Raw genomic sequence first — 57,185 nt, 5'->3', positions numbered from 1 at the left:
CTAAAAGCAAAATTCGAGTTCTAAATTAAACACACGTACAAATGATATTAAGGAAAATATCGTTATTAACCTTGCAGGAGTGCTAAATAAATTTCGAGTAAAAAATGAAAGTAAAAATATTCTTGGCGATACTCTTAGGTATGGCTTGTAATACTGCGACTGCGGAAGCAGAAAAAACAAGTAACGATCAAGTACAACGAATTATTCTTGTTCGACATGCCGAAAAGCCAGATGACGGCCTTGGTAACCATTGCTCCAACTGCGATCCAATATGGCATGCCCATCAACACACAATATGGTTGGAATGACTTTGAAGTTATTCTTAGATAAATACCGTAATGCAGATCTTTTACTGGCGTGGGAACACATCAGCATTGAAGTGCTTGTTACTTTGATTAAGCATCGCTTTGATAACGTTGACCCAATCCCAGAATGGCCAAATTCTGATTACGACATGTTTTTAAGTTAATCATCGATTGGAGTAAACCGAGTGATCTGACAATCAATGTTCATAAACAAAAGTTTGGAGACATCTCGACTGAATGCCCTAGCACCAAATAAGTTGCTGGTTAATGGCTTTTATCGAACAACAATCAGAAGAGTGAATTAACCTCAGCCCGAGTACACAATAACAAGTTACTCCGTACTCAGGCAAAAACTAGTCAACCTTTAATACAACAAGCCTCTAATCAAACAATTCGATAACCAATTTATTGTCTTTAATCACTAGATTGGGTTCCGATGACTTAATCAACGACTCTTGAACCTTGTTGCTGTCGAGTTTGTAAACCGGAGACTGGGACAAAGCAAAACCTATCATCGATACAGCTGGTTTGAGTAGTGTCTCTATTTCAGGCGAAAGCTGTTTGCCTTTTTCTTCAAAGCGCTCTAGTCGCAGCGACTTTAGATACACCTCGCCACTCTCCTTGTCGTATTCGGGAATCGCGCTGAACTCTAAGTCTAAATCCAACCCCATATTAGGCATATTGAACACTTGAACTTTTGCATTGGTATTCGCCAACACGGACACGCGTTGTGCATCGGCTCGACCAATTTGCACTTCTAGATCATCCACAGCCACTTGTGCGTACATCACACTTTGTACACCAACCTCTTGTTCTAGCATCACTGAGTCTTCAAGGTACTTCGTCATTTCTTGCTCGGTAATGCTGTAGCTAACACAACCACTGAGCATCAGGGCTGTCACAGCTATAATCAAACGGTTCATTAACTTTGTTGTCATTGGAGATAGGCTCTTATTTTTTAAATGCATGGAACGGATGTTACCTCGAGATGATACTGTAAATTGGTTGTCACAATAACAGTGTCGGATAACTGGGCAGAATGATCCACCTAAATGGTGATGTCGTATCAATGAGAATTGACGAAAATAGTAAGGAAAACAATGACTGCATTAACGATATTTTACGATGGAACCTGTCCACTTTGTGCAAAAGAGATGGCAGCACTGACTAAGTCTGATTCCAAAGATCAGATCCAGACCGTCGATATCTACAGTGAAGCGTTTTCAAACTACCCGCAAATAGATGCCGAGGCAGCCAATACAATCTTGCATGCACTGGACGAAAACGGAAAGCTGCTGCTCGGTTTAGACGTGACTTACCAAGCGTGGAAGCTAGTAGGAAAGGGTTGGCTGTATGCCCCGTTACGTTGGGCGATTTTTAAGCCAATGGCAGATTGGTGTTATCTACGGTTTGCCAAAAATCGATATAAGATTTCGTTTTGGCTAACCGGAAAATCACGTTGCAACGGTAACAGCTGCACAAAATAGTGTTGAGTTAAGACATGCCGCTGGCGACTTTGTAGTAAACGATGCCAAATAGGGCTGCGAACACCAATACCGTAACGGCCACTTTCAACCAAATAAATTTCATGCTTTGTCCTTTTAATTCTGTTTACTGTTCCACGCGACAAGTTAGCACAACAAAACATACGGTTGTGTAATGATTGATAGAACTTTGTAGTCATACCAATCACAGTAGGTAAGTGTCAAGAAATAGCGCAGGAAAAAAGCTTGAGAACAAGGCGGATTTTTTAGATAAGTAGTTATTCTACAATCAAAAAATCTAACGACTTTATCGAGATTTTTAACAAGCTAGGGTGAACAGTTATTTACTACGATTGGTATCAACCCTGATTACCAGAGAGAACCTTTATGTCGGCAAAAGAGAGAAACCTTCCCACACATCGAATTTCTAGATTCAGTAAGTTCGCTTCGTTGGCGACAAGAGTCGCGGGTAACGTGCTAACGGAAGGCACCAAACAAATTGCACAAGGCAACAGGCCCAAAGCAAAAGACTTACTGTTAACGCCACAAAACATTGCTCGCCTGACCGATCAACTCGCACACCTGCGCGGTGCGGCTATGAAGTTAGGACAGATGCTATCAATGGATGCGGGTGATGTCTTAGAACCAGAGTTAGCCGACATTCTCTCTCGCCTGCGCTCCGATGCCGATCCACTGCCAACAAAACAGCTCAATCAAGTGTTAGAAAGCTCGCTCGGGAACCATTGGAAAACCGAATTCCTGTCCTTCAATTTTAAACCGATCGCCAGTGCATCTATCGGACAAGTTCACCAAGCCTATAGTGATGCTGGGGACAAACTCGCAGTCAAAGTCCAATACCCCGGCATTAGAAAAAGTATCGACAGTGATGTAGATAACGTGGGCACGCTGCTCAATATTGTTGGCTTGATACCAAAGTCGGTCGACTACAAAGGCTTGTTAGAAGAGGCAAAGAAACAGCTCCACGATGAAGCAGACTATGCTCGCGAAGCTGATTACGCAACTCGTTACCATGATGCATTGAAAGAATACTCTCACTTCGTCGTACCTAAGATTCATCCGCAAGTCTCTTCAGAATCGGTGCTCGCCATGGACTTCATTGAGGGCGTCTCAATAGAGCAAATCGAAAGTTACGACCAATGCACACGTGACTTTGTAATGCACAGCTTACTGGAGCTTCTGTTCAGAGAGTTGTTCGATTTTAAGATGGTGCAAACCGATCCCAATTTCGCCAACTACCTTTATGTTGAAAACACCCGACAAATTGGCTTATTAGATTTCGGAGCAACCCGTGAGTACAGTGACCGCTTCAGCGAGGGTTATCGCTTGGCCTTTTCCTCTGTCATTAACAACGATGAGCAAGTGCTCAACCGAGCTTTAGAGCAAATAGGATTCTTTAGCGAGACAATTCTTCCCGAACAACGCCAAGCGATTCTAAATCTAGTGAAGATGGCCTGTGAGCCGATGTTAGTTGACGAAGAGTACGACTTCAAAGCCAGTGGATTGGCACAAAGGCTTCGTGAAGCAGGCACCATTTTGAGCATGGAACAAGAGTATTGGCATACGCCGCCCGCCGATGCGCTGTTCCTGCACCGAAAAATTGGTGGCATGTATCTATTAGCGGCTCGCCTTGGTGCAAAAGTGAATATCAGTCGCTTGGTCGCTCCATATCTTATCTCAGAGAGCAAAAGCACAACTAAAAGCGCGAGTTAATGAGACAGTAAATAATACGCAAAGTGATCATTTCATCGTGCTCAAGAGTAATAACCATTACGCCAACTAAAATGAGCCAACCCTATGAAATGTTCACTACTTTGCTCAACCGCACTGATTACAAGCCTCACGAGTTCCATCGCCTTTGCAGCGAGCTGTCCCGAAATACTTAATGGCAAACAGCGCTTGTTAAACTCAACCGAAGAAATCGCCTTGTGCGATGAGTTTCAAGGCAAAACTCTATTGGTGGTAAATACAGCGAGCCAATGTGGCTTCACTCCGCAGTTTGAGCAACTCGAGCAACTTCATCAAACCTACAAAGACCAAGGCTTCACGGTTATCGGTTTCCCAAGTAATGATTTTCGCCAAGACAAGGGAAGCGAAGAGAAGGCGGCAAAGGTTTGTTACCTAGACTATGGCGTGACCTTCCCAATGATGGCGCGAGCTTCACTGTCTGGTAGCAACGCCAACCCCGTGTTTACAGAGATACAACAGCAAGCGGGCGTAACGCCTAAATGGAACTTTTACAAATTCTTGATCAGTAAAGAAGGTAAAGTCGTCGCCACCTTCCCTAGCTCCACATCTCCAGTGAGTGCCACGCTCAAAAACGCGATTGAGCAGCAGTTATGAAGGCGGATTACATGGCAACAACTCAAACCCGTAACACCATGGCCAAACTGGGGTACATGGGGTTAATTCCGTTTTTATTCGGTCTTCTCCTTTCGCTCACCGACAGCCAATTTATGGGGATAAGCGGTGAAACGCTGTTCATCACCTACAGCGTGGCAATTTTGAGTTTTCTTTCAGGGATCTTGTGGGCAAATGGCATCGAAAACTTTGAAAGCCAATCAAGTAACAAAGCACTGCTAATAAGCAACGCGATTGTGCTCATCGCTTGGCTGGCAGTATTGCTTGGCGAACAAAAAGAGCTAGTGACAACTCTGATTCTCATCTTTGGTTATATTGCGGTTTGGCGAGCTGAAAGGACGATGAGAGAAGAGAACCAGAGCCAAGGTCCTGATGGCTACTTTGATATGAGGACTCGGCTGACCTCTAGTGTCGTGTTAATGCACGGTATCGTGATGCTAACCTAGAGCTACGAGATTGTCTTTGAAGTGTGAGCCTTTGATTTAGTTAAGCGCCTTTGTTAAAAACCGTTAGCAACAATCTAGATGATGAGCTTCATCACTAACCTCGGCTCATCATCACCAAAGTAGTTGTCTTCTTGCTTGATGGTAACGAACCCCATCGATGCATAAAGCGCACGAGCCGATGTGTTATTTGGGTCTACAGTGAGCAAAAGCCTAGCATCTCGAGGCAACTGCTCAACCGCCTGTTGCATCAGTTTCCGGCCAACTCCCATGCCACGATAATTCTGGTCTACAGCCAATGATAGGACCCAAAACTCATTCTGCTTGTCTGTGGTTGTCGTTAAGGCATAGCCAGCAATCTTTGAGTCTTGCTTAGCAACCAATAAACCTTTTCCCCAGCAATCAAAGGCCTGACGAAAGAAAAACAGCGGATAGGCGTGAGCGCCAAACAAAGCATGTTCAAGCTGGTAGATATCAGCCAGTTCTTGTTTTTCCGCACAAACAACATTCATAGATAGACCTCATTTAAACCGAACCTCAAGTTTAAACATGCAAACTCAAAGGTGCTATTAATAATATATCAACAGCCTAAAGGCTTACGAACTACCTTAACGAAGATGCCACTTAACTAACGCCTGAGGAGTAGATTAGGTTACTTATGTTTTACTGTCGAATAACCAACAAATTTGCGCCAGATAACGCAAGAAAAACCGAGCACGCTTTGTTGAAACGTTTTGCCATTTGTGGCTTAGAGAACCAGTTTCTGAGGTATAAGCCAAATGCCGCGTAGATCGATATCGCGAGCATTTCTAACACTAGAAAGGTGCTACCTAAAACAAAGAATTGAGTATTTACGTTCGCTGAAACATCGACAAATTGAGGAAGGAATGCAGTGAAAATGAGTATCGCTTTTGGATTGCCAGCAGCGAGTGCAAATTCTTGTTTAAACAGACCAAACCAATTCTTATTTCGTTCGATATCCACGACCGGACTGGCGTGTGAGCGCCATAGGTTGAACGCGATCCACAACAGATACATCGCGCCAAATAGTTTGATCAGGAAAAACAGCGTTTCAGAAGTATAAAGCACAACCGCTAAGCCAGATGCAGCCAAAGCAATCATGCCAGAAAAAGCGAGGATTCTTCCTAGGCCTGCGACAAAGGCGGCCTGAAATCCGTAACAACGGGCGTTGTTCATTGATAACAAATTGTTTGGGCCCGGAGTCATGTTGAGCGCAAAACAAGCGGGGATAAACAGCAGTAACTTCCAGATTTCCATTGGTGCTTCCTAATTGCCAAATGCCGTGATTATAAAATCCTTAAACAAGGTCTTATCGTTTATAACAGCATTTCATATCTTTTGTAACTGCATAAAAAATAAGCACCAAATCTATACAGTAAATTTTCAATCAGTTCTCAAAAAACTGTTCGTACTCGGGTGTCGCTAGATTTTCGGCGACACCAATCTCACCGACGAAATAGATAGCGCTCGCAATTGTATCTATCGTTGGGTTTGATTCTCGCTCTGGGAAGTCGCCAACAGCAGGAACAGATTTTGGCGCAGACACCGAACTACAAACAAGGCTATTACATACCCTGTTTTGATTTTCTAAGGAGATAGCTTCAGGAACGTCAAAGTGCTGAGTGAGTACGTCGTGGTTAGACAATTCAGACGAAGCGTACGATAAGGTTGAGAATAGAGCTGAGAGCACAATCCACTTGTTCATGTATCTTTCCATTGATGGCATTCATTGAATTTATAAATACTATCGAATCTCACACATTATGAACAGTGTTTTATTTTAATTTGCGTGAGACTGCTTACCCAGCATCAACTTGTCGAGCAGAGCTTGCGGGACAACGATCACTGAGTATTTAACAAAGGCCACCAGCGCGATTACACCAACAGCCGATCCAAGAATAAAGTCATGGACATCAACCAACACCAATCCCAGAAGTTGATCACTCGCTATCGCTACTAATGCGATGCTAACTGCGGTTACCCACTTGCTGTGTTCATAAGGTAATTGTTCCATCGCTTGGCTTACAACATACAGAAGCATGAGCCGCACAACATAAGTTGCACAAAGAACCGCGACAACACCCCACACGCCATAAATAGGCGTCACTGTGAAATAACCAATGGCCGCCAAGACCGCACATCCACCTTGAATCCACATTTGAGATTGACTCGAATCGCCACTGAAACAACCAAGGTTAAGATAATCACCTGCATTTTTGATAACGCTAATCGCAAGCAGCGCAACAACAATGGCCCCCGCGTAATGATAACTGCTCGGTAAAATGAGAGAAATAAATCCGGGTACCGTTAGAATCATCAACGAACCTAAAACAATGGCGAGGTTCACTCCGACTAACGCCCTATCGGCACACATCTTACTGCCACCCGGCTGTTGAAGCATCGCCACACGGTTTGGAAACCACCAAAGCGCGTAAGGCTGCAACAACAGACCAAGAATCAACGCGAACTTTCCGCTAACCGCATAAATCGCGAGTTCTTCGACACCGACGAAGCTTGCCATTACCCAGCGGTCGAGCCCCATGATCATATACATTGATGCACCGCCAACCAGAACGGGCAGTCCGAATTTTAAGATCTTCGCCGAGTATTTGAAGCAACCAAAAGATCCCATCTCTTGCCATTGATAACGCACTAAACAAACCATTAGCAACACACTGGATACCGCAGCTGAAATCAACACGCCATCTATACCGTATCCAGCCTCAAGCAAAACAAAAGTCATGATGGCTTGAACACCGGCTTTCAACACATTGAGCATGCAAAAACGTTTCGCCATCGCGTTCATACGCATCAGCGTTAGCGGGATAGAAATCGCCCCATCGAGCATGGTAGGAATAAGCAGAAGCAGTATCTGGTAAGGCTGGAATTCAACTGGCAACATTAAGATTAACAACGGCATACTGAGGGCAATCAAGGCGCCCCCAAGCACGCACACCAGCACGCTCAATGTGAAGCAGTTCGAGACGAGCTTTTGCTTTTCATCACCTTCGGCGACACCCACATAACGATACATGGCATCGACAATACCGAAGCTGAACAATATCGTCCCAATGTCTGCCAGCAAGACAATGGCTTCTAAGGAACCATACTCTGCCAACGTCATATTGTGCGTAATGTACGGGATCATCACCAATGAAATCCCTTTCATCATTAATATACCGATGGCGTAGTAAGCCGACTGCTTTAAAGAACCCATAGTCGTCACCTTTTCCTTACCAAGCTGGCTTTAGGAAACTTTTACAGTCTCCAATTAGGTGTCGCAATGTGCGTTTTTGAGGTGACATGACCAAAGAACGGAAACTGTAGGCAATAGCCTGTCTATTCTGTTGTAAACCTCGATAATAGTCAGCATAACCTTCCAGTATTCTCGCCTTTGCGATTTTGAAGCTAGAAGTGGGTAGATTCCATCGTTGACTGTCATTTTGGTAATGTTGAAGAATAGTCTCTATAGACTGCAAATTTCTCAATTTAAGACTTTCAGTTTGGGTAACAGAGCTCGCTCTCATCAAGTAGCCAACCTGCACCGAGTTCAACACACCGATCTGATGGTTTTCACTCATTCGAAGCCACAGTTCCCAATCTTCCCCATACTTGATGTCAGCATTGAAACTGTCTGTTTGAGAAAACACATCCGCTTTCACCATGACCGTTGATGTTCCAATCACGTTATTTTCTATGATGAACTCCAACGGGTTCTCGATATTGATGAACAGCTCATCTTGATCTTGAAACTGCGACCAGTAACTAAAGCAGTCGACTATTACTTGGTAATCTTCAGTAAGATGCTCGTAGTTAGTAAAGCTCATCGCGAGATCAGGGTAACGTTGATGAAATTCGAGTTGGCGCTCAATTTTTTCAGGAAACCAGAAATCGTCTGCGTCTAAAAAAGCGATGTATTCACCGGTCGCCTTTTCAATCCCTAGGTTTCTCGCTTGAGGCGCACCAACACCCAATGTGGACAACGTAATAATGCGTTCATCGTCTATAGAAGCAAGATACGTCGACGTTCCATCGTTACTGTTATCGTCAATGACAATCAGCTCAACATCTTGATGAGTCTGCTTTAGTACACTACCAATCGCTTTCGGCAGGTAATCCAAACAATTGTAGGTAGGAATAACAACACTTACTTTAGCCATAATGACGCCCTCAGATTTATACGTTATATGGCTGACGTTGCATGTTCTATGCCGAGAGTGTCTTACTACAAAATCACCTCTATATCAGTCACCTACGCGTCCATTCTCAAAATGACGACCAAACACAGATGTTCAAAAAAACTGCAACTCCAATTTGATTATCAATTTGAGAAAACGAGCCACCTCTTAAGGGGTAACCTTCGAAAAGCAATCAGAAAGCCCTCCAAAGCTACGATTCGATCTTGGTTCGTATCTTGCTTTATTGGTTATTACCTTGGCTTGATAGCTTTAGTCATATGGATTTGAGGAGTAAGGAATGAAGAAAGTAGCATTTGTGGCGCCAACCTACCCAGTACTCAGTGAGACCTTCATTCAAACAGAAGTCGAATCTGTGAAAGCGTGTGGGCACGATGTGTGTGTAATGACGTTCAAAATTGAAAACAGTGAAAAACAGTTCGACTACGACATTGTCGAAATAGGTAAAAATGTTCGGAAGGGTAAAGTCGCCAGCATTAACTGGATAGGTTTCATCAAGGCTGTCTCATTTATTTCTAAGCAAACCAGCATGCCCAAAAAGTCACTGTTCGCTTATGGGTTTAAATTAGCGCTGCAACTCGCGGAAAACGACGTCGAACACGTTCACGCGCATTTCTGTCAGCACACCACTGCTCACGCCATCGTCGCGGCAAAGCTGCTGAATATCACCTGTTCGTTCGTTGCTCATGGTCATGATGTTTACGAGTTCGCTTATGACATTGAACATAAAATCTCATCGAGTGATTTTGTGGTTGCAGTGTGTAAAGACATGCTCGCTGACTTCAATACCATGGCGAAAGGAAACATTAAGCTCCTGCACTGCGGAGTGAATACTAAACAATTCCAACTCAACCCAAAAACCGAAACGAAGCAACTTCGCTTTATTTTCCTTGGCCGATTAGTGGAGCAAAAAGGTATCCACCATCTTATTGATGCATTGGCGCCGATTGCCGAACCTCTCGACATTCATCTCGATATCATCGGTACTGGCGATTTAGAGCAACAATTAAAGTTACAGGTCAAAGAGCAAGGGCTCACTCGAAACGTGACCTTTCTTGGCGCTAAGCCTCATGAATGGGTGAAAGAGAAACTATCGAATTATGACAGCCTAATCGCGCCCTTCTGTTTTTCCGAAACCGGATGTGTGGATACAGGGCCTCTGGTTTTAAAAGAAGCGATGGCTGTGGGAACGCCAGTCATTACCACCAACATCATGGGATGCAAAGAGATCGTCTCACCAGAGACAGGTTTTGTGGTTAACGAAAAAAACGTGGAAGAATTAAGAGAAGCGATTGAGCGTTTCGCGCAGCTAAGCAGCAACGATAAAGCATCGATGGGTTTAAAGGCGCGTGAGAGAGTGAAAGACAGTTTTAACTCGATCAAACAAGCTCAGCAATTATCTCGTTGGATAGAGAACCCAGCTCCATAAGAAAACGGAGCACCACAAAAACAAAAGAGCGCTACATCAATTTGAAATGTAACGCTCAACTTAGCACTGCCCAATGATCGCGACTTATGCTTTCAGTAGCTTTTCATTAAGAAGCCTAACTAGCCTGCTCGCAGTGCCAAAATAGACTCAATATCTTCGATGTCACGATATTGAGCGAGTTGTTGCTCTTTCGATGAAATAGCCACAATCGACATTCTATCGGCCAGTTCGTTACCTTCAATACCAACGTGACCGTTCACATGGTAGATGGTAATTTTTGAAGCCAGTTCTTGGTAGAGCGCATACGCAGGCTTAATAATATCGAGGTTTTTGATCTCACCGCCAGACTTGGTCCAGCCCTTTTTCTCCCAACCCGTTGCCCACTTAGTAATACAATCAATTGAGTACTTAGAATCACAATAGATCGCAACAGAGAGGCCCGCGTTTAGCTTCTCTTTTGCGAGAATAAACGCTTGCTTAAGCCCATGTAATTCGGCGGTATTGTTGGTACCAACAGGTTGATACAAGCCATACCACAATTCTGTTAATTGGTTGTTTCGGTATACCGCTAAACCCGTCCCCGCTTCACCGGGGTTTGGCTCACAAGCACCGTCAGTAAAGATCTTGATATCAAAAGGCATATCAGTGATTTGCTGCTCCGAAAGAGGCGGCACCTTAGCTTTCGTCGCCTTACCCGCAGAGTTTGGCTTTGTCGCTGTAGAACCTGACGCAGACGACGTTTTACCACCGAAAGCAGACTCAGCCTCGCCTAGTGTTGGGAACGATTTATATCTCGCACCAGCAAAGCCATCGACTTGAGACTTACAGTCATTCCAAGTGGTAAAAATACCCGGTGTACGACCTTTCCAAACCACATAATATTTCTTAGCCAAACTAACTCCTTACCAAAACCTAAACACACAAACAGTGAATCAGTACATTAGATGCCACCACGCTATACGTTGCAAGGTCTATCACTCTAAAACAGGTCTAAAAAAGCTGCGTTCATAACTCACGATGCAATCAACTTCGTCTGCAAATTCAAACGCTTTAATACACTCAGCATCGTTCAACGATTTAATCCGATACTCTTCATAGGCAGCCAAACTTTCAAAGGTAAACAGCGCCAAGGCAATATTGTTCGCCCCTTCCGACGGTAAGAAATAACCATTGTGTTGGCCCCCGAATTTAGCGACCAGTGGAATCCACATTTTTGCGTATGCCTCAAACTCATTTACCTTTTTAGGATCAATCACATATCGAACATAACAAGTAATCATATTTATACAGCCCTTAAAGAATAGGAGAAACACAAAGCCTAAGTTGACGTTGAAGCTCAAGAAAAAAGGAAATCAACCGCGACAAGGTTATAGAACAAAAACACCGCCATGCTGACGCCGATCGTTAGCAACACATTGCCTGTTTTCCAAATCAACAGACCTGTGACCACCGCGCCTATTAAGTATGGGTTTTCAAGGCTTGGCCAAAATGTTTGTTCAGGAGCAAATACAATTGGCCCCCAAATCGCAGTCAGCACCGCTGGGCTTGAATAGCGCAATAGGCGCCTTGCGGTTTGATTGAGTCGAAGCGGGATTGCAGGCTCAAGAAACAAATACCGACTAAAGAAAACAATCGCAGTCATGAGGAATATCGTTAACCAAATCATCTCTATTTCCCCTCCACGATTGTCTTGTTACCGTTGTTTCGCTCTTGGAACGATTCGCTGATAAAGCCCGCTAACATTCCGGCAATCGCTGCAATCATTAGCCCGCCCTCAATATTGTTAACCGACATAGCAACTGAAGTGACCAATGAAACCACCACACATACGACGACAGGCACTGTTCTGATTAATGGAAAAACTAACGCAATAAAGGTTGCTGCGACCGCGAAGTCGAGCCCAATCTCGTTAAGTGATGGAATTTGGCTTCCCGCGACAATGCCAACAAAGCTCGCGATATTCCAAACAAGATAAAAACCGCCGCCTACACCCGCAGCATACCAGCGATTAAATTCCTTCTGAGACTGCCCACTACAAATCGCGAACAGCTCATCGGTGAGCCAAAATCCGAGTAATAGACGCCAACGCGCAGGAAGATGGCTGATTTTGTCACGCATCGATACGCTATACAGAAAGTGTCTTGAGGTGATGAACAGTGTGGTCAACAACATAGTGCCTAAACCAATACCCGCTTTGAACATACCCGCAGCGACAAGTTGCGCTGAGCCAGCAAACAAAATAGCCGACATCGCTTGCGCTTGAAGTTGATTCAATCCGGCATCTATCGCATATGAACCGGCTAGAATTCCCCAAGGGATTACTGCAATGCTCAAGGGCATTCCCGCTAAAACGCCTTTCCATAACTGTGTTCGTCTATCCATTGTTTCGCTATCCATATCATTCTTTTCTCTCTTCACATTTGCTATTCAATGTAAGAAGAGTGGAGTCGGTTCGATTGTACAAACTTGCTCGATTTCGCGAACGAATTAAGGTGTCCGATTTAGAGCATTTTGATGTATTGCCCCGGCGTGTAGCCATTGGCCTTTTTGAAGTGTCGATGAAAATGGCTTTGGTCATGAAAGCCACACTCTTGCGCGGTATCTGAAATGGTATGTCCTTGTTTCAATAACTTGCGCGAAAGCCTTAACCTAGATTGGATTTGATACGCATGTGGCGGAAGACCAAACTCTTTTTGAAAAGAACGCACTAAGTGAAACGGGCTCAATGCCGCTAACTTAGATAGCTCTTCTAGGGACACATCGGCTTGTGGAAAGTCATCTAAGAACTCTTTAACCAAGACAAGCTGGCGCTGAGTTTTCCCATCGAGTTGAGGGTTAAGCGGCGATTTTCCATGTCGGCTAATCAGCTTAACCAACATCCCGTACATCAAGGTCTCTCTTAACAGGCGATTGTCGGATTCATCAATCGTGTTGAAGACCAGCCTCAATTGATTAGCGAGTTCAGGATCTTCAACAACCGCTCTTGGGAAGTAAGGCGCGCCGTAATTGGGTAGGTTAAGCTCTTGAGTAATCTTGGCAAGTTGCTCTGGGAGTGGATACATGGCTCGATACGCCCAACCGCCTTCAGTAGCGGAGTGACCGCTATGAACTTCGTCGGCATTGACCAATATAATCGCATTTTGTGGTGCAATATGATGTCCGCCCGTTCGATAGAAACGCTGAGCGCCCTGCTCGATGACTCCCAGCGTGTAGCCCTCGTGACTATGGCGCGAGAAGTTCTGCTTTTCGTATTCAGCATTAAGAATTTCAAGGCCGCCGAGCTCTTCGGTTATCTTATATTCGGCCTTTTCTTTAGAGCGTTTCTTGTTCTCCATAACAATTCCCAAGCCTGTTGATTATCGAGCGACTTATCAGTCTACTCTATAGTCTCTTTCAGCTTTTGTACAAAATTGCGCTTTTGTTTGTTAATACCGTTTTTGTCGTTGGCTTAATAACGCTCTCTAACTGGGAGGAAAGTCTTGGTCTATAAATAGTTGGCGAAAAATTGACAATAATTTAATTCTACATGCCAATACTGTCTTCAAATCATCGGCAACAGACCTGATACAACATGAAAAATACGCTAATCCTTTTCTTTTTCCTGAGCCTTACAGGGTGCACTCATAACCAATCAAAAGCACTGAGCATGAACTCCTCGTCGGTCAATACGTACCCACAATCCATGTCGAACCTACAACTGTGCGACACCTTGTATTACGGGCGCTCAAGTAACCAGACACTCGCAGCAATTGGCAGTGAATTCAATCGAAGAGGATTATCCAAGAGTTGGTGTGACACCGAAACCAACAAACTTTATCTAACAAAGACAATCGATTGGGTTGCTGACCAAGTAGAAGACAAAGAAGATTCAGACGAAGAAGCATCGGCAGTAGTGTTGCCTGCGAATTAGAACGGGTTAGCAATGTTGTTTGCTTATTAGCCGAGCTACCTAGTCAGGACTAGCCGAACTTACTTTATTGTTCAGGCACATCATTGATATGTTGTGACACACGAACTAGCTTACTGGTTTTAAAACCCATGCTCTGCGCCCGTTCAATCAGCGAGTCTAAGTCTTGTTTGGTGAACTCTGCAGTGCGATACAAGATCTGTAAGGTATTTTTGGTAGGACCCACCAACAAAGCCTGAGTGTAATCTTCATTCAAGAAAATTACCTTTCTCTGCTTCTCATAAGGGCTATTCGCTTCGACTGAAAACCACGCTTCGGTTTGAGAGCCCTTAAATGTTGCGGCTTGTTCTTTGGTCTTCCACTCATTCTTTTTCGCGTTGTAGCCTCGAGTTGTCAGCTTAAGATTACCGTCAGATTCAAATAAAAAGCTAAACGACAAAGAACCGAGCTTTGATTGCAATGGATGCGGGATAAAACAAGCGGAATACCATGTACCAGCGAAGCGTTCGGCATCAAAGTCAGAGGCGGGGATTTTAGACGTAGGTTTACTGCCACGAAACGTAAACAACAGCTTAATCATTAGCATCGCTAATATTTTGTATGTCATGTCACTTACTCTTTATTCGATTGTTATTAGACCCACACCTTCGATCGCATAATCAGTCGACGAATTGGTCTGTTTTTACAAGCTTAGCCAACAAGGTCTGTAACTGCTTGGATTCGTCTTCACTCAACGCACTCTGAAACTGCTCGCTGATACTATCGACCATAGGCTCACAATATTCGGCAAGCTTCTTGCCCTCTTCCGTTAAAGAAAGAAGTTTTACCTTTTTGTTCGTTTCACTCTTGCTGGCCTCAATAAGGTTCAGCTTAATCGCGTTATCAACCAAACGCTTGGTCACAGAGCGATTTCGAAGCAAGTAATTGGTTAACTCTTGCTGAGTGATTTTGCCATGCTTATCTAACACTCGAAGCGCACCAAACATCTCTAGAGAAATGCCCGAAGTGGTGCCCATCTCAGCGGTGACTTGAGCTCGAAACTGTTTGTAAGCAAAGCCCATTAAGAACATAGGATTGCTGTCGAGTGCATCAATTCCGGTGATGGATAATGCTGGTTGATTTTCCATATATAATTCCTTGGCAGACCACTAATAATACCAACACGATGGACATTAACTCTGCACGAAAGTAGGTATCTTGCAAACCAAGATCGGTTGCTGAAACATAGAGTTGCAATGGTAGCATAGTTCCTAACATCGCTTCAGTATGCATACCTCGCACGCCACCACGACTGCCGCTGATCCAAATTGCTATCATGGTCACCAAGCTTGTTAGTCCAATGATATACACCCAATTATAGGAGTGTTGCCCCGCTAACAAGGTTACGAAGACCAACGCCAATGCACAACCACCAACGTGGGCTTGTAAACAGTTTTTCACCACCATTTGATAGTTCATGCGTTCACTTTGCGCAGCCGCAATAATCACAGGCATCATACAGAACGTCGCGGCAATCAAATCGACCATCATCAAAAATGCTAAACCAACTCCAAGCATGACCACATATATCACTCGCTGCTGGTACGTCACAGGAACACTTTGCATTGGCAGCGGCGACATCGCTTTGGGCGGCTTTAAGAACAGCATCACAAATCTCACCACAACCATGGTCGTCACCATGCTCACTGCTATATCGCGAACCCAGTCCGTCATCGGCATTGGGCCATGTTGTGCAAACACAATCACCAAAAACCAATTGAGCAATGGGATGTAGATTTTCCCAAGTTTGGCAGGCGTGTCGGCCCACCTTCTTGCTAAATCAAATACCCATAAACTGATCCCCCAAACCACTGCCGGGTGTGAGGCAAATAACTGATCGACAAGCAGAGCCACACAAGCGACACCCAAGATAGGGAGAAACGCTTTGAGCATACCTCTCACTGAGTAGTCGTTAATCTTGGTCGCCGCCATTACCGGATAAAGAGCGAGGTACGCCGCAACACCTAGCTGTAGCAAAAGTTGAGCCAACATACCCAAAGACACGATAGCGCTGATCCAAGCTACTTCAGACCAGTTAATCGGGCCTCGAACTTCGTTATTCATAATCTGCCTCTTAGGTCGTAAATCGTTATTTCGTCAGTGGGTAGTCAGTTAGTCGATGATTGAAGAGCACAGTTAAACTAGGTAACGAATGCGAGCTAGCACTTCCATCCATGCACTTCCGATCACATCCCAAAACGTCGCTTCAGGCACCACCATCACGCTCACTTTAGAGCCTGAGAACAATGAGTGATCAAGTGACGGCAACGTTACTTGTGTACGCACTTTTTGTTGGTCTCGAATCCAGCGATCATCATTCACGACTTTCGCGAGGCCGCTGTTGTCGCTGCTCGCATCATAGATAGCCAGTTCACGACCTTGAATATTTCCCTCAAACACCTCACCAGGCATTGCATCAAACACCAAACGAACGGTTGTTCCCGCAGTCAGATTTGCACTGCCCTTTTCGTTGAAGTCTGCGTTAATCCAAGCATGCTGGCGATCAACCAAAAACAAAACGGGGCTGCCAGCGCCAACATAGGTTCCTGAGTTAAGGTTGAGATTGCTGATTACGCCATCAACAGGCGCGACGATTGTCGTTTTGTCCAAATCCAATTGCGCCAGTTCAACGCGAGTTCGAGCAACAGCCAAAGCACCGTTGTCGCTGCTTTTCTCAAGCTCAGCTTTTATCTGCTCAATATCGGCTTGCGCAGCTTCGACGGCTTGCTGTCTTACAATCGTGTCCGATCGGCTATCGTCTAGCGTTTCTTGGCTAACAAGTTTTCTCGAAATCAATTGCTGGTTACGCTTCAATTTTCTCTCGGCATTCAGAGCTTCGTGTTGGCGCTGACGTAACGTCGCTTCCGCGCCATGCAAGTGCTGCTTGTTTGCTTCATAGCTTTGCTCTGCTTCAACCAAAGCCGCTTCAGCCTGAGTTAACGCCAATTCAAAACGAGTTGGATCTAAGCGAACTAGCAGTTCCCCTTTTTTTACATCCTGACCATTCTTAACAGCCAACTCCACCACTGGCGCCGACACTTCTGCAGCAATACGGCTGGTTGGAATGTGCAATTGAGCTTGAGTTGTGAACGGCGCAAGGTTGTCACTTGCCACCAAGAAAAGAGCAAACAAGGCACTGGTGCCAAGTGTTAGATAGAGCATCCATTGATACGCTTTATTAGCCATAATGTTTCACCTACAACAAAATAATGCGCTCATTGTATTGATTTTTGTTTCAGATGCAACATAAATCAAAGGTGAGTATCTTAAAGATCTTGCGAGAAGTACAGCAAGCTACTGTTTATGAAAGATATAAATAGAAATTTAGATAAGAAAAAGTCGTGTAGTTAGTTTGGGAAGCAAGAGCTCCAGAAGTTATCTAATGCCTTTGCTCACAATGATATGCATTAACATTGATATTCTTTAACATTTGATTAACCGACTTATCCATTAAAACTATAAGGAAATAAAAATGAAGTGGATATTTGTTGTATTCGTCAGTGTTTTCTCAGTATTTACTTACGCAAAAGATTGGAAGCAAATCCGATTTACGGTGGAAGGAGCATACCCACCATTCAGCTGGACAACGCAAGATGGTGAATTAGAGGGGTTTGAAGTCGATTTAGCCAACGCCTTGTGTGTCGAATTAGAAGTAAAATGTATCATCTCAAAAACTGACTGGGACGGAATTATCCCTTCGCTTTTAAGCCGTAAAAACGATGCAATTATAGCGGCTATGACAATTACCGAAGAACGTGAAAAGAAAGTTAACTTCACGATGCCTTACGCTAAAGTTCCCACTCGTTTTGTCATGGAAAAAGGGCGTGAAATCAATATGGATGACGGCAGCTTAAATGAACTAACAATTGGAGTTCAGCGCGCTACCATTGGTGACAAATACCTTTCCGAGATCTACCCAAATGTAGATATCAAGCGTTATGGATCATTCGACGAAGCCTTTACCGATTTACTCAACGGACGCCTAGATAGCGTGTTTGGTGGTTCTATGGGACTCAATACGGGCTTTCTTGAAACGGAGCAAGGTAAGGACTACCACTTTACGGGTCCTAAATTTACAGAAGAAAAATGGTTCGGGCGTGGTATTGGTGTCGCGGTACGAAAACAAGATAATGAACTCAAAGATCTTATTGATGACGGTATCCAGCGCTTGATCGACAATGGTCAGCATCAAAAAATCGCAAGTAAGTATTTTTCATACAGCATTTACGAATAGTTTGGTATGCAGTGTGGACTAAACTAATTGCGAACTGTGTTCACTTTAGAAAGCATCAGATAGCAAAAAGCCGCTCATAAAGAGCGGCTTTTTTAAGGTGATGCTTGCAACATAAGTCTTCATAACGCAAACCAATTATCAAAGAGTTAAAGTACAATTTGCAACATAAGTTCGCATAACATTGCATCGAAAGTCTGCAAATTTGAACAACGACTAAGATTCAACGTAGTAAATTTACTACGCTCCAATTAATCCTCTAGACAGAATCGCTTGGTGATCACAAGAGATGAGTTAATGCGCTAAGAAGCTTCTGTCGGATAGGCGGCACCTGTTACCAGGTGCCTCCCTCCTCAGAACCGTACGTGCAACTTTCACTGCATACGGCTCAAGCCTCCACAAAGGCACCGTTAAGCACCCAGTAACAAAATTACCTTTGCGATACACACTCAAAGCTTTAAAACTGACCCAATGACCACTTGATGAATAAGAAACCACGGTTCGTTGTCAGAAGACGCACTAATTTCATTCGAAATCATCATTTGCTTTTCTTCTTTAATAAAGTTCTTCAAGCTATCTCGCAACGGGAGACCAGTTAGAAGTCAGCTCGCTTTCGCGCCAGATATAAACCTGTATCTACTTCATTACAAAGTAGCATTCGCTTTTTCTAACCTCCTTTACCTGCATACCTATCGGCAACCTTCACAGGCTGCTTTCCCATAGGGAGATATACAGGCTTACCCTGTTCCGTATGTCGCGTAAAATGTCAACTTAGATGCCCACAATGGTGCGGAGAGTGCAATGACCACGAAAGAGTAATGTCCAATCTCTTTCCGACTCTCGTTGCCTTTTGGCTACAGCGTATTAACCACTTCCGCTGCTTCATCATATAACGCGCCTTAAATGGATTCACATTACATTCATCATATTGCCCCCCTAGCACTCACCCAACTTGTGGTTGTCAGGAGAAACGTCCTCTCACGATTCCGTTCCCGCTCAGTTTAACGACCAAGCTTCGTTACATTGTCAGAGCCGCTGCTTTATTCAGGCTCTTAGGGGCATCTGGTGGTACAGATGGTTCACTCTTCGTGGTGAACAACGCTTCATACGACTTCAGGTCGCACGGACATTTCTGAGTTAGCACTTTTGCTAAATTAGGGAAAGACGAATTAACTGAAGTATGGCAAACGCTGGTTTAGCTTGTCTCTAGAACAATTATTGGCGACCATAGCTAGTTATCCAACGGCCATTCACGAGTTTCAATCAACCCTTGCTCAAGCAAGTTGTCGCGAAGCTGGTGAATCCTGACTTTTAGCTCATCACGTATTAATCGAATCGCTGGAGAGATCAACTGACGACTCGGTAATATCAGCCACATTTCGGTCAGTGGTATATCGCTATTAACTAATATCCTCTCTAATCGGCCCGCGAGTAAATCTTCACCGACATCAATAGCGGATTTCTTCGCTATCCCCACCCCATCAATACACCACCGACGAACAATATCACCATCATTCACAGCTCGATCACTGTTCATTTTTATTCTGTATTTTTGATCACCATGATAAAGATCCCAACCGTCGTGCACGACTTCGTACAGTTTGTAGAGCAAGGCTTTATGTTGATATAAATCATCAGGAACCAAAGGTCGACCATGATTTTCAATATAATCAGGAGAAGCGCATAGAACATGAGGGATATCGCAGATCTTAAATCCATACAAGTTGGATTCTTGCGCGGCACCTTTAGTCATAGCTCGTAACGCCACATCGACCCCATCGCGGTAAAAATCGGTTCGGCTATCACTCACATGGAGCCTCAATGACAGGTCTTGATGCTTGTCCATTACATCATTAAGCAAAACGCGCATCAGGTTGCGCCCCATCTCAGAAGACACCGCGATACGAACTTCCCCACTGATGGATTGCTGCTCTTCATTGACCAACACCTGCCCTTGTTGCAACAAATCCAATGCTTGTTGGCACAAAGGTAGATACCGCTCACCCTCTGGGGTCATGCGCATCTTTCGCGTCGTTCGAACAAATAACTCGGCTCCTAACTCTTGCTCTATCCGTTTTAATGACACACTTGCAGCAGAAGAGCTCATATCAAGTTGATTCGCCGCGGCTGTAATCGATTGAAGCTCAGCAACTTTCAACAAAACCTGTAAATCTGAAATTTTCATCACTATACTCTTCACTACTCGAATGGTCAGTTTTATTATCCACGATTTAAGGAAAGTGTATTAAAGATTAGCCCGTTTATCGAATGAATAATTTTGAATATTATTAATCTCAAGCAAATACAGCAGAGACATTACTATGAAATCATTATTTAAAGCATCGACATTAGCACTAGCCGCAACGCTACTTACTACACCTTCTTTTGCCGATGAAGGTTCTTCAAAAGTTGTCGCGGTAAACGATATTGAGTGGGGTTATCTAAACCCTTTGCGCGGCGTACTTAGCCCGGGAGCTGCGGACCTTTGGGGTGACCGTACAACGGATACCGCAACAGGTATGTTGGTACGCTTTAACAAGGGTTTTGAGTCACCACCGCACATTCATAACATCACGTACCGCGGTGTGGTCATTGAAGGTCAAATGCATAATGACGATCCAACATCAGAAAAGATGTGGATGCCAACAGGCTCGTTCTGGACGCAACCAGCAGGTGAAGACCACACCACTGCCGCAAACGGTGAAACAAACCTAATCTACCTTGAGATTGATGCGGGTCCATATCTAGTTCAACCATCTGAAGAGAAGTTCGATAATGGCGAACGTCCTCTAAACTTGCATAAAGACAATATCGTGTGGCTAAACAGCAGTGATCTTCACGATATCAAAGTAGACGGTGTTCAATCAACGTATGTTTGGGGTAGCACTTCTGACATGGGTGGTTCAATGATCAAACTGCCTGCCGGCTTTGAAGGAAAAATCACCACGGACGCAAGTGAGTTCCGCGCCGTTGTGATTGCAGGCTCGATTGAGTACAACTCAAAAGAACAAAGCAGCAATCTTACTTTAAACCCGGGAAGCTACGTGGAATCTGAGGGCAAGTTCTCTCATAACATCACCAACACGGGGGACTCTGAGGCAACAATCTACATCCGTACTAACAGCAAGTACCAAGTGAAATAAGCCCTAGCTCGCTTTGTCCCTCGCCATCGGCTTAATCCCCCTTAAACCGGTGGCAATTTCCATCGACGCGCAAATCTGTGCAGCACAAGGGTTATGTACAATACAAAGGTTAATATATGAAACACATATTGTTCATCGCTTCTTTGATCATGGTGACATTCAGCTCTGCCTCTTTTGCAGCAAACCAAGTGCGCGATGAAAATACGGTAGAAATTGAGTGGCTTGATCTGATCCCAGAAAGCGAACGTGCACGCGTCAGCGATGAAACCCTTGCTGCCCTTGACCATAGTGCGAATGTTGCTCAGCAGGCTCTAGTGGGAAGTGTTCGTCCAGAACTGAATGGCAGCAACGTCAAAATACCGGGTTTCGTGATTCCATTAGAAGGGGACTCAGAGTCAATCTCTGAGTTTCTTTTGGTTCCCTTTTATGGTGCGTGTATTCACGTTCCACCACCACCTCCAAACCAGATTATTTACGTCAAGTTTGAAGAAGGGACTCCAACTAAAGACCTTTGGGATATCGTTTACATCACAGGAACCTTGAAAACAGAAACAGTAATTTCTGATGACATAGGGGTCGAGTCAGGCTATTCCATTGAAGGTGCGAGCTTAGAGATATATAACAAAGTGTGATCTAGTAAAACTAGAGACTCTATAGGGCTGCGGGTGACCCAAACCAATGATCTGGTAGTGAACAACTAAGGAAAGAGCCATTTGGTTAGCCCGCACTTCACTAGACACTGCACTGGTTAGAAAATGTAGACCAAATGGCTAGCCTTGAAGTGTGACAGACATGCATCCCGAATTGGAATGGGGCACTTTCGAGTTAGAAAGTGCCACGGGTAAAAATTCAACCAGAGAAGCTTGTGGACAAAATCGAGTTTAGTTTTGTGCCAAATTATAAAACCTCGGATAGCTTTAGGTATGGAGTGGCCTAACTGATATCCAATGATAGTGGGGCGGATCAGATAGTCCTTTTGTGCTCCCCAAACAAGATCATTACTATGAGAAAAGCTAACAACAAGCCGTAAATTATAATTAATAGAGGCTTTCCAACTAAAACCTACCTCAGCTATGACTGGTGATCGCTGCTTCTGTTGCTAATTTGAGCTTTGTGATTTTATCACTAGTCATCTCAAAGCTACTGTCATATTTGTTCGTTGAAGCAACTCGAAGTTGGCGCTCGACAGACATCAGATCACCAATAACTCTACGTAACTTAGCTGCTGACATACGAATCTGTTTCATTATTTGCATCACTGACGCCCCTGAAACGATAACGCAACCACTCATGGTGTAATACTTTGCATTGAGAATCATTTCAAACTCTCGGATACAACTATTAGCAACAAGCAGCTCATCAATAGTTAAGCTGTCAAAGTAGCTCTCAACATGCGCTGATCGTTCTATCTCGCGATAAGCCTCCCTTAGCTTTTGGGCTTGATCATCTAGTTGACCAATAATAATATTCGCTAATTCATAGTTTTCATCTGATAGATAAAATTCGTCATTTTTATACTCTGATTCTTCCAGACGAAGTGCCATAACTTTAGCAATGATATCGCTTATACTATCATTAGCACTGCCATCAAAAGCTGCCTTGATAATTTTACTCATACCGTGTCTCTTGTTTACTACAACCTCAAAAGTATTATAGGGATATGTTGGTAAAATGATAAGCCTGGCTAATTCAACCTATGAAGATTCTGGAAACTTCCGTGTTAAAAAACACCTCGGATAAAATCGACCAACTAATAAAAAACCATCAAGCCTAAACATGATGGTTTTGATTCTTAACTGCTTGCTCAGCAGGCTGGTTGCTTTCTTCCTGGCCTATTCTTAGCTGCCTATGCGGCAGGACACTTAACCGGGTTTCAACCTTATGTGCGCGACATTTTCTTAGCTGCCTATGCGGCAGGACACTGTTAACTATAGTCGCTAAGCTGTTAATTCCACGGGTTTTACATCGCAAATCCATAAAATACCCTTTTTCTTCTTACTTCTGTAAGTCCTTGTTTTTAAATCTCTAAAAACGGGCTGTCAAAAAAGGGTCAAACACGTAACTCTGGAACCGTGCCTTTTCTCTCTTGATTGGTGGCTAAACCATAACTATTAAAATTTGCGGCAACACACTCACCATGAAACTCCTTTTGGATAAATAAAATATAATTTTGCGCTGATGAGCCACTAGAAACGGGAATTCGATGAAAACTATCTATTACACGATCTTCGTTAGTTTCTGGTAATGATGGTTCAACACCAGATAGTTCGGCTCTCGCCATGCTACGCTTGATTCGGCGTTTCTTAGAGCCTAAAAAGCTTTTCCCAATCGTTTGGTTACGGGTAAACCTCACCTCAACCGCAGTGTCAGGCACCTCACAAACACTAGAAATCTCAAATAAACCTTCATTTACCATCACAGAGAAATAGGGCTGAAAAGCGAGTCCAATCATCATCTCTTTATCTTCAGCAACAAAGGCAATGGTTTGGCCAACTGTAGATTCGTTCCAGTCCGGAAAACTCACACCTATTTTATTCATGGCTTGTCGGTTATTGACCATAAACAAGTGCATTTGGGATATACACCGTCCTGCCAATAATTCATGGTCGGCTTGTGCAGGCATGTAACGTATTAAGAAATAGTAACGCTTAGTCATATCTATCCCTTACTTCGCTTTAGAACAATTGAATAGGCCGCCTTTGATCAAGACAGACATGATGAAGTGCACATCATTTGGGATGACTTGAGAAGCTGTCATGCTTTCAATCCAGTTCTCTGTATTTCTGACTAATTGGTAAAAATCATTTCCATGGGACACGTGTCGCCTTGCTATAACGTATTCTCGATCTGCCCCATATTCGTTCACTCTTAATGGTTTATCTGCGTTTTCATGCCACCAATCGTCAATCGATTGCAATGCGGCTCCAACTTTTTGACCATGAAACGCAACGGTTTCCTTTCCGTTCAATAGTTCGACGGTAGCTAACTGCTTAGTCGGAACACCATCTTCTCGGCTATCTAAAAACTCTTGGCTTGGGTAAACCTCATCTCCCCAACCAACTCCAATTTTAGCTTTGACATCCATATAGAAATATTCGGTTGGGTCAGCCAGAGCTCGCATCAAATAGGCTGTGAGCTTTTCTAGGCATTCTGCTGAAGCCTCATCCCAATGACCATACCAAGAAAGCCTTGTTGCGTTTTCTATAATCAAGGTTTGCGAATCACTGGTGGTCACTTCTATCGACAGGTTCCGACACTCTCTGTTGCGCCAAAGCCAACGGCCAAGCAGTATATTCTTTGCGTATCGATGAGCGAGCTCCTGATACCCATTGAGCTCTTTATAAGTATTAGCCAGTAACGAAAGTTTAGAGCGGACTTCATCGTCACTACAGATATCTGGGGTTAGAGAATTTGCTCGAATTCGAAGGGGGAATGCACAATAGATATCATCGACACCTGGCTTTACATAACACTCTTCGATGAACTGAGGATTGGAGTGAGCTAAATCTTGTGGAGCAACATTCTTTTTTACGAACTTGCCCCCTTTATATGCTTCTGCATAACCACCTTTTGGTGCTCGCAACCTAGTTCTATCAATTTCAAGGGGACACATCTCACCACTTTTAGATAGATAGTAGAAATATGCTTTGCCAGCAGAGAGTGATCGAACATAGTTCAGCTGAGTGCAAAGTTCCATAAACGATTAATCCCTATAGTTTTTTATAAGAATAGTTTCGCTACTGCATTCTATCGACCAAAAGGCGTGCTTTAAAAAGTGATCTCTTCCACTAAAACGTACTTCTATCGGGGTTACTCGCTGAGCAAGCCCTATCGCATTCTCTGCATAAGCGTGACAACTGGTGATTGAGTTGCCCCGTTTAGTTGGACGTTCTAACAAATGGTAGCCAATAGAAACTGGTAAGTTATCAGCGTCTTTAGTGATTAAACTTTCTAGCTCATCAAAATCACTCGGCTGTTTTTCACTTGGATATAACCATCGCCCGTATGCTGGTAACCCTTTTAAGACATGGAAAAGCTCACTCCTACTGGTAAACGTCCTTAGCCACTCAATCTGCGTCGATAGCTGTGGTTGGTATAATGCCCCTCCGGCGAAAGCAACGGGAAGTGCCGTTTTAAGCGCGTACTTAAAATCTGAAATTCGGCTGTCGCTATGGACTCTGATAACTAAGTCTATTTCTAGGTCCGCTAATCGTTCACTACGAATAGTTGGTCGCTTCGCGTTAGAAACCGTTCGTGCTTTGGCAACTGAGTTGGGTTCGGTAAGCTTCGCTGTCGGTTGAATCTTCTCGCTTCGAACATAAAAAGAGAAACTCGAAAACTCAAACGGGGAATCACAATTAACTAGCTTATTAAACTCTCTTTGGTAATGGTGCATGAACCCCCAAATAGCCGCCAAAGAAGGAGCACCACACAGATATGGGCTACTCATTGCGACCGCGTCTTGCACTCTCATTGATGACAAATAGATATACTGCTCACCCGTTACCTTATCTTCATTGCCATTTGGTTTACTGAGTTGTTCGAGGACCCATACAATTTGGGCTTTGACGACCTGCATAAGCTTAGGGTGATAAGCAAACTTTGCGGCATACTTATTATTCTGAAACGTGAGATGCAAGTGACGGTTAAACTCACTAGCTAAGGAGCCTAGATCCGATTCAGGTAACGCCAAAAAGGCTTGAGCCAAAGTGTCATCATGTTCCAATTTCTGTTGATTAGGGTCAGCATCAACAATATCTCTTAACTCCATTAATGGAAGCATCCACAAGGCTATCTGCTTTCGCAATATCTTACTTCTAACCTTACGAGTGCTCTCTCTTTGCTTCTGTGTTTTTGATGGTTCTGATCCAATTAAGTGATTTAACACCTGACAAATTTTGGCGTTAGTTACCTGATAGTCATCAAAGTAGCGGCCACTCTTTTTGCGACTTTCAGGTAACGTCCCACCCTGCGCTGGTTTAACGTCTAGCGGATAGTTTAGGACTTTCATATGCCCACCTAAACTGCCACACAGATTCCCATTATTTTGTGGATTTGGCTGTGAAGAAGACACAAATTTGAGTTTACTTTCACGACTTCTCGCTTTTATTTCTAACTCACATTGAGTGGTATGACTAACCACAGGTGTGACCGAAACGTAATCACCATTCCATGGAAATTGTAGTTGCTTACTGTAAGTACTAACACTGTTGGGAAAGGAGCTATCAGGAAGGTCTTTTGCCAGCGTAAGTTGTAATCGAGAAAGTGACTCAGCCTCCAATCCGAACTCTTTAAGCAGCTCTAGCCAAACTGAGTTTTCTTGCTTAATTAGAGAAATAATACACACAGGCTCTGATTGCCAACTGAATGAGCTTAGTAACCACAATACATGACGATACTGCGCAGGGCTATGCGACCATCCCAATCGTTGCTCTAGTACTGAGCTTGAAATAAACGACTCGGTTGTCGTAAGAGGCTGTGCAACTATCCGCTGATCTTTAACTCGGCAGTCTGGAAACTTGAGATTATGAGTATGGAACCATTTGATTTCATCAAGAGATGCCTCTAGGTTCTCAGTCGCTTTTAAATGCCTTTTAGCACGAGCAACATCCAACCAATCAGAGCATCTATCCGCTTGATGGCTTGAACTGAGATTAAGCAAGATCGTTAATGCTTCTTTTTCATACCCTTCAACACAGACATCTTCCGTATAGGGCATGAACATCTTCTTTAAAGCAGACTGCTTTACTGCCTCGTCTTCAATTGCTAATAAGCCACTTAATTTCGTCATAATTACCACTCAGGTAGATATACACTTAAACCATCACTTTCAGAGCTCATTCGAGTCAGCTTTGTTTCGATGACACTTCTTAAAGTAAACGCCGACTCATGACTCGCTATCTTTGTATGCATTCGCGGCCTGATCGCGGCTTTAATCTCACCAAACTCATACAGCCGATACACTTCATCGGTGGTGCAAGAAAGCAATGTAGAAGCTTCTAAGGGGCTGAGCAGTACATCACCGATATTTCCTTTGCCGCTTGAGGGCACTGTTGCCATTAGCTTTGTAAAGTAAGCTAACATCTGTGCAAGCACTATATTGTGACTCAACTGCCGACTGGGTAACTGACGGCAATCTTTAAGCAGAGCACCAAATGCTTCATTGAAAAACATTTTCTTCCAATCTTTTACTCGAACAAGTTCTGCCTTCTCTTTCAAAGCATCGAGGTCTTGCCACAATGACATTGGCCAAGCGCCACAATATTCAATGAATGACTCAAAACTGAGGTCATCGATATCGCCATAACGATTTACATACCAAAGAAAAAAACCATAACGCTCAGATAACGTCATTTCTGCTTTCAATAATCCCAAGGGTTTTGAATCACTTCCTGACAACCATTGAGCGACCAACACCTCAACCTCTGGCGCATCCTCTACTGGCGAGTTTCGGAGTTCATAACCGCATTCACATTGGCCAATACTCTCGGTACTTTGGTATTCAAGTCTCGATTTACACTCAGGGCAGTGATGAACCAGTTTACAGCCATGGTGTTCACAAGCTTGGTGAGAGATAAATTGCCACTGCTGGCGAATGTAGGGTGCTTCGTTAACACACAGAGGGCAAATAGGCGTGAAGCGTTTGCGAACAAAAGCAAAAGGGTAGTCGACACCAAATCTATGAACAGCTTTGTATTGCGGAGAGAATTGAGCTTTTGAATGTGATAGCGCTAGGCGCAATACACCAAAGTTATTGAGCTTTAATTGGTTCTCAAGGTGGATAAGAACCCGTACCCGCATTTGGCTTGTGGTTTGAGCGTGGTAGATATTAACTCGGTTGAGCTCTAGCGGGAAAGCACCAGCAATCGCTTCATGCTGATCCATGGTGTCGAACCAGATACCTTCGGCGAAATGAGAAAATCGCTCGTAACCTTGCTCTTGCGATAAACGCAACAAGAAGCTTTCGAGCGATTCGTCAGGGTAAAGTTGAATGTCCGTTTTCACATGTCACCACTAAAACTTAGAAATTCTAAGTTTTAGTATTGCTGTTAATCCCAATAATTCAAATTCTATGGAGCCAAATTGTGACTAGAAACTGATTCCTAGGTTCTCCTTAGTTGAGCTCAAAAACGGCCTCAGTGAGGCTCTTAGTATCCGTTACTCGCATTGAGTCACATCAAAGCCGTCTTGCTTCACACGCTCGATGAGCTTAAAAATATTACCCATCCCCCACTGGTTGGAGATAGCAATAACTTCACCCGATTCTAATTCTATTTGATGTTCTTCTTTGATGTGGAAACGCTTGTAGCGCTTTTCTGGGATGTCAGACACCAATGCAAATACAGACTTCCTCAACGCTCCATCAAATGCTTCCTGAAGCTGCTCTAGGCTCTGCGGTTGGTGCTTGTCTATCCAGTCACTTAGCAGAGCATAAGAGAGGTGACGCTTATTATAAGTGTTACCTTTATACGAATAGACCGAGTAATCTTTATCTTCGTACTTGCTACTGGCTTTTTGTTCAGCTCGCTTCTCTCGGAATTTTACTTGATACTCTTCGACTTCTGGCACGGGAATAATTTGCTCGGCGTTGATTAATACATCATCTTTGTAGCGATAAGGGGCTAAACGTACACAACTAATGTCGATGCCTTTGTCACGTAGCCATAGTACCGAGGTAGTCAGCTCTTTACCGAAATCAGCGGATGCTAGAACAATTCGAACATCGTTACCAAAGTCGTCAAGGCTGCCTTCATCTAAATCGACAAAATCAAGAATTTCTTGTCTTGCAACGATATCGAGACCTTCTTTCTCGATATATTGCTCGAAGTAGTCACACGCTTTTTCAAACGTCATGGTAGAGATCATGGCTGCGTAACGAAGGGCTTGAAGTTCCATATGAGCGCCTACATCATCACGCTTTAGTTCAATGACCACCAAGTTTGCGTTTCTGTCGATGGCTAACAGATCAATACGGCGACGACTATCTTCCCAGTCGGAGAACTCTTCAGAAATCACTAGGCAATCAGGCGCAATAGCATCAATGTAGCCTTTAAGCGCTTCTTGCAGGTCTTGACGCTCTTGCAGCCCTTCGGCTGCAAAGGTGGTAGGCGTTAAAGCCGTCAGGTTTTTATTAGCGATGCTATAAAGGCTCATTATCGATCTCTACAAGATTACTGTAATCTAGGGGCAATTAACTGTTCAATCTCGTTAATATAGCTCTCCCACTGTTCGACTAGTTTACGGGAAACTTCAAACTCAAAACCACTGTAATCATTCTTTTTGAACCATTCATTAGTATGGTCGGAAATACGGTTCTTATAACCAGGACCTTTACCCCATTCGTTATAATTTTTTTCCCAAAAATCGTCATCAGATTTAATCTGACTCTCATACACTGAACGGCCTTTCGCTAATGCCAATTGTGATATTGCATCAAGGCGAACTTCGGTCGTATGCTTTAATTGTTTAAGCAACGAAAACGCCAGCTTCAAATCAGGTTGCAGTAACATATTATCAATCAATGTAATTAGTTCATCTTTTAATGGACCTATTTTTAAAACACATTGCCCACGCGCTGCAACAGCAAGTTCTTGATAATAATCTAGGTTGTGCCAATCACCATCTCTGTTCACACTGGCTCTCACACTAGCAGCATAAGTGCCTTTCGAACGAATAGTACTGACTAAAGGTACGAAAAATTCACTCAGCGCCGGTGAACAGGCCATTGACTTTTTTAGCCAAGGCTTCAATGTTTTTGTCACTTGTTCCATTGCAACTAAAGAAGATTGAGATTTTATTTCATGTTCAATTTCTATAACTGCTTCATAAATATCTCTTTGGAACATTCCATGTTGAGTACGTAGAGAGGCAATCTTCTCTATTAATAAAGATAATATCTCATCTGAAGCATCCTGCTTCGCATCAAAAAACTCAACAGCTAAGTCACGTACAGCATATCTTTGAGACAATTCTCCTTTAATTTGGTCTGCTTTAATATCGCGGCCATCTTCTTTATCGCCTACCGCTTCGTCGTAGTCCATAACATCTTCTGCTTCACCAGCACGGTCAAGAACTAGCAATAATGCCTCTTCATTCAATCTAGATTTAAGCCCTGCTTTAATCACACTGTCGATCATCTTTGAGCAGGTTTGGTCAGGAGCGTCATTGAATCTTGAGCAAAAGACGCTGACAGTTTTATCGCTCGTTAAGCAACTATCAAGATCTGTGCGATTCACTGTCTGGTCAACACCTTTTGTGTCAACAAATGTCACTGAAAATCCATGATCTCCGTCATCAAGATCTGGTACAAAAAGTGTAATACGTTTCGCTAAACTCACGTTCTTATGAGTAGCGCTATTGAGCAACTTAAATGTTTCATGCAACCAAGACATGTCATCCTGGTTATCATGATTTATAAAACTAGTTTGCGTACGAGATGGGATGTCAATACGCTTAACTAGCTCTTCGTACAGTTCGTCTACACTATCGAATTCATTAGCGTAAAGCTTGGCATTATCCGTTGCAATCCGCTTACCATCTATTCTTTTACGATCGATTTTCAGATTAAGCATGTTACGTAAAGCTCTTTCAATTTCAGCGCTTAACTTAAATCCCTCTTGCTCACGCTCACCATCATCAGACTTAAGAAAAAGCGCGAAATCGTTAAGAAAACTTTTTAACTCATCTTCCGAATAAGGTATTACTTCAATCTTTACTTCAGGAGCATTCTTGATGTGAACTTCACATAACGTTGTTCGCCCAGAACCAGTGCTGAGTACTGGGTTTCCATTATCAATTAACCCTAACAAGTGACAGATCGACGTTGTTTTCCCTGCTCCTACATTGCCAATGAACGCAATCTTGTGCTCTTTATTTGCAAGATATTGCTCACTTCGCTTGTACATTTCACGATGATTTTCAAGTTGAGACCGTGTGGCATCCTGCAAAGTAGACATGGCCATAATTTCATCAATTTTGTCTAACACGCTATTCATTTTATATTCTTCTCTTATTCTATAAGCTCTTACTGAGAAACAGCTTAGATAACTAGTAGTAAAGGTAGATAGTTACACCGCCTGCTCAATAATAGCGTCAGTTAGGTGTAGTTGTATTGTTTGAGAATCTTTTAAGCAAGCTTTGAGTTGCTCACAAATAATCATTAAGTCTTCAACCTTTTTAGCCACTCTTTTGCGCTCTTCCCGGGGCGGCAACGGTAGAAGCATTTCACCAACATCACTCAACCGGAAGCTATTCTTGATTCCTCGCTGTGGAGCATCGAACTGATACTTAGCCAAAGGCGATCTCATAAAATCAGGAAAATATTTATCCTGGCATTCAAACATAAACCTAAGAAGGCAAGTATGTTGATTGATATAAGCTTCACCAAAATCTTCTGGTATCAATCCCAAATTCCCAACATCACCAGTAATTGAAATAAGTAAATCATGTGCTTCCAGCTTGGTGCGTGAACCTTCTCCTCCTTCTGGGGGCTGTACATATCTCAAATTATCTAACCGAAGCTGATAGTTTCCGCGAGATAAGTTACCCATAGTTACGAATAATGCTCCAGAGTCAGAGTAATACTTAGCCCAATCGCGTGAGCCTGATGTAGTGAATTGGGCTACATCTTGTACTCGACACCACTCCCACCCCTTAGGCAGCTCAAACGGCTTTTCATCCTCAGCAATCGGCGGCAGTGCTTTCTGCTTTTTGATTTTCTTCTCTTTGATTAACAGCGCTTTTTCTTCTGCAATACGCTCAAGCAGCTTTACTGCAGGTTCATCGGTTGGATCTTGTGGTACAAGCTTACCCATAACTGCCAGTTGTAGGATGGTTTGTTTTAGCTGATCGATGCTCTCTTCTGTGGTGAACAGGGTTTCGAAATGCTCCGAAACCATTTGCCAGTTTTGCATTAAATCTTCAGCATTTGCAGAGTTGGTTAGCGTGTCTAGCAGCGTAGTCACCAGTACCTGATGCGCTTCAATGCAGGCTTCGGTTTGTTGCTCTAATTGGTCGCAGAGTGTCATGAGTTCATCGACTTTGGCGACAATGCGGTGTTGTTCTTTTAATGGTGGAACCGGAAATTCGAACATCTCTAGAACTTTTTTACTCAACCCTTCAATCGCCATTCCAACTTGTCGTCCCCAAACAAGTCGTTGCACCATTGGAGATAAAATCCCTAAATGTACAAATTGACTCATCTGACGTTCTATCAAACGAATAATCGTAACGTGTTGACTAACATTCGCTTCAACCAAGCTTTCTGGAAATACTGTTGAACGACCAAGCGACGCTCCTGTGATGTTTAATAGAACATCACTGGGAATCACTTTTGTTTTATCCATCTTTTGATGAACTTCCACTGGTATGTAGGCTATATCATCCAGTTTAATTCCTTCATTTCGTACATTCTGCGATCGTAAAAATGGTATGCCTTCTGTAGTATAAACATTTTTACCTCCCCTAGGGGTACTGCCAGAACCCAGCTTAGAAGTCAGATTTCCCAATCGAACCATAGACCACCCCTTGGGTAAGTCATTAGGGGTATCTTCGTCCAATAGTGCTGGAAGAGCTTTTGTACGAGAGATTATTTTATCTTTCACCAACTGCGCTTTTTCTTCCGCAATTCGTTCAAGCAATACCGATGCAGGCTCATCCGTTGGATCTTGAGGCACCAACTTACCGCGCACCGCCAATTCCAAAATCAGCTCACGTAGTTTCTTCACGCCATAAAGCTCGCGCTTTTTGCTGCTGCCACGACCAGAGGCGGACTTGGTTTTAACGGTTGAAGTCCAAATGTCGATATTGTCGGTGATCAACTGATTTATAGAGGTCTGTTCTACACTCATTATTCAGCACCACCCACAGACGAATTCAGGGCTTCACCTAGAATACCTTTAAGTTGATTACGAAGCTGAGAGATTTCTTGCTGCTGCTGTTGGTAGCTCACCAATAACTCTTGTGGATCGTGACTTATCACTTCACCTTGATATGGGTTTTTAATATCTAGGTTGAAGTTGCGCTCAATGATATCGGCGATTGGCACTTTCCAAGCGTGATTGTTTTCAACGCGGCTTGCAAAACCGTCTTCTTCATTGCCCCACCAATCAATTTCTTGTTGGAACTCTTCAAACTTCATTGGTTTGGTCTTGTTGTAGTTCTTCACGCCTTCTGGGTATGGGTGCTCGTAGAACCATACGTCTTTGGTTGGCTTACCTTTAGTGAAGAACAGAATGTTAGTTTTGATGCCTGTGTATGGGTTAAACACGCCATTAGGTAAACGCACGATGGTGTGCAGGTTACATTCTTCGGTAAGCATCTTTTTGATTTTGGTTTTAACGCCTTCACCAAACAATGTGCCATCTGGCAGTACTACCCCTGCGCGGCCGCCATTTTGCGTTTCTGAACCTTCATCTAACACTTCGATGATCAGCTGTAAGAACAGGTCAGCGGTCTCACGTGTTTGCATTTCAGCTGGGAAGTTTTTCTCAATACCATCTTCTTCTGTACCACCAAACGGCGGGTTGGTCGCAATTACGTTGATGTTGCTATCCCAACTTGAAAGCGGCTTGTTAAGCGTATTACCGTGTTTAATTTGTACTGGTACTTCAATACCGTGCAGCATCATGTTGGTGATACACAATAGATGCGGAAGCTGCTTCTTCTCTACACCGTGAATTTGCTTTTGCAGTGTTTGGTGATCCGCTGCTGTTTTCACGTAGTTGTCTTTTACATGGTCAAACGAACACGCTAGAAAGCCGCCGGTACCCGTTGCTGGGTCCATAATCGCTTCGCCAAGCTTTGGATCTAATCGGTTGACGATGAAGCGTGTAACGGCACGAGGCGTATAGAACTCACCCGCGTTACCTGCGCTTTGTAGATCTTTTAAGATTTGCTCGTAGATATCACCAAATAGGTGGCGCTCTGAAGAGTCGGTAAAATCAATTTCATTCAGCTTGTTGATCACTTGGCGCAGTAACGTACCGTTTTTCATGTAGTTAAACGCATCGCTAAATGCTTCTTTAACAACAAAGCCACGGGGGTTTAGATCAACAGGTGCAGTTAAGTTTTTCAGTTTGTAGAACAAGTCATCGTTTACGAACTCAAGCAGCGCTTCACCAGTAATGCCTTCGGCATCTTGCGCCCAATTACGCCATAGATATTGTTCTGGGATTGGTGATTTGTAGTCGTCCAGTTCTAGTTCTAACTCTTCTTCTTGAGCGTCAAATACTTTAAGAAAAAGTAACCAAGACATTTGACCAAGGCGCTGTGCATCACCGTCGACACCCGCATCTTTACGCATGATGTCTTGAATGGATTTGATAACTGAACTGATAGACATGTTTTTCTACTTTTAAACAACTGAAATTTGTGGCGAATTATAGCAGAACTAGGTCAAAAAAAATGAAGTTAGTTCTATGAAACCATAGATATAAGATTCATTAATCTATAGCCTGAGCTTATAAAATCATAATCATAAACACAGTTGGCTAAATAATGAAAATAGAATGCCCTCGTTGCCAGAAGGACAATGAGATTGAATTTGCAGAAAACATATCGTGTTCAGAGTGTGAGAAGAGTTTTAAAGGGTTTAAGTTCAGCAAGCGAAAGCTCGTTTCTGCTAGCTCCGCTTTACTGGTTGGAGCCCTAGGGGGTTACGCTGTTGAAAGTGGGTTAGACAAAGAAAGGTATCCTCTCGAAGTGGAATACGCGATTGTCGATACTTGCGTGAATTCTAGCAAAAACATGGTGTCCGTAAGTTGGTATGAAAGTAAACGGGAAACTTGTTTATGCGCATTAGAAAAAACAGAAAATGATGTGGCATATTCAGACTACAAATCAGATCAAGCTATATTTCTTCGCACATTCAAGCAACACGCCAACAGATGCTCATAAAAGGAGAGGCAGCATTATGCTACCCCTCCTTTAATTATTAACGCTTAGGTGTGTTTCCGCGACCACCGCCCGATGGTTTGCCCGTCGTGCTTGGGTAATTTGGATTCGGCTTAGCGCCACCTTTTGGCGTACTTGAAGCTGGTTTATTCATGATGAACTCCTATTTCCCTTGTTTTTGGTTGTGAGCAGCTGCGCGTTGAGCTCGGCCAGCAAAGTCGCCTTTAGGAACTTGCCCACCGTTTTGTTTTGCGGCATTACCTTGAATGCGAGCAGCGGCTTCTGGTGTCATTGGTGATTTTGACTTAGTCATGATTTTATCCTTAAAAATATCGTTATTAATGTGTCTTCGCTAAGACCAGGTAATATTAACTAAGGGGTTGGGGACAAATGGGGACAACTACAAAACAAAAGCAAAAACAGATTCAAAATACTTTAGACGCATTAGGTTGGAGCCATCATCGGTTTGCTGATGTACTCTATGAAGAGCTCAATGATAACGACGATTTTAAAGAAACAGACAAAGAGAATATCCGTAAGCTTGGTCAAAACATCAAAAAGCAGCTAAAGCGTGATTCGACGCCCGAAGAGCGCCTTAATAAGTATTTACAAGTACTGTTTGAACACCCTGACTACCAAGCCCTCAACTTAGGCAATATTTTACCTAGATATATTGATCACAACTGCATAAGCGGAATGTTAGCCGATCAGCTTACACTACTATCATCTGAACTGGATCTCTTCGATGAAGACAAAAAAGGCCGCTAAATTAGCGGCCTTAAAGGTTTTCGTATCTACACGGTGTGAATATTGTTAAGCAGATTGGTAGATAGCAGCTTCCAGTTCATTAACCGCTTCTAAATATTGCAGTTTGCCACCAAAGCCTTTCTTAATGATTTCTAACGGTCTGCCCATTTCATCGAAAGGTTTCACTTTAAGAACATGAATGTTTTCGATCTCTTGCACACCTTCATCGGCATACTTGTCGAGAAGGTTGTTCAGCACCTGCTGCGCGGTATCGCCATATTTAGTGAAGTAGTTGCGCTTCTTCACGTTATCGGCACGTTCTTTACGAGTTAAAGGCTCCCTTCCAAAAACGACTACTCCAACAATATCTACAAAATCAATATCTTTACCAATCTCCAAAGCTAACTCTTCCCATAACACTCCTTTAAAAGACAACTCATCAATAAAAGAAGATTTATGATTATAACTGTTCCAGATATCGAGAAAAGCACCCCATGAATCAGCCTGCTCAAGAACAATAGATCTCGTCACAAACAAAACATTTTCAAAAGTATATTTACTTTCTATTGATTCAGACATCTCCACACAAGAAACTGCATTTGGGGAGCAATGAGTTGATTCTATTTCTTGCATTGAACGACGTTGAGGCCGCTTCAATTGAGCAATCTTTGCTTCAAGCGACTTGTCTTTATTTTCCATAGTTATCTATTATTTCAATGGTAATGGGTTTTCTTGGTGAGGATGAGTCGAGGTCAGCGAATAGATAAATCCCGCCAGCTAAAACAAATGGGACTATCGCTATAGGCAACCGTTTCATCACCTTATTCATAGCTTGATACCTGCGATCATTTTTTCGCATATTATTATCAACACATTCCCCTACCTCTTCAATAAGGAACTCTAAGTATGCATCAGGGTTGCCATCCAAAATTTCAGCGGAAACCATATCTTTGTAGTACTGTTCCAATTCAGAAGGTGGCGGCAACCGTTCATATGTATCTCCCCAATACGCTTTATATAAAAACCATGCGATATATAAAAATGTAAGACAAGAAAAAGCAGATGATATGAAAAAAACAATCGGGAGTAACATATATTCATGCTCTAGTTGAAAGCTTTTGAGCATATAAAGCATTACCCCTGACGCAGAAATAAATGACAAGAGCCGAATTTGAACTACCCCCGAAACCTCGCTCTTTCTTGCGAGTTCCAAATCATACTGCTGCATATAAAAATCAAATCGTTCTCTAATTTCCAAAATGTTAATATAACCTATTCTTATTTTTTGACATTACGTACCTATAACACCCTAAATTCATTAGAGTATTAGCCAAATCTATATATTTCGTTCTCTAATTCACTAACCGCTTCTAAATATTGCGGTTTGCCACCAAAGCCTTTCTTAATGATTTCTAACGGTCTGCCCATTTCATCGAAAGGTTTCACTTTAAGAACGTGGATGTTTTCGATTTCTTGCACTCCCTCATCAGCATACTTGTCGAGAAGGTTGTTCAGAACCTGCTGCGCGGTATCGCCATATTTAGTGAAGTAGTTACGCTTTTTCACGTTATCGGCGCGCTCTTTACGAGTTAAAGCGGGTTGATCGTAAACGACATGGCAAATCATATCGAATGGGTCCATGTCTTTACCCACTTCGTCTTCTAGCGCTTCCCATAGAATACCGGCTTCGGCTAGCTCATCGATAATGGCTTGCTTGCGGTCAGACTCGTTCCAACGCTTGGTGAACTCATCTAAAGAAGAGAACTGTTTCACCATGGTTTTACGGGTGTAGTCTTTAAATGACTCGGTCACAAGCTTACCGTCTGAATCGTAATATTGAACACGTTCAGCAAGCGCTTTTACTGGAACTCCATTCACATGGAATTTGCGAACTCGATTATCATCATCCCAATCGTCTGCACCGCCTGTACTTTCAGGGGAGTTTCCAAAACCTTCACCATAGGTAGCCTCTGGTTCTTGAATTGAATCAGGATCAATGTCTTCATCACCGAATGGGTTATCAACATCGACATCATCAACGCCGTCGATGATGTCATCTAAATCTTCTTCATCTTCGAACTGCTCTGGAGTCGTGACCTTCACGCGTTCTGGAGTTCCGTCGAAGCGTTCATCAGCAAACAGTTCTGTCGCTTTTTTGAAATCCAAGATAGTGAACCAAAGCTTGCCATAGCGATCATCAATACGAGTACCACGACCAATGATTTGCTTAAACTTGGTCATCGATTGAATACCTTGATCAAGCACTACTAGCTTACAGGTTTTTGCATCAACTCCCGTCGTCATTAGCTCTGAAGTCGTGGCAATAACAGGGTACTTTTTCTTAGGATTGATGAAATTGTCTAGCTGATCTTTACCAATGTCATCATCACCCGTGATCTTCATTACGTATTTATCGTTCTTCTTAACTTGCTCAGGGTTCAAGTTTACCAATGCACGGCGCATGCGATCTGCATGGTCGATGTCGTTACAGAACACGATGGTTTTGGCCATTGGGTCGGTGCGTTTCAGATAGTTGGTGATGGTTTGTGCGACAAGCTCTGTACGCTCATCAATAACCATAGTGCGATCAAAATCTTTTTGGTTGTAGATTCGGTCTTCTATCACTTCGCCATTTTTGTCAGTTTGCCCTTTGGTTGGTCGCCAACCTTGGACATCCACATCAATGTCGACACGAACGACCTTATAAGGGGCTAAGAAGCCATCCTCAATACCTTCTTTAAGAGAGTAGGTATAAATTGGGTCGCCAAAGTACTCGATGTTAGATACTTCATCGGTCTCTTTTGGTGTTGCCGTCAAACCGACTTGAGTCGCACTGTTAAAGTATTCAAGAATTTCACGCCAAGCGCTGTCTTCTGAAGCACTACCACGGTGGCACTCGTCAATGATGATTAAGTCAAAGAAGTTAGGGTCGACTTGCTTGTAGGCTTTTTGTTCTTCTTCTGGCCCCGTAAGCGCTTGATAAAGCGCTAGATGAACCTCAAAGGCAGGGTCGACTTTGCGACCTGTAATTTTTGTCATTGCCGTGCCAAACGGCTGAAAATCATTCGTTTTGGTTTGATCGACGAGAATATTTCTATCCGCTAGGAACAGAATTCGCTTCTTGGCTTTAGCTTTCCAAAGTCGCCAGATAATTTGAAATGCGGTGTAGGTTTTACCTGTACCCGTCGCCATGACTAGTAAGGCTCTGTCTTGGCCAGCAGCAACGGCCTCTACTGTTTTGTTGATAGCTTGAAGCTGGTAGTAACGCGGTGATTTACCGCTGCCATCATCATGGTAATCTTGGGTGATAATTGGCAGATGTTCTTCTTTATACCCTTTCCAAGCACAATACTTTTCCCACAACTGCTGAGGTGTTGGGAAATCCTCTAAACGAATTTCCGTTTCAAGTTGAGTTGGGTTGGTTAAGTCTCGGAAAATAAAACCATCACCATTCGATGCAAAAACGAATGGCACCTCTAGCAGGCCAGCGTATACCATGCCTTGTTGCATGCCTTTACCAACTTCATGCTTATTGGCTTTTGCCTCAATCACCGCAAGCGGCATACTAGGCTTATGATAAAGTACGATGTCAGCTGATTTTACTTTCTGACGAGCAGCAGCTTGGCCTCGAACAATCACTTTACCATCGCGCAGTTTCACTTCTTGGCGAATCTGAGTCATATCATCCCACCCAGCATCTTTAATCGCAGGAAGTATGAATTTGGTAATGATGTCGGTTTCAGATAACTTAGCTTTATTAATGCTGCTGACCATTTGGATTACTCGTAGAGAGACTCAATAGCTAATCAGTATATCGTAAAGCCAATATAAATCCGAGTGCGCATTATTCACGGTGTGACTAAGTGAATGTTGCGATAACTCTTTGTTTAAAATCACCTAAACGTAACACATCATAACCATCGAAATCAGAGTAAAAAGCGTTTTGAACCCCATCAATTTTTGACCAATTTAGTTGAATTGAGGACTCCCCAGATACCATAATCTTATCGTTCGACAAATCTGTAGGAGTAAAACTTTGCGCCTTATCTGATTCTTCAGTCTGTTCATTCGATTTAATAAATAGACACGACTCTGGAATATCCTGCTCAATTCTTTCAGCAAACCCAATCAAACTTTCTTCGGCAAAAGTATACAACCACGCTTCTTGATTGAGTGAATCATTGACTCTTAAAATTCGCCCTAGAACTTGCCTGAAGTAAAGTTCCGTTTTTACCGAACTCATATGGCAGCAAACCTGAAGCCTTGGAATATCCGTTCCTTCACTTATCATCCCAACACTGACTATCCACTGAACCGTTGAGTGACGAAAGGACTCAATTTCATGTAACGGATTATCATGATGATAAGTCACTATGCATGCTGATTGATTAAAGTGCTCAACAAGTCGCTTTTGAATGTCTTTAGCGTGCTTAATAGAAGAGGCGACCACCAAGCCTCCAGCACTTGGGGACTCTTGCCTTATCTGCTCTAACTTTTGGCAACCGCTATTTAGTATGTAATTCATAGCGTCTTCGTTGTGAATGACGCTTTGGTAAGAGACATCGGATTGTTTAAGGCAATCAAGAATAGAGGCGAAGTGTTGATTGTCACTGCCAGCCTTAACGCTCAGGTGTTCATTATCGATTAAAACGATTTTAGGGCGGCGACATACCTTATCTTCAACTGCCTGTTGCAAGCCGTATTGATAATCGCAAACAACCTTACCATCAGGGTCGGAATACTCAGCCATGACGATCGGTAGTCGGTCAGAACGCCAAGGCGTGCCCGACAGCGCCAGAGTGTAACGAGCAAAGCCTTGGATCTTAGAAACAATTTCTAGCCCCCATGAATTTGACCGCCCCTCGTCATCAAACGAACAATGGTGGATCTCATCAAATATGACTAAAACTCGATATTTGCTGACGGTGTACCAAAAGTTTTCATCCAAAAAACGGATTGATTGGTAGGTGTAAGAGCCTCCAAGAGAACCCAAACCTCCATTAAAGGAACATTCGAGCTTCCATGAAAAGGTCTTTTGCATCCCTTCAGCAACAGTCAGAGAGGGCGAGAAGCACAGCACTAAGTCAATCATGCCTATTTCAAATAACCGACTCGCAACCTCGGCGGCCATAACGGTTTTACCCGCTCCAGGAGTCGCTTGGCAGAAGAAGTGTGAATGCTTGTTTGAAGTGAATTTCTCGACAGCTTGATCTGCACACTCGGCTTGCCATGCTCTTAACATTGAGGAGCCTTACTTTGGGCGACTTGCATCCAGTTGGTTAGTGCATTAATTCTGCCTAATAGCTTGGCTGAGCGTTCTCTTGCTGCATTAAATAGCGGCTGCATATCTTGCTTGTTGTTTGGGAAACGCGCTAACAACGATTGGTATTCCTCAATCTCGCCTAGAGTAATCGCCAGCTCACCTTCATGCTGTTTCTTCTCTCGCTCTAGTGCATTTAGAGAGCACTCTGGAATTTGAATATCCGTTGAGTCGACCTTAGCTTTCCTATTTCGACCCGATCTAGGCTCAATTGTGAGCGCTTTGAATTCGTTAGTTTGATGGTAGCGTTTGTCTCTGCGAACCCCAATAACAGAAAGCCAGCCTTTCTCCTCAAAAGATAGAAGTTGCTTATAAACATACTTTCGAGCGTCGTCCTTACTCGAGAAGGTTGAAGCACTGTTTAGCAAAGCATCCCTAGCGTCTGTGACGGAGAAATTATCCATCCCTTTCTCAATCAATAGGTTAAACATGTGAGGGTTAATTCTGGTTACTTTCTTCATGTGACTCTTACAGGCAATAAAAACTTAGGATTGCTAAGTATACAAAAATCAGTAAAACTTAGACAATCTAAGTTATCTAAAGGTTGAAAAGAAATGTGTAAGTGCAAAAAGACAACCCCATCCCTGCGAGGCTCAAAGCTGCGCGTAAAAAAGCCAAGATCACCCAAAAAGATTTAGGGGTGAAAATTGGTATGGAGCAGAGTTCTGCTAGCGGTCGTATGAATCATTACGAGAAAGGCAGGCATGTACCCGATATTGGTACGCTTGAACGTATGGCTGAAGAATTAGATGTGCCGCTAAACTACTTTTTCTGTAGGAGCGAATTGAGCGCTGAGTTAGCGTGCGCCATTGATAAGATGAGTGATGAAGAGAAGGTGGTCCTGTTGGATAACCTAAAGAGCGAGAAGTAATACTTAAGCTTTAAGTCCATTTTTGCTCAATAACATACTCAATGGAATTGCATCCGTAAATCTCGGAGCAAGTATCTTATCTTCTACGGCAATGGCATTCAGGTTGTAAGACGATCCAGAGTCAATTTGATGAAGACGAAGCTCCTCGATAGAACAATTAAAAGGGTTGTCCAAGTAGGGGAACTTAAATGAAAAGGTACGTGACAATATCTCTTTGTCTATCGTATCAACGTTCTCACTGAAACTCATAAGTAGTGCGTCTTTCAAGAAGTGCTTTAACGCTCGGCACTCCCCTCTACACATAATAAACAAAGGATATAACACTTCATTTTTTGTAAGCACCGGCGGTTCATCAAAGCCCATTCTCGCACTCAAACCAGCGACAAATTTAGCAAAGTGCTTTTTTTGCTCCAAGTCAAAACTATAAGATGCCGTTACACTCGAATGGCTGTTAGCTTTCAACAGCTTGAAATAGTTAATCTTTCGTCTCCAACTTAATCGTGAGTTCCATTGCGGCTCTGTCGCTATCACATCAGAATAAGGCATACCAACCAACACAAACGAGACTTTTGCTTCTTCACTTATGTATTTGAACGTATTAGCAATAGCCTGCCTTTCTTCTGCTGTAGAAAACTCCACAAGCTCTTGAATTTCATTGACGATAATCAGCTCAACAGATTTACGTTTAAGTTGCTTTACGACAGCCTCACCAAGAGCAATTTCATTACGTCGTCGGGTACCTCTTCCACCTGACTTTCCATCTAAATCGACTAAAAACTGCGTAAGCGTGTTCTGTTCATTTATGCGGCTTGGAACTCTGGTGCTAAGAACAGGTTGTTTACTCCAAGTTGAACTCGGCGGAAAGCGTGATAAATAGTTGTTAATCAAAGCCGTCTTTCCACTTCCGGCCTCACCAGTTAACAAGAAAGACTCCGGTTCACCGCCAAGGGAGTGATTAAAACGAAGCTGATCGAAAATGGAGTAGATTTCAGTTATAACTGGATACTCGATAAAGCTGGTTTCAAAGAGTTTTAGTTGCTCAAACTGTCTAGATGTTAAGTTCAAATCAATACCCCTCAATATCTTCAAAATCATCATCAGCTACTTGTTCTGAAACATCGAACACGACCGCAGCTTCTTTTTTTGCCGGAGCCGTACTGATTGAGCTTGGCCCCTCTGAGCCCACATCATTAAATTTTGCTAATTTCGAAGTGTTACCCGTTTTAGGCAAGCTACCCTTATTACTTTTGGCACTGCGGAACCTATCGGTTTCTTCCTGAATACGTTTTTTCATATACAGAAATGTATCCGCAAGCGCCTCATCATCAGCAAGCTGCTTAGTGTTAATCCTGCGTACTTTTTGTATGCGCTCATGTTCAAAAAGGGACAGTCCTTTTGTATATCCAGAGTTGTCTACCGCTGGAACTTTTATGTACCTCTTTTCCGATTCTAGGTAAACATGAATGTAGCTGATATCAGAGGGGTCTGTTTTGGTCCTAACAAAAAGCTTTTTACCATTGTTAGATGCCCAATATTTACGGTATTCAATAAGTTCGGAGGACTGATAACGTAAGTTATGTAGTCTAATCCCTGCCACTCCAATAGTTCGGTGTCTAAGCAAACCTAGCTCAACTCTCAACTGCTCCTTCTCAGTACCAACGTAGTAGGAGGGAGTCCATTCCGATTGGTTCCACTTGTGGTATGGAATATCACGTTCTCTTGAATCTGGTGCCATGTGGTAATAATCGACAATCCATTTATGAAGTAATTCAAGAAATACAGAAACTCTAACCACCGCATCCTTCTTTGGGTTGTAATCTTGTAGTTGAGTAGGGTTGGTGAATGTTTTTCCAGGTAGTGAATTCACTAACCCTTTATTCATCTGATCAAACAGCTTTTCGATCCCTGACTTTCGCCAAGGTTTAGCTGCTTGACTGTATTGGATGTCAGACACTAGAGGCCGTAACGAATCTTCTAAGCTTTGACTCCAAAATTCAGCACCATTATCGACAACTAAACAGTCAATTTTGCCGTGACAAGGCCATTCATTATCAATGGATGGATACCTTTGCTTTACCCAACTCTTATCTAGTAGCGAGTTCAATAGCGCCTTTCTGACAGAGTCAAAACTAGGCTCTCTAAAGTTGATACTGCACCCAACGATACATTTACTGAAGCGATCATAAAGCATCGTCAGGTAGGGTCGCCCCAAAGGAATATCTAACTCATCATCAATCAGAATAACTGGAACTGGGGTATGGTCAATTTCGACATACTCCATTGGTTTGGTCGAAACTACTTGCTGACCAACCGAGCGAAATTCTCGGTCTGCGTATCTTTTACCAAACCTTGCACTCGCTACCTCATAAGGAGGTAAGTCGTGTATTCGATTGTAAAAAGAACGTTCGGCAATTGGTTTTATTTTCCCCTCAACAATCCCACGATTTAATTGAATCACTCGACTCTTATAGTATCGATATGCTTCAGCAGCACTTAAGCGTTCACGAGTCAGGTATACGCTGTTAATTGCTTCATCAACTAAAGATTGAGAATCGAACTCTTTTTGTCGATTGCCTTTAAACGTATGCTTAGGAATAAGCGCACATGGGTCTTTCCCCGCTTCAAAGTAAGATTTTTTCCAAGTTGCTAAAGTTCGCCAACTCGGGGGAATGAGTTGTAATTCCGATTCCACAAGAGTTAAGAGAGGGTTCAAATTTTTCTCGGTCCATCCGCCTTTTAAACGCTTCTCTACGAACGCGATGATTTTGATACGACGGATAACTTCTTGCTGTACCTTCGGTGATTGAGAATCAATAGTTGAGGTGATTTCAATAGGTTCATGAATTAGCTCTATTGGAAGCTGCTGAGACTCTCCCTCTGAAGCTTCAAATTCATCAAAGAACCCAAATATGCTGTTAGAGTCCGATGGCATAGTTAACACCAAACGTAGGTTTCGAGGCCAAAGCCAATATTGTTGAGGTCTGTTTTGATTTGCCCCGAAGAGATCCAAGGAAGAGTAGAGATAAGTGTGTCTTGCTCCGATAAACCGAAATACAAAGACACCTCTTGTAGCTGCACCATTTGTTTTCGTTGAATAAACGCCAATACTAGTTTTTGAAACTCAGTCACGGTTCGCAATCCGGAATAACGGTGTAGTAACTTAAAGTTATCTAACGTCGGTCCCATTCTAATTTGTTTCTCAGTAACCAAAACTAAGCGTCTGTTGAACTCATTCAACGCCACTCTTTGTTTCTCTTCAAATCTATTCCTGAAATCAGGTTTGAGAATCTGACTAGAGTGTTTTACTTCGAAGAGGGTTGACTGCTCGTTGTGATTTGTTACTAAAAAGTCTGGGGTATATCGGCACTTACGATTATTGAATTGATAGTGGAAGCCAAAAGGTTGAGAGGTAAAACTTTTAACGTTTGCGTTATATTCGAGGTGAAAGCAGAAATCGAACTCCAAAATAGAGAGAGTGCGGACAACAGCATCATTCTTCAAGCTCATGAACTTACAGATGTTGTGTACGTGAGATGATTTCTTGGTTTGATCGAACATAGCAAATCACTTTTGTTGTAAACCTACAACAAAAAATAGACTATGAAGACTTATGGTGCAAATATGAAGACTTATGATGCAGAAATGAAGAAAGCCTGCAATTTATGCGAACATATATTGCAGGCTTCATAAGGGGTGGGAACCCAGCCACATCCCGGCACACAAGTCACTCGCTGCGGCTGCTCCCTTCCAGGCCTGACCGAGTTCACGAGCTATTGTTGCGGGAGGACCAGGCCCCCATAGATTCGTTTTCTAAGAGGCTTGCCTCAAAGAGTGATTGGATTATTAAGCATCACAGCAACCATTGCAAGCCCTTCCACCCTATTTTTGAACAATTGCGGTCTAAGTGCTTATCCTTTATTCAAACCACTAGAAAATCGCAGGTAAATTCACCATTTACCTGCATTTGGAAGGTTTGGATTGCTGGAGTACTAGATATCGATATCTTCGTTATCTTCTGTGCGAATGATGTAGTCTGTCATCCACGCGGTGCCTAATAGACACAACCATACTACAAAAACTGGACTAGGTACTTCGATACTTGGGGTAATCACCAAAGCCGCAAAACCAACCGTTGGCAGTGTCCAACATAATAGTTTATTCCAGCGGAAGGTTTTCAAGCGCGTCAGCGTTTCCATCGATGCCATGATGCCCGTTACACACAAGGCAACCAAAGCGGCATAAGGTAAATCGGCTATCCATAATGGAAGTATTAAGCCTAATGACCACCAGCTGTGTCGGCTAGCAGGCTTAAGATGATTTGCCGCCCACCAAATCACGATGATTGATAAGGTTTGAAGTGTGGTAACCCACGGGACGCCTTCAAGCTTGCCTGCTGATTGTGTCACCATGATCCCGACCTGCAAAGTAGTCACAATCAAGCCGGAAATAATCACGACCGACAAACTACTGCGTCTTGAAAAGACCACCATCAATAGCGGGAACAGTACCCACGCACTGACAGACAGCGTGATAGGCTGCAAAGGAAGGGTTAGACCATAAGTGGTCATGGCAGCAAGCAAAGCTAATCCTGCTATGCCTCCCTGCGGTAAAATCCATAAGGCAGGAATGACCATTGCAAGCACCGGGATATCTCCCTCACTTAAACTGATTGCTCTCGCGCAAACAACCGCTAATAATGTGGTGATCAAGAACTGAAACGTTGTAAATACCATAGCCCTCTCCTTCTACCGATCCGTGGTATTTATGAACTAGGAACATTTAGTATGGACCAATTTTTAAGCCAAATCTTTGCTGTGATTCACCAAATTCCATATGGGAAAGTAACAACTTATGGAGACATAGCACGTTTTTCAGGATTTCCGGGCTATGCGCGCCATGTTGGTAAAGCGCTGGGTAACCTGCCAGAAGGTAGCAAACTGCCTTGGTATCGAGTGATAAACAGCAAGGGTGAAATATCTTTAAAGGCTGATTCGTTCGACAGACAAAAGCAGCATTTGGTTAAAGAAGGGGTTGAGGTGAGTGATGCAGGAAAAGTTAAACTCAGAATATACAAATGGCAGCCCTAGAGCTGCCACTAATCGTCAATTCAACTGGCTAAGTTAAGCCAATCAAGATGCCTTAACAGTGGCATCGATTTCTGATTAACGAACACCAACCAAACGTAGGTCTGCTTGCTGTGTATTTTCTACATCAGTAATTACTGACTTAATCGTGTCCGTTGTGAAACGCAGTTTACCGTCAACATGAATCGATGCGCGCATGTTGTAACGGTGGTTAGCTTTAATTTTGTCGTTGTCGTAGCTCAGCTCGAATGCGAACGGTACTTGCTTACCGTCTGTGGTGAACTCTTGAGTTGCGATAACCGTCGATGGTGCATCAGCCAGTGAGATATCTTCTAGCGTAACGGTAACCACTGCATTCTCTGGCAATGCAATTCTTTCACGGTAGCTTACTGTTCCTGAAATCACTTGAGTGTTCTCTGCAACCACTTCTTGAGAAGCGCTCGTTTCTGATGTTGCTTGGCAACCAACAAGTAGGCCAAACGATACTAAAGACGTAATAAGAATTAGAGCCTTTTTCATATTCAATTTCTCTCAACATGTTTGCCGGACTCGGCAAATCTACTCACCAATTATAAGAGAGCTTTCATATTCTGTCTTGAAACCCTATGATTTATTGACAGATATCTGACTAAGCTAAATGATTAACACCATAATCTGACACCCATTTTACGAAGAGGAATGCTGGCGATGAGTCAACCTTTACAAGAATTACTAAGTTTACTTCAGCTAGAAAAACTGGAAGAAGGTTTATTCCGTGGGCAAAGTGAGAACCTAGGCCTACCACAGGTATACGGCGGTCAGGTATTGGGACAAGCGCTTTCTGCTGCTCGTTATACCGTTCAAGACGACCGTAGTGTTCACTCGTTCCACAGTTATTTTCTGTTTCCCGGCGATCCTGAAAAGCCAATCATTTACGATGTTGAGAACCTACGAGATGGACGCAGCTTTAGCACACGCCGTGTAAAAGCGATTCAAAATGGCCGCCCTATTTTCTATCTCACTGCTTCTTATCATGGCGATGCGCCAGGGTTTGAGCACCAGATTTCAATGCCTGATATTCCGGGACCAGAGAACTTTGCCTCAGAAACTGAATTAGCGAGCCACATTGCGGAATTCTTACCAGAGAAACTGCGCAAAACCTTCTGTGGCGAAAAGCCTATTGAGATGCGTCCGGTGACGGTGGTAAACCCACTGAAACCTAAGAAGACGGAAGCGAAACAATACCTTTGGGTAAGAGCGAATGGCGCGATGCCAGACAACCACTTGATCCACCAATACCTGCTTGCCTACGCATCGGATTGGGGATTCTTAGTGACGGCGCTTCACCCACATGAAGTCTCTATCATGACGCCAAATTTTCAAGTGGCGACGATTGACCACTCAATCTGGTTCCACCGCCCATTCAAAATGGACGAATGGCTGCTTTATGCGATTGAAAGCCCAACGGCAGCGAACACTCGCGGCCTAGTGCGCGGCGAGATCTTCAACCAGAAAGGTGAGCTGGTAGCGACAGCAGTACAAGAAGGTGTGATGCGTTTTACTAAATAGCACTCAAATAAATAGCGGATAAACGCTTCTTACAAGCCCCAAATACGCACAAACAAAAAGAGGCTAGGTTTAATACCTAGCCTCTTTCTTTAATGACGCTTAAGAAAACTCGTCACGCAAAAATCAATAAAACCTACTCAACTTCTAACGTTGGCTCAAACTCGCCTTGAACTCGCGTTTTAATGCCATCACCTGCGTCTCGTAGAAGGTTAAATGGCGATAACACTACGCCTTTCACCGCGCCCTCAGCGGCTCCCTGAGCGAGTTCCTTACTCTTATCAGCTAACAAATTAGCTTGTTCCAAAATACCTGGGACTTCCGCTCGTAGCATTTCAGATTCCGTGACGATGACAGGAATAGTCTGTTCGCGGTAAGACTTACTTTCAGCGAGCATTGGTGGCATTACGTCTACGCGGTATCTCTTTAATTCAGTTAATGTTGGTGGAATAACATCGGTTCTTACCTGCTCGACTTCCGTTCGAACATTTTTCACTTCATCTAATATCGCAGGGATTTTGTTGTCGACCGAGGCTACGGTTTGATTCACATCATCGATCGTCTTTCTGACCTCTTCGACTGTGTTCAAAACTTGAGGAGCAAGATCGCTGACATGTTCTGCAAGCGCTAATAGCTCTTCTACTTTGAGCCCTTTGGTGAGGCCCGATATGTCTTCGATAACTTGCGGGTAAGTATCAACGATTTCACCGACTTTATTAGTCAATGAGTAGATGGTGTAACCCAAGTAAAAAATGGCGACCGCCAGTACCAGCTGGATAGCGGTAGATACTTTTGCAAACATGAATAATCCTTTTCTTTATCGCAGAGGCGATATCTAAACTGAGACGATAGTTAAGCTCAGACGATTGTTAATGCGTAACTAGGCGTAGCTTAAAGCGGCAATGCTGTCGTGTACTTCAATGGTTCCATCGCAAATGTCGAGGTCACATTAGAGATACCATCAATGCTATTCACCAAGCGCTTGTAGAAATCATCAAAGCACTTCATGTCTTTCACCTGAACCTTCATCATATAGTCATATTCGCCAGCCATGCGATAGAACTCCATCACTTCTGGAAACTCCGACACAGTATTCACAAAACGACCATACCACTCGTGAGAATGATCACTGGTTTTAATCAATACGAACGCGGTAAAAGAAAGATCGAGCTTTTCGGGATTCAGTAACGCCACTCTTTTCTCAATAATGCCGTTCTCTTCGAGACGCTTAAGTCTTTTCCAGCAAGGCGTTGTGGTGAGATTGACTGCTTCAGAAATGTCATTCAATGACAGAGTGCTGTCTTCTTGCAGTAATCCTAATATTTTTTTATCTACGGCATCTATCACACTTTCACCAAATCGCATTTAAAGAGAATTATTTTCTACAATTTAAGCAAAACAAAGCAAATATGGCAAAGTTTTTCTCTCCAATTGTAGCTAAATTAGAACCATACCAATTACAAAGAATTCCTACACTCGATCAGGAGAACGCTTATGTGCACTGACCATCAATGGATTAATAACGCGATTCGTAAAATTGAAGCCGATTACCAACGCTCAGCGGATACGCACCTTATCAAGCTCGAACTACCAAGTATCGAAGGCATTGATGTTTACCTTAAAGATGAAAGCACACACCCAACGGGCTCTTTGAAGCACCGCTTAGCGCGTTCTCTGTTCTTATACGCTATCTGTAACGGTTGGGTTGGCCCAGAAACAACGATCATTGAATCTTCATCGGGTAGCACTGCGGTATCTGAAGCGTACTTTGCTCGCCTACTAGGTCTTCCGTTTATCGCAGTGATGCCAAAGTGCACAGCGAAGAAGAAAATTGAGCAGATTGAATTCTACGGAGGCCAAGCGCATCTTGTTGACCGCTCAGATGAAATTTATGATGAGTCTCGCCGTTTAGCAGAAGAGCTGAATGGTCATTACATGGACCAATTTACTTACGCTGAGCGCGCAACCGACTGGCGTGGTAACAACAACATCGCGAACTCGATTTTCAATCAAATGCAGATGGAAGATCACCCAGTTCCAGCTTGGGTAGTAATGAGCCCAGGTACTGGCGGTACTTCAGCGACGATTGGCCGTTTCATTCGCTACCAACAGCATGAAACTAAGCTTTGTGTTATCGACCCTGAGAACTCTGTATTCCACGAATACTTCCAAACAGGCAATGCGAACGTGAAAGGCAATACATTCAGCAAGATTGAAGGTATTGGTCGCCCACGAGCAGAGCCAAGCTTCATTCCTGGTGTGGTTGACGAAATGCGAAAAATCCCAGACGCAGCAAGTATCGCAACGACACATTGGTTATCTGACATTCTTGGTCGCAAGGTTGGCGCATCAACCGGTACTAACATGTACGGTGTGCTTCAGTTAGCCAGTGAAATGAAAGCTCGTGGCGAGAAAGGTTCTATCGTGACTTTGCTATGTGATAGCGGTGAACGTTACCTAGACACTTACTTCAATGACGAGTGGGTAAATCTGAATATCGGTGACCTACAACCTTATGCGGCGAAGCTAGAAGCTTTCTCGCAAACGGGTGAGTTGGCTTAAATACAGAGCAAGCACCGACTCCAAACTAAAAAGAGCCTTGATGGGCTCTTTTTGTTTATTCATTCTATTAATCAACCACCAACGAGAACAAATTACTCTGGCTTCTGCTTCGCTTCAAATGCCGCGAGTTGTTCAGGCGTCGCTTTTGGTTGATGGTTTTGTTTCCACTCATCGTAAGTCATGCCGTATACACGCTCACGAGCGTCATCGATATCCAAGTCTAAGCCTTGTTGCTCTGCTTCCGCTTTGTACCATTTACTGAAACAGTTTCGGCAGAAGCCAGCCAAGATCATCAGATCGATGTTCTGCACATCTTTATTGTTATCTAGGTGTGCTAGCAGGCGACGAAAGGTTGCTGCATCCAGCTTATCTTGTTCTTCTTGAGAAAGATCTTTGTATTTAAATTCAGCCACTTTACTTTCCTTTATTCGATCTATTGTATTAATTCGTTGAGCTCTGTTTGTTATACAAAAAAAGCCTGCAATTCGCTAGGAGCAAACGCAGGCTTTTCAATATTGTTACACTATTCCGTGTTCATTAATCGTGCGTATTCATTAACCGTGAGAGGTTCTTCCCACGTTGTCATGGCTAAGCTCTTTATTAAGTTCCGCTTCCACGTGACCCGGAGAGCGTGTTGATCCTGAAATCAGTCGGTACATCGCAGGGATAACGAACAGAGTTACCAATGTCGCGAAGCCCATACCGAAGAAGATAACCGTACCCACAGCCACTCGGCTTTCATAGCCTGCGCCCGTTGAAGTAATCAATGGAATTGCACCAGCCAGCGTCGTGAATGCCGTCATCATGATTGGACGTAAGCGTCGAGCAGAAGCATCAATGATCGCCTTTTCAAACTCAATACCACGGTCACGAAGTTGGTTAGCAAACTCTACGATCAAGATACCGTTTTTGGTTACCATACCGATCAACATGATCATACCAATCTGGCTGTAGACGTTGAGCCCTTGACTCATCAGCACCAAGCCTAAGAAGCCACCGAAGATACCCATAGGTACGGTGAACATCACCACCAGCGGGTTAATGAAGCTTTCAAACTGCGCGGCCAGTACCAAGTATGCGACCAGCATCGCTAGCGCAAACACCACTAGGATACTTGATTGGTTCTCTTTAAAGTCTTTTGACTCGCCAGAGTAGCTCACTGAAATATCACCCGGTAGCTGTTCAATCGCTTGTTCATCAAGGAAATCGAGCGCGTCACCCAGCGTGTAACCTTCCATTAGGTTCGCTTTAATGGTCACCGATTTCTGCTTGTTGTAGTGCGACAAACGAATCGATGAAGCCACTTCTTCAATGTGCGTCAGCGTATCAAGTGTAACCAGCTCACCAGACTGAGTTCGCATGTAGATTTGGCTTAGATCGTTCGCGTTGTTGAAGCTGTTTTCATCACCACGCAGATACACGTCGTACTCTTCACCACGGTCAACGAAGGTCGTTTCACTGCGGCCGCCAAGCATGATTTCTAACGTATCTGAAATGTCTGAAACGCTAACACCTAGCTCTGCTGCACGCTGCTTATCTACGGTTACCAATAGCTCTGGTGTTTTCTCAGAGTAATCGATGTCCGCACCTTCCATCATTGGAGAATCTTCAGCCGCTTGCTTTAAGAGCTCTGCCCACTTCTGAAGTTCAGAGTAATCAGAACCGCCAAGTACGAATTGAACAGGCTCACTTGAACCACCTTTGAAGCCCGGCATGAACGGGAATACACGCACATCTGGAATGCCGTTCAACGATTTACGAACTTCGTTCAACGCTTCTTGTGCGGTAACGTCACGCTCATCCCAGTCTTCTAGGATCATGATTACGAAGCCCGTTTGGTCACCCGCATTACCACCAAACGCTGGTGATTGAATACTGAATGACTTCAAGAAGCCCTGACCAAGCAATGGCATTAAGCGTTCTTCAACGATGTCCATGTTGGCAGACATACGGTTGTAACTGGTTGCATCGGCACCACGAACAAACGCAAATATAACACCACGGTCTTCTTGTGGCGTCAGTTGCGACGGCACTTGTTGCATCAAGCCATAACTACCGCCCATACACGCGATAATGATGATTGGAGCGGCCCAACGCCAGTTAAGAGCACGGCGCAATACCGCGCGGTATCCAGACTCAAGCTTGCCAAATACGCGCTCGACAAACAAATTGAAACGGTTTGGTTTAACGTTCGCTTTAAGGATCTTACTGCCTAGCACTGGCGTTAGCGTTAATGCGACTAGCGACGAAAAGATCACCGACATCGCAAGCAATACAGAAAACTCGGTAAACAATAGGCCAACCATGCCGTCCATGAACGAGATTGGTAGGAATACCATTACCAATACAAGCGTTGTTGCGATTACCGCGAAGCCTACTTCACGAGTACCTTTATAGGCCGCAAGCAGCGGTGACTCACCACGTTCAATATGGTGGAAAATGTTCTCAACCACCACGATCGCATCATCTACCACCAAACCAATCGACAGGATAAGTGCCATCAAGGTAATCAGGTTGATAGAGAAACCGAAGTAGTACGCGGCAATAAACGACGAGATCAGAGATACAGGTACGGTTACCGCTGGAATAAGTGTTGCACGTGCTTGACCAATAAAGATATAAAGCACAAGGATAACCAAGCCGCCCGTGATAAAGAGCGTGCTGTAAACCTCAGAGATTGAGCGGTCGATAAAGACAGTTGAGTCATAGTCGACAGCTAAACGAGTACCGTCTGGCAAGAACTTTTGAATTGCTTCGACTTCTTTATGGACTAAGTCAGCCACCTCAAGTGGGTTCGCATCTGACTGAGGCACGATACCCATACTTACGTTAACAACGCCGTCACTCTTAAAGGTCGAGTTCTCGTTTTCTGCGCCAATGTAAACATCCGCTACGTCTTTCAAGTAGATAGGTGTGTTATCAGAGGCACGTTTAACGACTAGATATTCGAAATCTTCCGCTTCAGTGTAAGAACGAGCAGTACGAACCGACATCACAATCGCATCGTTACGTACTTCACCACCTGGGCTTTCAATGTTCTCACTGTTCAGAGCAGAAGTGATGTCCGAGGTAGTAACGCCACGACCCGCCATCTGCGCAGGTTTCAGCTTCACGTACATTACTTTGTACAAGCCACCTGAGATATCCACCGAGCTCACGCCAGAAATCAAACTAAAGCGGTCAATCAACACACGTTCGGTGTAGTCGGTTAACTGCGTTCGGTCCATCTCCGTCGAACTTAAGTTGATGTAGACCGAAGCTTCACCACTACCATTGTTCTTATAAACAATTGGGTCGTCGGCTTCATCTGGCAATGAACGCTGCGCACGAGCTACAGCATCACGAACATCACTCACACCGGTATTGAGGTCGTAACCAAGCTCAAAAGTAATCGTGATACGCGACATACCGTTACGCGTTGTGGATTCGATCTCATCGATACCACTGATGCCGGATAACTGGTCTTCAAGGTTGGAGGTTATTTGGCTTTCAATGATGGTGGCAGACGCACCCTCATAACGAGTACTGATCGATACTACCGGGCTTTCAATATCTGGCATCTCACGAACCGCGAGCTTATTGAAAGAGACAATACCAAACACAACCAATAGTAGGCTCAATACGACGGCCGCTACTGGTCTCTTTACAGAAACATCAGATAACAACATTAGTTAGCGCCTTCTTGTGCTTTTTTATCACTTGCTGCATCAGCTGGGCGATTAACGGCAAGCTCTTGAACCAAGACGCCGTCACGCATGTTCACGATACCTTGCACCACGATCTTCTGGCCAATTTCGATGCCTTTGTCGATCACGACTTCGTTATCGATACGTGCCCCAAGGAAAACTTCTGTACGAGTTGCTTTATTATCTTCGTCGATAACATAAACGAAACGCTTCGTACCTGAATACTCAAGCGCTTGAACTGGAATGATTGGCGCTTCCACTGGTGGGAAGTCCATATCCGCCGCCACTAACATACCTGGCTTTAGATAATCATTATTGTTGTCGAAGTGGATTCGAACTCGAAGGTTCAAGGTTTCAGCATTAATACGAGAATCAATGCCTACCACTGTGCCAGTGAACTGAGTCTCGCCCCACGCACTGGTGCGAGCCGTCACTGTCATGCCTTTAGACAGCTTAGAAAGGTAGCGCTCCGGGATCTGCAGATCTAATTGCATTACCGATAGGTCATCTAGAGTTACGAGTTCAGTACCGGCTGTCACCATTTTTCCGCGGCTAAAGTCGATAAAACCGACCGTGCCAGAGAAAGGCGCGCTGATGTGTAAGTCTTTAAGATTGGCATTGGCGGCAGCTAGGCGAGCATTGGCGATCTCTACGTTCGTTTTCTGAGCGTCAATTTCAGTTTGCGTGATCGCGTTACGTTTCACTAGGCGTTGAAATTCCGCTAGCTTACGTTGCTCGTCTTTTAGATAAGCTTGCGCTTCTGCAACTGCCGCTTTTGCTTTGTCATCGTCGAGTTGAACCAACATCTGCCCTTTAGTGACATCTTGATTGGCTTTAATGTTGATAGAGTCCACTCTGCCAGCCACTTCAGAAGTGATCATTACCGATTGCTCGGCTTCTAGCTTACCGACCAACGAAAGAGATTGGCTAACTTGGTGAATATCAACCTGCTCAGTAACAACAGTGACAGTGCTTGGGCCCATACGTTTAGCGAGTACGGCTGGAGACGCCATAAGAATAGACAAGCTAAGCAGGGTTAAAACAGATTTACGCTTCATAATAATGGTCTGCAAGTAAGTTTATACCAATCACAGTGAGTAAGTGGTCAGAAATAGCGTAGGGAAAAGGCTTGAGAACAAGGCAGCTCTTTTCAACAGATAGTTTCGATAAGTAGTTATTCTACAATCAAAATATCTGACGCTGTTCTCGAGCATTTTAGCAAGCTAGAATGACAAGTTACTTACTACGATAGGTATTATTATCTATAAATGAAATTAACCGTATTCTATCAACTGATGAATGCTGTAACGTCAAGAAGTGTAAATCTAGATTAAATTCCATTTACGTTTCATCACGTTTTAGACACATTGAACACAATACAGAAAGCCTGTCACCTCAAGGTGTTACCTATCAGTACGTAAACCTTAGTACAGATGTTCACTTCACGAGCAATATGCGTACTTTTCGCCATCTTTGCCCAAAAAGGCAGCATTTAACACAAAACCATAAGAAAAACCCTTTACAGGTTTAGCGTGTTTGCTATGATGCGCTCCGCACTTGAGAGATGCGTTGGGAAAAACATCTCTTTAGCCTATCCATTATGAGTTAGGAAAAAACACCCTGGAGGGGTTCCCGAGTGGCCAAAGGGAGCAGACTGTAAATCTGCCGGCACTGCCTTCGATGGTTCGAATCCGTCTCCCTCCACCATATTCTTCTTACCTCTTTTAAGAGTTAAGAGAACAACCTGATTGATGGGCTTATGGGAAAACATCAATTTAGGCTTACTTTGTGAAAAGTAAGACACACCCTGGAGGGGTTCCCGAGTGGCCAAAGGGAGCAGACTGTAAATCTGCCGGCACTGCCTTCGATGGTTCGAATCCGTCTCCCTCCACCATATTCT

Annotated in this window: 58 protein-coding genes, 2 tRNA genes, 1 other RNA gene and 1 pseudogene (1 of these 62 running past the window's edge); 20 read left to right on the top strand and 42 right to left on the bottom strand. The window is 43.6% G+C overall.

The window, feature by feature from the left end:
* The 3 genes from AB4351_RS10325 to AB4351_RS10315 form a co-directional block, all read left to right on the top strand.
* Positions 1 to 24: the final stretch of a carbohydrate porin gene (locus AB4351_RS10325; RefSeq protein ID WP_372125882.1), read on the top strand. 1,188 nt of this gene lie to the left of the window's left edge; 24 of the gene's 1,212 nt are visible here — the last part of the coding sequence; the start codon falls outside the window, past its left edge; its stop codon occupies positions 22 to 24.
* Between the two features lie 80 nt (positions 25 to 104).
* Positions 105 to 308, top strand: coding sequence for a hypothetical protein (locus tag AB4351_RS10320; RefSeq protein WP_017069640.1), 204 nt, complete (start codon positions 105 to 107; stop codon positions 306 to 308).
* Positions 309 to 310: 2 nt separating this feature from the next.
* On the top strand, positions 311 to 469 hold the full coding sequence (locus tag AB4351_RS10315; protein WP_372050963.1) for a hypothetical protein: 159 nt from the start codon (positions 311 to 313) through the stop codon (positions 467 to 469).
* Between the two features lie 216 nt (positions 470 to 685).
* On the opposite strand, the gene AB4351_RS10310 is transcribed toward AB4351_RS10315, so the two are convergent.
* On the bottom strand, positions 686 to 1,243 hold the full coding sequence (locus AB4351_RS10310; protein ID WP_017065247.1) for a DUF1439 domain-containing protein: 558 nt from the start codon (positions 1,241 to 1,243) through the stop codon (positions 686 to 688).
* A gap of 162 nt (positions 1,244 to 1,405) precedes the next feature.
* Here AB4351_RS10310 and AB4351_RS10305 point away from each other — a divergent pair, with 162 nt between their 5' ends.
* The 4 genes from AB4351_RS10305 to AB4351_RS10290 all read left to right on the top strand — a co-directional run bounded on the left by AB4351_RS10305 (position 1,406) and on the right by AB4351_RS10290 (position 4,614).
* Positions 1,406 to 1,792, top strand: coding sequence for a thiol-disulfide oxidoreductase DCC family protein (locus AB4351_RS10305; protein ID WP_017062190.1), 387 nt, complete (start codon positions 1,406 to 1,408; stop codon positions 1,790 to 1,792).
* Between the two features lie 384 nt (positions 1,793 to 2,176).
* Complete coding sequence (locus tag AB4351_RS10300) at positions 2,177 to 3,520, top strand: ABC1 kinase family protein (protein ID WP_372125880.1); 1,344 nt, start codon at positions 2,177 to 2,179, stop codon at positions 3,518 to 3,520.
* Positions 3,521 to 3,604: 84 nt separating this feature from the next.
* On the top strand, positions 3,605 to 4,150 hold the full coding sequence (locus tag AB4351_RS10295; RefSeq protein ID WP_102393681.1) for a glutathione peroxidase: 546 nt from the start codon (positions 3,605 to 3,607) through the stop codon (positions 4,148 to 4,150).
* Positions 4,147 to 4,614, top strand: coding sequence for a DUF3429 domain-containing protein (locus tag AB4351_RS10290; RefSeq protein ID WP_017062213.1), 468 nt, complete (start codon positions 4,147 to 4,149; stop codon positions 4,612 to 4,614). Before AB4351_RS10295 ends, AB4351_RS10290 begins: the two co-directional genes overlap by 4 nt.
* A gap of 74 nt (positions 4,615 to 4,688) precedes the next feature.
* Here the strand turns inward: AB4351_RS10290 and AB4351_RS10285 are convergent, their stop codons facing one another.
* The 5 genes from AB4351_RS10285 to AB4351_RS10265 all read right to left on the bottom strand — a co-directional run bounded on the left by AB4351_RS10285 (position 4,689) and on the right by AB4351_RS10265 (position 8,792).
* On the bottom strand, positions 4,689 to 5,123 hold the full coding sequence (locus AB4351_RS10285) for an N-acetyltransferase (RefSeq protein ID WP_017062214.1): 435 nt from the start codon (positions 5,121 to 5,123) through the stop codon (positions 4,689 to 4,691).
* Positions 5,124 to 5,274: 151 nt separating this feature from the next.
* Positions 5,275 to 5,889 (bottom strand): LysE family translocator, encoded by a 615-nt coding sequence (locus AB4351_RS10280; RefSeq protein ID WP_102320553.1) that lies wholly within the window; start codon positions 5,887 to 5,889, stop codon positions 5,275 to 5,277.
* A 130-nt stretch (positions 5,890 to 6,019) separates the two neighbouring features.
* The gene (locus AB4351_RS10275) at positions 6,020 to 6,337 is read right to left on the bottom strand and encodes a hypothetical protein (protein WP_017070274.1); all 318 of its coding nucleotides are present in this window, start codon (positions 6,335 to 6,337) and stop codon (positions 6,020 to 6,022) included.
* 75 nt (positions 6,338 to 6,412) lie between these two features.
* Entirely contained in the window at positions 6,413 to 7,849 is a 1,437-nt protein-coding gene (locus tag AB4351_RS10270; RefSeq protein ID WP_017067059.1) for a lipopolysaccharide biosynthesis protein, read from the bottom strand.
* A gap of 16 nt (positions 7,850 to 7,865) precedes the next feature.
* Positions 7,866 to 8,792 carry a glycosyltransferase gene (locus AB4351_RS10265; protein ID WP_017062218.1) on the bottom strand — a complete coding sequence of 309 codons (927 nt, stop codon included), beginning with the start codon at positions 8,790 to 8,792 and terminating at the stop codon, positions 7,866 to 7,868.
* A 316-nt stretch (positions 8,793 to 9,108) separates the two neighbouring features.
* Between AB4351_RS10265 and AB4351_RS10260 the strand changes: the two genes are divergently transcribed.
* A complete protein-coding gene (locus AB4351_RS10260) occupies positions 9,109 to 10,257 on the top strand; it encodes a glycosyltransferase family 4 protein (RefSeq protein WP_372125877.1) in 1,149 nt (382 codons plus the stop codon).
* A gap of 119 nt (positions 10,258 to 10,376) precedes the next feature.
* Here AB4351_RS10260 and AB4351_RS10255 read toward each other — a convergent pair whose 3' ends face one another.
* From AB4351_RS10255 to AB4351_RS10235, 5 genes are all read right to left on the bottom strand, one after another.
* Positions 10,377 to 11,150 carry a viroplasmin family protein gene (locus AB4351_RS10255; protein WP_372115107.1) on the bottom strand — a complete coding sequence of 258 codons (774 nt, stop codon included), beginning with the start codon at positions 11,148 to 11,150 and terminating at the stop codon, positions 10,377 to 10,379.
* 81 nt (positions 11,151 to 11,231) lie between these two features.
* A complete protein-coding gene (locus AB4351_RS10250; RefSeq protein WP_017070270.1) occupies positions 11,232 to 11,537 on the bottom strand; it encodes an NIPSNAP family protein in 306 nt (101 codons plus the stop codon).
* A 56-nt stretch (positions 11,538 to 11,593) separates the two neighbouring features.
* Positions 11,594 to 11,923 carry an AzlD domain-containing protein gene (locus tag AB4351_RS10245; protein WP_029235696.1) on the bottom strand — a complete coding sequence of 110 codons (330 nt, stop codon included), beginning with the start codon at positions 11,921 to 11,923 and terminating at the stop codon, positions 11,594 to 11,596.
* 2 nt (positions 11,924 to 11,925) lie between these two features.
* Positions 11,926 to 12,654 carry an AzlC family ABC transporter permease gene (locus tag AB4351_RS10240; protein ID WP_017062223.1) on the bottom strand — a complete coding sequence of 243 codons (729 nt, stop codon included), beginning with the start codon at positions 12,652 to 12,654 and terminating at the stop codon, positions 11,926 to 11,928.
* 104 nt (positions 12,655 to 12,758) lie between these two features.
* Positions 12,759 to 13,592 carry an AraC family transcriptional regulator gene (locus AB4351_RS10235; protein WP_048614742.1) on the bottom strand — a complete coding sequence of 278 codons (834 nt, stop codon included), beginning with the start codon at positions 13,590 to 13,592 and terminating at the stop codon, positions 12,759 to 12,761.
* A 236-nt stretch (positions 13,593 to 13,828) separates the two neighbouring features.
* Between AB4351_RS10235 and AB4351_RS10230 the strand changes: the two genes are divergently transcribed.
* On the top strand, positions 13,829 to 14,167 hold the full coding sequence (locus tag AB4351_RS10230; protein WP_050650325.1) for a hypothetical protein: 339 nt from the start codon (positions 13,829 to 13,831) through the stop codon (positions 14,165 to 14,167).
* A gap of 64 nt (positions 14,168 to 14,231) precedes the next feature.
* Here AB4351_RS10230 and AB4351_RS10225 read toward each other — a convergent pair whose 3' ends face one another.
* The 4 genes from AB4351_RS10225 to AB4351_RS10210 form a co-directional block, all read right to left on the bottom strand.
* On the bottom strand, positions 14,232 to 14,771 hold the full coding sequence (locus AB4351_RS10225) for a lipocalin family protein (RefSeq protein ID WP_017062226.1): 540 nt from the start codon (positions 14,769 to 14,771) through the stop codon (positions 14,232 to 14,234).
* A 52-nt stretch (positions 14,772 to 14,823) separates the two neighbouring features.
* A complete protein-coding gene (locus AB4351_RS10220) occupies positions 14,824 to 15,291 on the bottom strand; it encodes a MarR family winged helix-turn-helix transcriptional regulator (protein WP_017062227.1) in 468 nt (155 codons plus the stop codon).
* Complete coding sequence (locus AB4351_RS10215) at positions 15,254 to 16,267, bottom strand: DUF2955 domain-containing protein (RefSeq protein ID WP_372125873.1); 1,014 nt, start codon at positions 16,265 to 16,267, stop codon at positions 15,254 to 15,256. Before AB4351_RS10215 ends, AB4351_RS10220 begins: the two co-directional genes overlap by 38 nt.
* Before the next feature lie 72 nt (positions 16,268 to 16,339).
* The gene (locus AB4351_RS10210; protein ID WP_017062229.1) at positions 16,340 to 17,389 is read right to left on the bottom strand and encodes an HlyD family secretion protein; all 1,050 of its coding nucleotides are present in this window, start codon (positions 17,387 to 17,389) and stop codon (positions 16,340 to 16,342) included.
* Positions 17,390 to 17,675: 286 nt separating this feature from the next.
* Here AB4351_RS10210 and AB4351_RS10205 point away from each other — a divergent pair, with 286 nt between their 5' ends.
* A complete protein-coding gene (locus tag AB4351_RS10205) occupies positions 17,676 to 18,437 on the top strand; it encodes a transporter substrate-binding domain-containing protein (protein ID WP_017070266.1) in 762 nt (253 codons plus the stop codon).
* Between the two features lie 1,228 nt (positions 18,438 to 19,665).
* Here AB4351_RS10205 and AB4351_RS10200 read toward each other — a convergent pair.
* Positions 19,666 to 20,619, bottom strand: a complete 954-nt coding sequence (locus AB4351_RS10200) for a LysR family transcriptional regulator (protein ID WP_102320871.1) — start codon at positions 20,617 to 20,619, stop codon at positions 19,666 to 19,668.
* 136 nt (positions 20,620 to 20,755) lie between these two features.
* Here AB4351_RS10200 and AB4351_RS10195 point away from each other — a divergent pair, with 136 nt between their 5' ends.
* Positions 20,756 to 21,577, top strand: a complete 822-nt coding sequence (locus tag AB4351_RS10195; RefSeq protein ID WP_102320870.1) for a DUF4437 domain-containing protein — start codon at positions 20,756 to 20,758, stop codon at positions 21,575 to 21,577.
* A gap of 116 nt (positions 21,578 to 21,693) precedes the next feature.
* Positions 21,694 to 22,209, top strand: coding sequence for a DUF3299 domain-containing protein (locus tag AB4351_RS10190; RefSeq protein ID WP_102320869.1), 516 nt, complete (start codon positions 21,694 to 21,696; stop codon positions 22,207 to 22,209).
* A gap of 435 nt (positions 22,210 to 22,644) precedes the next feature.
* On the opposite strand, the gene AB4351_RS10185 is transcribed toward AB4351_RS10190, so the two are convergent.
* The 9 genes from AB4351_RS10185 to AB4351_RS10145 form a co-directional block, all read right to left on the bottom strand.
* Positions 22,645 to 23,193: a hypothetical protein gene (locus tag AB4351_RS10185; RefSeq protein WP_151416712.1), complete on the bottom strand. Its 549-nt coding sequence runs from the start codon at positions 23,191 to 23,193 to the stop codon at positions 22,645 to 22,647.
* Between the two features lie 434 nt (positions 23,194 to 23,627).
* Positions 23,628 to 24,233 (bottom strand): type I-F CRISPR-associated endoribonuclease Cas6/Csy4, encoded by a 606-nt coding sequence (gene cas6f, locus AB4351_RS10180; protein WP_372125870.1) that lies wholly within the window; start codon positions 24,231 to 24,233, stop codon positions 23,628 to 23,630.
* 9 nt (positions 24,234 to 24,242) lie between these two features.
* Positions 24,243 to 25,274, bottom strand: coding sequence for a type I-F CRISPR-associated protein Csy3 (gene csy3 / locus AB4351_RS10175; RefSeq protein WP_372125869.1), 1,032 nt, complete (start codon positions 25,272 to 25,274; stop codon positions 24,243 to 24,245).
* A 6-nt stretch (positions 25,275 to 25,280) separates the two neighbouring features.
* A complete protein-coding gene (locus tag AB4351_RS10170; protein WP_372125866.1) occupies positions 25,281 to 27,368 on the bottom strand; it encodes a type I-F CRISPR-associated protein Csy2 in 2,088 nt (695 codons plus the stop codon).
* A 2-nt stretch (positions 27,369 to 27,370) separates the two neighbouring features.
* A complete protein-coding gene (locus AB4351_RS10165; RefSeq protein WP_372125863.1) occupies positions 27,371 to 28,582 on the bottom strand; it encodes a TniQ family protein in 1,212 nt (403 codons plus the stop codon).
* Positions 28,583 to 28,735: 153 nt separating this feature from the next.
* Positions 28,736 to 29,731 carry a hypothetical protein gene (locus AB4351_RS10160; RefSeq protein WP_372125861.1) on the bottom strand — a complete coding sequence of 332 codons (996 nt, stop codon included), beginning with the start codon at positions 29,729 to 29,731 and terminating at the stop codon, positions 28,736 to 28,738.
* 17 nt (positions 29,732 to 29,748) lie between these two features.
* Positions 29,749 to 31,572 (bottom strand): hypothetical protein, encoded by a 1,824-nt coding sequence (locus AB4351_RS10155; RefSeq protein WP_372125860.1) that lies wholly within the window; start codon positions 31,570 to 31,572, stop codon positions 29,749 to 29,751.
* 72 nt (positions 31,573 to 31,644) lie between these two features.
* Entirely contained in the window at positions 31,645 to 33,426 is a 1,782-nt protein-coding gene (locus AB4351_RS10150; protein WP_372125857.1) for a restriction endonuclease subunit S, read from the bottom strand.
* Positions 33,426 to 34,919 (bottom strand): N-6 DNA methylase, encoded by a 1,494-nt coding sequence (locus tag AB4351_RS10145; RefSeq protein ID WP_372125855.1) that lies wholly within the window; start codon positions 34,917 to 34,919, stop codon positions 33,426 to 33,428. The genes AB4351_RS10150 and AB4351_RS10145 overlap by 1 nt, the downstream gene beginning before the upstream one ends.
* Before the next feature lie 155 nt (positions 34,920 to 35,074).
* Between AB4351_RS10145 and AB4351_RS10140 the strand changes: the two genes are divergently transcribed.
* Entirely contained in the window at positions 35,075 to 35,473 is a 399-nt protein-coding gene (locus AB4351_RS10140) for a hypothetical protein (protein WP_008220703.1), read from the top strand.
* 160 nt (positions 35,474 to 35,633) lie between these two features.
* Here the strand turns inward: AB4351_RS10140 and AB4351_RS10135 are convergent, their stop codons facing one another.
* Complete coding sequence (locus tag AB4351_RS10135; RefSeq protein WP_372125854.1) at positions 35,634 to 35,783, bottom strand: hypothetical protein; 150 nt, start codon at positions 35,781 to 35,783, stop codon at positions 35,634 to 35,636.
* A 77-nt stretch (positions 35,784 to 35,860) separates the two neighbouring features.
* Here AB4351_RS10135 and AB4351_RS10130 point away from each other — a divergent pair, with 77 nt between their 5' ends.
* Positions 35,861 to 36,238: an elongation factor Ts gene (locus AB4351_RS10130; protein ID WP_171350511.1), complete on the top strand. Its 378-nt coding sequence runs from the start codon at positions 35,861 to 35,863 to the stop codon at positions 36,236 to 36,238.
* A gap of 45 nt (positions 36,239 to 36,283) precedes the next feature.
* Here the strand turns inward: AB4351_RS10130 and AB4351_RS10125 are convergent.
* The 5 genes and pseudogenes from AB4351_RS10125 to AB4351_RS10105 form a co-directional block, all read right to left on the bottom strand.
* Positions 36,284 to 36,781 (bottom strand): annotated as a pseudogene (locus AB4351_RS10125) (type I restriction-modification enzyme R subunit C-terminal domain-containing protein); the annotation flags it as partial.
* Positions 36,782 to 36,905: 124 nt separating this feature from the next.
* Complete coding sequence (locus AB4351_RS10120) at positions 36,906 to 37,475, bottom strand: hypothetical protein (RefSeq protein ID WP_372125851.1); 570 nt, start codon at positions 37,473 to 37,475, stop codon at positions 36,906 to 36,908.
* Between the two features lie 68 nt (positions 37,476 to 37,543).
* The gene (gene hsdR / locus AB4351_RS10115) at positions 37,544 to 39,991 is read right to left on the bottom strand and encodes an EcoAI/FtnUII family type I restriction enzme subunit R (RefSeq protein WP_372125849.1); all 2,448 of its coding nucleotides are present in this window, start codon (positions 39,989 to 39,991) and stop codon (positions 37,544 to 37,546) included.
* A gap of 85 nt (positions 39,992 to 40,076) precedes the next feature.
* Positions 40,077 to 41,459 (bottom strand): DEAD/DEAH box helicase, encoded by a 1,383-nt coding sequence (locus AB4351_RS10110; protein WP_372125847.1) that lies wholly within the window; start codon positions 41,457 to 41,459, stop codon positions 40,077 to 40,079.
* On the bottom strand, positions 41,453 to 41,998 hold the full coding sequence (locus AB4351_RS10105) for a hypothetical protein (protein WP_017064061.1): 546 nt from the start codon (positions 41,996 to 41,998) through the stop codon (positions 41,453 to 41,455). Before AB4351_RS10105 ends, AB4351_RS10110 begins: the two co-directional genes overlap by 7 nt.
* 101 nt (positions 41,999 to 42,099) lie before the next feature.
* On the opposite strand from AB4351_RS10105, the gene AB4351_RS10100 reads away from it, so the two are divergent.
* Entirely contained in the window at positions 42,100 to 42,408 is a 309-nt protein-coding gene (locus AB4351_RS10100; protein ID WP_372111840.1) for a helix-turn-helix domain-containing protein, read from the top strand.
* Positions 42,409 to 42,411: 3 nt separating this feature from the next.
* Here the strand turns inward: AB4351_RS10100 and AB4351_RS10095 are convergent, their stop codons facing one another.
* From AB4351_RS10095 to AB4351_RS10075, 5 genes are all read right to left on the bottom strand, one after another.
* Positions 42,412 to 43,506 (bottom strand): TniB family NTP-binding protein, encoded by a 1,095-nt coding sequence (locus AB4351_RS10095; RefSeq protein ID WP_372125845.1) that lies wholly within the window; start codon positions 43,504 to 43,506, stop codon positions 42,412 to 42,414.
* Entirely contained in the window at positions 43,475 to 45,340 is a 1,866-nt protein-coding gene (locus tag AB4351_RS10090; protein WP_017067306.1) for a Mu transposase C-terminal domain-containing protein, read from the bottom strand. The genes AB4351_RS10095 and AB4351_RS10090 overlap by 32 nt, the downstream gene beginning before the upstream one ends.
* 2 nt (positions 45,341 to 45,342) lie before the next feature.
* Positions 45,343 to 45,966 (bottom strand): Tn7 transposase TnsA N-terminal domain-containing protein, encoded by a 624-nt coding sequence (locus tag AB4351_RS10085; protein ID WP_372044232.1) that lies wholly within the window; start codon positions 45,964 to 45,966, stop codon positions 45,343 to 45,345.
* A 138-nt stretch (positions 45,967 to 46,104) separates the two neighbouring features.
* Positions 46,105 to 46,201, bottom strand: an RNA gene (ffs, locus tag AB4351_RS10080) — signal recognition particle sRNA small type.
* Positions 46,202 to 46,397: 196 nt separating this feature from the next.
* Entirely contained in the window at positions 46,398 to 47,141 is a 744-nt protein-coding gene (locus AB4351_RS10075) for a hypothetical protein (protein WP_017070265.1), read from the bottom strand.
* A 51-nt stretch (positions 47,142 to 47,192) separates the two neighbouring features.
* Here AB4351_RS10075 and AB4351_RS10070 point away from each other — a divergent pair, with 51 nt between their 5' ends.
* A complete protein-coding gene (locus tag AB4351_RS10070) occupies positions 47,193 to 47,495 on the top strand; it encodes an MGMT family protein (RefSeq protein ID WP_017058952.1) in 303 nt (100 codons plus the stop codon).
* Positions 47,496 to 47,570: 75 nt separating this feature from the next.
* On the opposite strand, the gene AB4351_RS10065 is transcribed toward AB4351_RS10070, so the two are convergent.
* Positions 47,571 to 48,011, bottom strand: coding sequence for a YbaY family lipoprotein (locus AB4351_RS10065; protein WP_102319976.1), 441 nt, complete (start codon positions 48,009 to 48,011; stop codon positions 47,571 to 47,573).
* A gap of 168 nt (positions 48,012 to 48,179) precedes the next feature.
* On the opposite strand from AB4351_RS10065, the gene tesB reads away from it, so the two are divergent.
* On the top strand, positions 48,180 to 49,040 hold the full coding sequence (gene tesB, locus AB4351_RS10060) for an acyl-CoA thioesterase II (protein WP_029235187.1): 861 nt from the start codon (positions 48,180 to 48,182) through the stop codon (positions 49,038 to 49,040).
* A gap of 133 nt (positions 49,041 to 49,173) precedes the next feature.
* On the opposite strand, the gene AB4351_RS10055 is transcribed toward tesB, so the two are convergent.
* On the bottom strand, positions 49,174 to 49,839 hold the full coding sequence (locus tag AB4351_RS10055; protein ID WP_372125842.1) for a hypothetical protein: 666 nt from the start codon (positions 49,837 to 49,839) through the stop codon (positions 49,174 to 49,176).
* Between the two features lie 89 nt (positions 49,840 to 49,928).
* Positions 49,929 to 50,402, bottom strand: a complete 474-nt coding sequence (locus tag AB4351_RS10050) for an Lrp/AsnC family transcriptional regulator (protein WP_017078855.1) — start codon at positions 50,400 to 50,402, stop codon at positions 49,929 to 49,931.
* Positions 50,403 to 50,531: 129 nt separating this feature from the next.
* On the opposite strand from AB4351_RS10050, the gene AB4351_RS10045 reads away from it, so the two are divergent.
* On the top strand, positions 50,532 to 51,599 hold the full coding sequence (locus tag AB4351_RS10045) for a PLP-dependent cysteine synthase family protein (RefSeq protein ID WP_372125840.1): 1,068 nt from the start codon (positions 50,532 to 50,534) through the stop codon (positions 51,597 to 51,599).
* Between the two features lie 92 nt (positions 51,600 to 51,691).
* Here AB4351_RS10045 and AB4351_RS10040 read toward each other — a convergent pair whose 3' ends face one another.
* The 3 genes from AB4351_RS10040 to AB4351_RS10030 all read right to left on the bottom strand — a co-directional run bounded on the left by AB4351_RS10040 (position 51,692) and on the right by AB4351_RS10030 (position 56,343).
* Positions 51,692 to 52,012, bottom strand: coding sequence for a DUF1244 domain-containing protein (locus AB4351_RS10040; protein WP_004736423.1), 321 nt, complete (start codon positions 52,010 to 52,012; stop codon positions 51,692 to 51,694).
* A 141-nt stretch (positions 52,013 to 52,153) separates the two neighbouring features.
* Positions 52,154 to 55,267, bottom strand: a complete 3,114-nt coding sequence (gene vexH / locus AB4351_RS10035; RefSeq protein WP_017062023.1) for a vibriobactin export RND transporter permease subunit VexH — start codon at positions 55,265 to 55,267, stop codon at positions 52,154 to 52,156.
* Positions 55,267 to 56,343 (bottom strand): efflux RND transporter periplasmic adaptor subunit, encoded by a 1,077-nt coding sequence (locus tag AB4351_RS10030; protein ID WP_372125838.1) that lies wholly within the window; start codon positions 56,341 to 56,343, stop codon positions 55,267 to 55,269. Before AB4351_RS10030 ends, vexH begins: the two co-directional genes overlap by 1 nt.
* Positions 56,344 to 56,907: 564 nt before the next feature.
* Between AB4351_RS10030 and AB4351_RS10025 the strand changes: the two genes are divergently transcribed.
* Together AB4351_RS10025 and AB4351_RS10020 are read left to right on the top strand one after the other, a co-directional pair.
* Positions 56,908 to 56,992 (top strand) — tRNA-Tyr (locus AB4351_RS10025).
* Positions 56,993 to 57,094: 102 nt separating this feature from the next.
* Positions 57,095 to 57,179 (top strand) — tRNA-Tyr (locus AB4351_RS10020).
* The last annotated feature ends 6 nt before the right edge of the window (positions 57,180 to 57,185 follow it).

Source organism: Vibrio sp. 10N.261.51.F11 (assembly GCF_041471665.1).
Taxonomy (GTDB): domain Bacteria; phylum Pseudomonadota; class Gammaproteobacteria; order Enterobacterales; family Vibrionaceae; genus Vibrio; species Vibrio crassostreae_C.
Note: the sequence above shows the minus strand (reverse complement) of the source record. Positions and strands in the feature narration are given on the sequence as shown.

Bases quoted from the DNA above. Each gene is read 5' to 3' on its own strand.
- cas6f (WP_372125870.1), bottom strand. From the start codon at position 24,233: ATGACTAAGCGTTACTATTTCTTAATACGTTACATGCCTGCACAAGCC.
- AB4351_RS10070 (WP_017058952.1), top strand. From the start codon at position 47,193: ATGGACCAATTTTTAAGCCAAATCTTTGCTGTGATTCACCAAATTCCA.
- AB4351_RS10110 (WP_372125847.1), bottom strand. From the start codon at position 41,459: ATGTTAAGAGCATGGCAAGCCGAGTGTGCAGATCAAGCTGTCGAGAAA.
- AB4351_RS10045 (WP_372125840.1), top strand. From the start codon at position 50,532: ATGTGCACTGACCATCAATGGATTAATAACGCGATTCGTAAAATTGAA.
- AB4351_RS10235 (WP_048614742.1), bottom strand. From the start codon at position 13,592: ATGGAGAACAAGAAACGCTCTAAAGAAAAGGCCGAATATAAGATAACC.
- AB4351_RS10225 (WP_017062226.1), bottom strand. From the start codon at position 14,771: ATGACATACAAAATATTAGCGATGCTAATGATTAAGCTGTTGTTTACG.
- AB4351_RS10310 (WP_017065247.1), bottom strand. From the start codon at position 1,243: ATGACAACAAAGTTAATGAACCGTTTGATTATAGCTGTGACAGCCCTG.
- AB4351_RS10270 (WP_017067059.1), bottom strand. From the start codon at position 7,849: ATGGGTTCTTTAAAGCAGTCGGCTTACTACGCCATCGGTATATTAATG.
- AB4351_RS10220 (WP_017062227.1), bottom strand. From the start codon at position 15,291: ATGGAAAATCAACCAGCATTATCCATCACCGGAATTGATGCACTCGAC.
- AB4351_RS10140 (WP_008220703.1), top strand. From the start codon at position 35,075: ATGAAAATAGAATGCCCTCGTTGCCAGAAGGACAATGAGATTGAATTT.
- AB4351_RS10210 (WP_017062229.1), bottom strand. From the start codon at position 17,389: ATGGCTAATAAAGCGTATCAATGGATGCTCTATCTAACACTTGGCACC.
- AB4351_RS10285 (WP_017062214.1), bottom strand. From the start codon at position 5,123: ATGAATGTTGTTTGTGCGGAAAAACAAGAACTGGCTGATATCTACCAG.
- AB4351_RS10030 (WP_372125838.1), bottom strand. From the start codon at position 56,343: ATGAAGCGTAAATCTGTTTTAACCCTGCTTAGCTTGTCTATTCTTATG.
- AB4351_RS10050 (WP_017078855.1), bottom strand. From the start codon at position 50,402: ATGCGATTTGGTGAAAGTGTGATAGATGCCGTAGATAAAAAAATATTA.
- tesB (WP_029235187.1), top strand. From the start codon at position 48,180: ATGAGTCAACCTTTACAAGAATTACTAAGTTTACTTCAGCTAGAAAAA.
- AB4351_RS10280 (WP_102320553.1), bottom strand. From the start codon at position 5,889: ATGGAAATCTGGAAGTTACTGCTGTTTATCCCCGCTTGTTTTGCGCTC.
- AB4351_RS10105 (WP_017064061.1), bottom strand. From the start codon at position 41,998: ATGAAGAAAGTAACCAGAATTAACCCTCACATGTTTAACCTATTGATT.
- AB4351_RS10245 (WP_029235696.1), bottom strand. From the start codon at position 11,923: ATGATTTGGTTAACGATATTCCTCATGACTGCGATTGTTTTCTTTAGT.
- AB4351_RS10215 (WP_372125873.1), bottom strand. From the start codon at position 16,267: ATGAATAACGAAGTTCGAGGCCCGATTAACTGGTCTGAAGTAGCTTGG.
- AB4351_RS10320 (WP_017069640.1), top strand. From the start codon at position 105: ATGAAAGTAAAAATATTCTTGGCGATACTCTTAGGTATGGCTTGTAAT.
- AB4351_RS10065 (WP_102319976.1), bottom strand. From the start codon at position 48,011: ATGAAAAAGGCTCTAATTCTTATTACGTCTTTAGTATCGTTTGGCCTA.
- hsdR (WP_372125849.1), bottom strand. From the start codon at position 39,991: ATGGTCAGCAGCATTAATAAAGCTAAGTTATCTGAAACCGACATCATT.
- AB4351_RS10160 (WP_372125861.1), bottom strand. From the start codon at position 29,731: ATGAGCCTTTATAGCATCGCTAATAAAAACCTGACGGCTTTAACGCCT.
- AB4351_RS10170 (WP_372125866.1), bottom strand. From the start codon at position 27,368: ATGACGAAATTAAGTGGCTTATTAGCAATTGAAGACGAGGCAGTAAAG.
- AB4351_RS10265 (WP_017062218.1), bottom strand. From the start codon at position 8,792: ATGGCTAAAGTAAGTGTTGTTATTCCTACCTACAATTGTTTGGATTAC.
- AB4351_RS10195 (WP_102320870.1), top strand. From the start codon at position 20,756: ATGAAATCATTATTTAAAGCATCGACATTAGCACTAGCCGCAACGCTA.
- csy3 (WP_372125869.1), bottom strand. From the start codon at position 25,274: ATGGAACTTTGCACTCAGCTGAACTATGTTCGATCACTCTCTGCTGGC.
- AB4351_RS10305 (WP_017062190.1), top strand. From the start codon at position 1,406: ATGACTGCATTAACGATATTTTACGATGGAACCTGTCCACTTTGTGCA.
- AB4351_RS10250 (WP_017070270.1), bottom strand. From the start codon at position 11,537: ATGATTACTTGTTATGTTCGATATGTGATTGATCCTAAAAAGGTAAAT.
- AB4351_RS10200 (WP_102320871.1), bottom strand. From the start codon at position 20,619: ATGAAAATTTCAGATTTACAGGTTTTGTTGAAAGTTGCTGAGCTTCAA.
- AB4351_RS10145 (WP_372125855.1), bottom strand. From the start codon at position 34,919: ATGTCTATCAGTTCAGTTATCAAATCCATTCAAGACATCATGCGTAAA.
- AB4351_RS10295 (WP_102393681.1), top strand. From the start codon at position 3,605: ATGAAATGTTCACTACTTTGCTCAACCGCACTGATTACAAGCCTCACG.
- AB4351_RS10185 (WP_151416712.1), bottom strand. From the start codon at position 23,193: ATGAGTAAAATTATCAAGGCAGCTTTTGATGGCAGTGCTAATGATAGT.
- AB4351_RS10275 (WP_017070274.1), bottom strand. From the start codon at position 6,337: ATGAACAAGTGGATTGTGCTCTCAGCTCTATTCTCAACCTTATCGTAC.
- AB4351_RS10130 (WP_171350511.1), top strand. From the start codon at position 35,861: ATGGGGACAACTACAAAACAAAAGCAAAAACAGATTCAAAATACTTTA.
- AB4351_RS10190 (WP_102320869.1), top strand. From the start codon at position 21,694: ATGAAACACATATTGTTCATCGCTTCTTTGATCATGGTGACATTCAGC.
- AB4351_RS10135 (WP_372125854.1), bottom strand. From the start codon at position 35,783: ATGACTAAGTCAAAATCACCAATGACACCAGAAGCCGCTGCTCGCATT.
- vexH (WP_017062023.1), bottom strand. From the start codon at position 55,267: ATGTTGTTATCTGATGTTTCTGTAAAGAGACCAGTAGCGGCCGTCGTA.
- AB4351_RS10055 (WP_372125842.1), bottom strand. From the start codon at position 49,839: ATGTTTGCAAAAGTATCTACCGCTATCCAGCTGGTACTGGCGGTCGCC.
- AB4351_RS10155 (WP_372125860.1), bottom strand. From the start codon at position 31,572: ATGAATAGCGTGTTAGACAAAATTGATGAAATTATGGCCATGTCTACT.
- AB4351_RS10205 (WP_017070266.1), top strand. From the start codon at position 17,676: ATGAAGTGGATATTTGTTGTATTCGTCAGTGTTTTCTCAGTATTTACT.
- AB4351_RS10260 (WP_372125877.1), top strand. From the start codon at position 9,109: ATGAAGAAAGTAGCATTTGTGGCGCCAACCTACCCAGTACTCAGTGAG.
- AB4351_RS10095 (WP_372125845.1), bottom strand. From the start codon at position 43,506: ATGATGATTTTGAAGATATTGAGGGGTATTGATTTGAACTTAACATCT.
- AB4351_RS10230 (WP_050650325.1), top strand. From the start codon at position 13,829: ATGAAAAATACGCTAATCCTTTTCTTTTTCCTGAGCCTTACAGGGTGC.
- AB4351_RS10300 (WP_372125880.1), top strand. From the start codon at position 2,177: ATGTCGGCAAAAGAGAGAAACCTTCCCACACATCGAATTTCTAGATTC.
- AB4351_RS10090 (WP_017067306.1), bottom strand. From the start codon at position 45,340: ATGCCATCGGACTCTAACAGCATATTTGGGTTCTTTGATGAATTTGAA.
- AB4351_RS10290 (WP_017062213.1), top strand. From the start codon at position 4,147: ATGAAGGCGGATTACATGGCAACAACTCAAACCCGTAACACCATGGCC.
- AB4351_RS10150 (WP_372125857.1), bottom strand. From the start codon at position 33,426: ATGAGTGTAGAACAGACCTCTATAAATCAGTTGATCACCGACAATATC.
- AB4351_RS10075 (WP_017070265.1), bottom strand. From the start codon at position 47,141: ATGGTATTTACAACGTTTCAGTTCTTGATCACCACATTATTAGCGGTT.
- AB4351_RS10085 (WP_372044232.1), bottom strand. From the start codon at position 45,966: ATGTTCGATCAAACCAAGAAATCATCTCACGTACACAACATCTGTAAG.
- AB4351_RS10240 (WP_017062223.1), bottom strand. From the start codon at position 12,654: ATGGATAGCGAAACAATGGATAGACGAACACAGTTATGGAAAGGCGTT.